Here is a 56,888-nt window from a genome sequence, read left to right on the forward strand (position 1 = left end):
CTGCGGTGCGTCACGGCCGCACTGACTGCCACTTCTCGACCGCACGCAGGCCATCGGCCGAAGTTCCGCCCGGAGGGGGTGTCCGGCCGGGCGCCTGACGAGTTGCGAACGCCGCGCCGGTCAGCCGACCGGCCCCCCGAGCCCGTTCGGCGTGGCACCGTGCACGACCGTCACGCCTATAGCGCCTGTCACCCCGCTTTCGAACACCGAGTGTGAGCAGACGGCTATTTTCGGTCAGAGGTGCGATTCGTCGTGCCCTGGGCCGGATCCACCCGGGATCGGCCATACGTTCCGGGCACCGATCGTCCCGCCCAGGCACCCCATGTGATGCATTCATCCGGGCGTTCCCCTCATCTGGCGAAGAATTTGCCGTTCTGGTGGAGGAAGTGACAAAGAATCGACCGAAAGTGACGTTTCCGTTTTGACGGGTGATCGGCCTGGCGGTGATGGTCTGTCGCATGGCCCCCTCACCCCCCGTCGCTTCCAGCGGTCTGCTGCGCATGCGCGATTTCCGTCTCCTGCTCGCCGGCGCGGCCGCCGGACAGGTCGGCGCTCAAGTCACCCTGGTCGCGCTGCCGTTGGTGGCCGTTCTCGTGCTGAAGGCACCGGCGTTCGAGGTGGGTCTGCTCACCGCGGCCGAGACGGCCGCGTTTCTGTTGATCGGGCTGCCCGCGGGCGCCTGGGTCGACCGGATGCGCAAACTGCCGCTGATGATCCGGGCCGACGTCGTGCGTGCCGTCGCCATGGCCAGTGTGCCGCTGGCGGGCGTGGCCGACGTCCTGACGATGGCTCAGCTGTACGTCGTGGCGCTGGTCACCGGAGCGGCGACGGTGTTCTTCGACGTGGCGCACCAGAGCTATCTGCCCCAACTGCTCCCCAAGGAGCAGCTGATGGCGGGCAACGGAGCCCTGGAGACGGTCCGTTCGTCGGCCCAGGTCGCGGGGCCGGGGCTCGGTGGTGGGCTCGTCCAGCTGGTGGGCGCGCACCTGGCGATCGTGGCCGACGCGATCGGCTACGCCGTGTCCGCACTCTTCCTGATGGCCATGAAGCGGCCGCCCGAGCCGCGGCCCGAACCCGTGCCGGGAGCCTCTCTTCGATCGGACATCGGGGAGGGCCTGCGGTTCGTCCTCGGCCACCCGCTGTTGCGGGTCATCGCCGCGACCACCGGCCTCGGCAATTTCTTCACCGCGATGCTGATGGCCACTCAGACCGTATTCCTGGTACGGGTGGTGGGCCTCCAGCCCGCCTCCGTCGGGCTGATGCTCTCCGCATCCGCCGCGGGCGGACTCCTCGGCGCGCTCACCGCCGGCACGCTCGCCGGCCGCCTGGGCCAGGCACGCATCATCTGGCTCTCCGCGCTGGTGACCGGCCCGTTCGCACTGCTGTGGCCGCTGTCCGGCCACGGTGCCGCCGCGGCCCTGTTCGCCGTCGGCTCGGGTGTCGTCTCCTTCGGCGCGGTCGTCTACAACGTGGCCCAGGTCAGCTTCCGGCAGACGCTCTGCCCGCCCCGGCTGCTCGGCCGCATGAACGCCACTCTGCGCTTCCTCGTGTGGGGCACCCTCCCGCTCGGCGCCGTGGTGGGCGGTGCCCTCGCGGGCTCGTTCGGCGCCCGTGCCGCGCTGTGGGTCTGCGCCCTCGGATTCCTCCTCGTACCGATTCCGCTGCTCTGCTCCCCCCTGCGCCGCATGCGCGATCTGCCGGCCCCGCCCGACGACGTGGACGGCCCGGACGCAAGCGGCCACGGCAGTGGTGCCGAACCCGTCACCGTCGCCTGACCCACGCTCCGTTCGGCATTCGCCGCGCCCACCGCTTCTCGCCGCCGTCCCACCCGAGCGACATCGGGTGGGTCGCGCGCGCCCACGCCCGAGAGGATCACGTGCACACCAGCATCACCGGCCAGTACCTGGCCCGCTTCCGACGCATCGCCGACGCCGACACGGGGGCCGGGCTGCTGCCCGTCACCGGGGCGCAGCGGCGCTTCGTCCTGGTGCGGGCCATGGACCCCGCCGGACGGCCGGACACCGTCCCGATGTTCTTCGCCTTTCCGCGCGGCACCGTGGACCCGGTGCGGCTGAAGGCGGCGGCGGACCATCTGGCGGCCCGTCATCCGGTGCTGCGTGCCCGCCCCGAGGTGATCCGTGGCACCCCGGCGCTGCGACTCGAAGCGGCGGACGTCCCCGTGGAGCGCGTACGGCCCGCGCCGGGTGAGAGCTCCGCCGACGCCCTGCGCCGGGCGGTGTCCGCGTGGAGCGCGGAGGGATCTCCGATGCGGCTGTATCTGACCGATGACGAGCAGGCGGACGAGGAGGTCCTCGGGATCGTGCTCGACCACATCGCCTGCGACGGTCAGTCGCTGGCGCGCGTCGTCGACGAACTGGGGGACGCCTACCGCGACGGACGGGGACCGGCCGACCTCGCACCGGCCGACGGCGAGGCGGAACTGGCCGCGTACCGCGAAGCGGTCCAGCTCCAGCTCGACGCCGAGCAGCGCGGCGGTTCACCGGCCGCATTGGAGTACTGGGGCGACCGGCTGCGCGCGGTCCACGAACGTGCGCCTCTGCCCCGTCCGCGGGATCCGGCCCCCGGCGTACTGCCGTCCGGCTCCGCCGAGTTGCGGCGGAGCGCCCCGGCGGGCGGCGTGCCGTTCCCCGCGCTGCTCGACGCCTGCCGAGCGACGGCCCGCGTCCTGTACGGACCCGGCCATGTGCCGCCGGTCGGGTACCCGTGGGGTGGGCGTCCGGCAGCCGCGGCGCAGGTTCTGGGCTGCTTCCTCAACACCGTCGTCTTCCCCGCCCGTACCCACGACGCGCCACAACTCCCGGAGGACGGCGGCTCGGAGGCGACAGCCACCGCGTGGTGGGACGACCTGGACCGGGCGGACACCCCGTTCGACGAGGTGGTGCACGCCGCCCGGTCGGCGGGTGCCCGGTGGACCGGACGGCTGGACGGCCTGCTGACCGTGGACGATGCCCGGCGGCGTCCTCCGCTGACTCTCGGCGGGGTGCCCGGCCGCGAGGTCCACGTCGACGGACGCCCGGTGCGCGCGCCGTTCGCCGTGTCGCTCACCCAGGGGCCGGAGCTGCACATCCGCATGGTGTGGGACCGATCGGTGCTCGACGGCGCGGCGGCCGAGGACGGGTTCGCCGCCTTCTGCCGGGCGTTGCCCGCACCGGCATCGGCGGACCCCGCCCACTGAACCACCCGCCCGGCCCTGGACGTACGGCCGGCGGCAGCCCCCAGGCACAAGACCACAGCAGAACATCACAGCCCGGCACGGCCGGTCCGCGCGATCCGCGGACCGGCCGGCGACCACGGGCGGGGAGCGCAACCGTTCCCGGCCCGCATCCGTATCACCCGACCCGACAACCTCAGGGATCGCCCATGCTTCCCCTCTCCTCCTCGCAGGAGATCGTCTGGCTGCACGAACAAGTGCAGCCCGGCAGCCGCGCCTACAACTTCACGGCCTCACTCGACCTGTGGGGGGCTCTGGACACCGACGCCCTGCGCCACGGACTCGCCGCGGCCCTCGAGCGTCACCCCGGACTCCGTCTGGAACTCGTCGCCGTGCCCGGCGCGATGCCCGGCCAGCAGGTGGCCGACATCTGCGCGCCTCGTCTGCACACCGTGGATCTGACCGGTGAGGCGGACCCCGAGGCCGCGTTCCTCGAGCTGCTGCGCACCGAGGCGGAGACCCCGCTCGACACCTACGAGGCTCCGCTGCTGCGCTGGACGCTGGTCCGCCTCGCCGACGACCAGCACCGGCTCATCCACGTCGAGCACCATCTGATCCACGACGGGCACTCGTTCGCGATCCTGCTGGCCGACGTGTTCACGGTCTACCGTGCCCGTGTCCTCGGTGAGTCCGTCGCCCTGCCTCCCGCGTCGTCGTACGCGGACCATGTGCGCGACAGGACCGACGACGCCCTGACCGAGGAGCGGCAGGAGAGCCTCGCCTTCTGGGCCGACGAACTGCGCGACGCCTCCCACGACATGCCGCTGCCGGGCCTCGCCCGTCCCGGCGCGCGGCGCAGGCACCACGGCGGACAGCTGAGGCAGTCCATCGGTGCCGACCTCGCCCAGCGGCTGCGCGGGCACGCCCGCGAGCGCGGTCTCACCCCGTTCTCGACCCTGCTCGGCCTCTTCGCCGAGCTTCTGCGCCGCCACAGCGGCCGCTCCCAGATGGTCGTCGGCACCGCCGTGGGCAACCGCCCGCGCGGCTACGAGGACGCCGTGGGCATGTTCGTCAACACGATCCCGCTGCGGCTCCGCCTGGATCCGCGGGCTCCTGCCGAGGACACCATGGACGAGGTGACCGACACCCTGATCCGTGCTCTGCCGCATCAGGACGTGCCCGTCCAGGAGCTGACCCGTGCGCTCGGGATGCACACCTCGGGCGCCGACAACCCGCTGTTCAGTGTCATGTTCAGCGCCCATGACGCCTCCCTGCCCGAGATCGACGTGCCGGGTCTGGACATCACCCTCTTCGAAGGGTTCAACACCGGCACCACCCGCTTCGACCTCGATGTGGTGCTGCTCCCCGACGACCGTCGCGGCGTCAGCCTCCGTCACGGCGCGCCCGGTATGACCCTGGTCTGGGACTACGACGCGGATCTGTTCGGCGAGGAGGTCGCCACGCTGCTCGCGGACCGCTTCCTGGACCTGCTGCGTGCCTACCTCGACGCCCCCGCCACCGTCCTCGCCGACCTCGCGCTGCCCGCAACACCCGCTGCTTCGCCAGAAGTTGTGGCGGCGCCCGGACCGGTGGATGACGCGGACCCGCTCGACCCGGCCGCGGCGCACGATCCCTCGCTTCCCGCCCTGCTGATCGGCGCGCGCCGGCTCACCTACGGCGACCTCGACGAGCAGGTCTCCTCCCTCGCCCGGCGTATGCGCGCCGCCGGGGTGACCGCCGGACAGCCCGTCGCCGCCGTCCTGCCGCGCGGCGCCGCGTCCGTCGTGGCGCTGCTGTCCTGTCTGCGGACCGGAGCCGTGTACTGCCCGCTCTCGCCGTCCGACCCGGCGTCGCGGCTCGAGCTGCTGCTCGACCGGCTGGGCCCCGCGCTGGTCCTCACCACCGCCGACGCGGGCGTGACCCTTCCGGCGCACCTTCCAACCGCGGACATCGACGCGGACTCGTTCCCCGCCGCGCGCCCGGCCGAGGTGGTCCCCGGTGCGGCGTACATCATCCACACCTCCGGCTCGACCGGCATACCCAAGCCCGTCGCCGTGGGCCGGGCCGCCCTGGAGAACCATCTGACGGGCGCGGCACAGCGGTTCGGCCTGGCGGTCGGGGACCGGGCGCTGCTGTTCGCCCAGCCGTCGTTCGACGTCGCGCTGGAGGAAGTGCTGCCGTCGCTGTACGCGGGCGCCTGTCTCGTCGTGCCGGACCGCGAGGTGCCCACCGGCACCGAGCTCGCCGAACTGCTCGCCACCGCGCGCGTCACCGTGGCCAACCTGCCGACCAGCTATTTCCTGGCCGTGCGGGAGGAGTTGCGGCCCGCGCTGCGCGAGCGCCGCTGGGCGCCGCGACTGCTGGTCCTCGGCGGCGAGCGCATTCCGGCGGACGCGCTGGACGGGTTCCTGGCCGACACCGATGCCACCGTGCTGAACGTCTACGGCGTCACCGAGGCCGCGATCAGCTCGACCGTGCACGAGATCACCCGCGACGGGCTGGTGAACGGCGCGGAGGTGCCCCTCGGCACCGAACTGCCCGGCGAGCGGATCCATGTCCTGGACTCGGCGCTGCGGCCCCTGCCGTCCGGTGCGGTCGGTGAACTGGCCATCGCCGGCGCCGGTCTGGCCGAAGGCTATGTCGGCAACCCGGACGCCACCGCCGCCCGCTTCGTCCACGTCGACGCGCTGGGCGGTGAGCGGGTCTACCTCACCGGCGACCTCGGCTACCGGGACCGCGACGGCCTGCTGCACTTCCTCGGCCGGCGTGACCACCAGATCAAGCTGCGCGGCTACCGCATCGAGCTGGAGGAGGTGGAGGCCGCCGCGTCCGCCGTACTGGGCGGCCGCTCCTGCGCCGTCGTCCTGGACCGGTCGGCCTCCGGCGGACCGCGACTGGTCGGTTTCGTGGAGAGCCGCGAGGCGCACGAGCCGTGGGACGAGCAGGCCCTGCACGTCGAACTCGGCCGGCGTCTGCCCGCCGCCCTCGTCCCGGGCCGCTGGGCGCGACTGGACACGATGCCCACTCTCGCGGGCGGCAAGCCGCACCGCAGGGAACTGACCCGTATGGCAGCCGAGTTGGAGCAGACCGCACCGGTCGCGGAGAGCGCAGAGCCGGCCATGGGGCCGGCGGCGTTCACCGATCCGCAGCTCACGCTGCTCGCGGAGGGCTGGCGCGAGGTGCTCGGCCACGACCGCTTCTCCGAGTCCACCCACTTCTTCCGGGCCGGAGGTCACTCGCTGCTGGCCGCCCGGCTCGCGGCCTGGCTGGAGCCGCGGATCGGCACACGGCCGCCGATGCGCCTGCTCTTCCAGAACCCCGTACTCGCCGACCAGGCCCGCGCCCTCGGGTCGCTCGCCGCGGCCGTACCCGTCCCCGCCGCCGCGACCGCACCGAAGGAGTCCTGATGACCGACCTGCTGACCGACACCGCCACGGCCTCCCCGTTGGCGAACGCTCCCGTGGCGGCACCGAGCGTGATGCACGGACGCCCGCTGCCCGCCTCCGCCACGACCGGCGTGTTCTCCCGGTACGAGGAGTGGGTGCGCCGCAGCCCCGAGGCACCGGCCGTGCTGGACGGGTCGCGTACCTGGACCTACCGGGAGCTGGACGCTGCGGCCGACGAGACCGTGCGTGCACTGGAGGGGCGGGTGCGCGTCGGCGACCTCGTCGGCGTCTGCCTCGACCGCTCCGCCGGACTGGTCGTCACGGCGGTCGCCCTGGCGCGGATGGGCGCTGTCTATCTGCCGCTCGGACCGCGTCCCGGCGAGCGCCGGATCCAGGCGGTCACCGAGGACGTCGAGGTCGCCTGTCTGATCGGCGACCCCGCCGTGCTTCCGGAGCGTCACCAGGCTGCCGAGCGGATCACTCTGCCGCTGCCGGGTGAGGGAACGAACGCCGCACCGACCACCGTCGCGGCATTCGCCCCGCCCGCCGCGGGGGCCCGTCCCGCCCTGCCGGAGTCCTTCTACGCCGTGCTGACCTCCGGCTCGACCGGCCGGCCGAAGGCAGTCGCCGTCGCCGAGCGCGCGCTGTCCGCCCTGCTGGACTGGTATCGCGCCGAGACCGGACTCGCCCCCGGGGACCGGCAGTCCCTGCTGATCGGCGCCGCCTTCGACCCGCACGTCATGGAGCTGTGGGCGGGACTGACGTCCGGGGCCGCCCTGGTGCCCGCGCCCGACGCGGTCCGCTGGGACCCCGCCGAGCTCACCTCGTGGTGGCGCGACGCCGCGGTGACGGTGTCCGTCGCGGCCACGCCGATGGCCGAGCCGGTGCTGAACCGGCCCTGGCCGCAGGATCTGCCGCTGCGTCATCTCGTCGTCGGCGGCGACCGGATGCGCCGGCGCCCGGGCGCGGACGTCACGGCGACCGTGCACAACGCGTACGGTCCTGCCGAAGCCACCGTGGTCACCACCACGCACGCCATGCGCCCGGACGACGACGGTGTGCGGGACGAGACCCCGCCGTCGATCGGCACCCCGATCCCGGGCGCCACGGTGCTCGTCACCGACGAGGAGGGCGGCATCGCGCCTCGCGGCGCGGCGGGAGAGCTGTGCATCGGCGGCGACTGCCTCGCTCTCGGCTATCTGGACCCCGAGCTGACGGCACGCCGGTTCGCCGCGCCGCCCGCGGGGATCGACCCGGAACGCACGCAGCGCGTGTACCGCACCGGGGACCGGGTGCGCATGCTCGACGACGGGACGCTGGAGTTCCTGGGCCGTCTCGACGACCAGGTGAAGATCAGCGGCGTGCGCATCGAGCCGGCCGAGGTGGAGGCCGCGCTCGAGCAGGATCCGGCGGTGCGCAGCGCGGTCGTCACCGCGCCCCGCTCCGCCGACGGGAGCGCCCGCCTGGTGGCCTTCGTCGTCGCCACGGACGCCGCCCCTGACACGGACGCGCTCCTGAAGGCGGTGCGCGCCTGGCTGCCCGAGCAGGCCGTGCCCTCGGCCGTGCGCATCGTGGACGCCTTCCCCCTCGACGCCAACGGCAAGGTGGACCGGCCCGCGCTGCTGCGTACGGCCGCCGAGTCCGCCCGTCCGGCCGGGCCCTCGGACGACGCCGGTTCGGACGACGGCACGACGGACAGCGAGCGTCTCGTCCTGCGTCTGGTCCGCGATCTGCTGGACTCCCCCGGCGCCGGTCTCGGCGATGACTTCGGCTCGGCCGGCGGCACATCCCTCGTCGCGTCCCGGCTGCTGGCCGCGATCGAGAAGGAGACCGGCGTCCGTCTGCGCGCCCCGGAACTGCTGCGCCAGCCGGACCTGCGAGCGGTGGCCGCGGTGCTGGACAAGCGCCGCGCCGCAACGACGGCGGCGGTCTGAGATGCCGACCGTCCTCACTCACGCCCACGCCCACGGCCCGAACACCCCGGAGGAACAACGCGTGTCCGCCGACTCCGCATCCACCGGTTCCGCCGCGGGTCTGCCCGCACTCATGGCGCGGCACGCCGAGCAGACCCCGCACGCCCTGGCCGTGATGGACGGCGACACCACGCTGACGTATGCGCAGTTGGTCACCTCGGCGCGCTCTCTGGCGGCCCACCTGCGCGCGCACGATGTCAGACCCGGTGACCGCGTGGGCCTGCTCGTGCCGCGCTCGGCCAGAACCGTCGTCGCCCAACTCGCCCTGTGGTGGGCGGGCGCGGCCTGTGTGCCGCTCGATCCGGCCCACCCCCGCCCCCGCACGGACGCCATGCTCGCCGATGCCGGGGTGACCCTGACCGTCGGCGACAGCAAGCTGCTCGAGGCGATCGACACGGCCGGTCCCACCCTCGCCCTGCCCGACGAACCGCTGCTGACGGGCGACGAGTCGGCGCCGGCCGGTCACGCCCCGCACGCGGCGGCGCTCGTCCTGTTCACCTCCGGATCCACCGGACAGCCCAAGGGTGTCACCGTCACCCACGGTGGTATCGCGGGGCTGGTCACCGCCCCGACCTATGTGACGGTCACGGCACGCGACCGGGTGCTGTTCCACTCCCCCGCCACCTTCGACGCCTCGACGTTCGAGGTGTGGTCGGCGCTGGCCAACGGCGCGGCGGTCGTGGTGTGCACCGCCGAGCGGCCCTCCTTCGAGGATCTGGCCCAGCAGGTGGAACGGCACGGCGTGAGCGTGGCGTTCTTCACCACCGCGCTGTTCCACCAGCTGGCGGCGCGGCGTTCGCGCCTGTTCTCACTGCTCCGTACGGTCGTGGTGGGCGGCGAGGCGATGGCGTCCCAGCACGCCCGCGCGGTTCTGCGTGCCTTCCCCTGGCTGGAGTTGGTCAACGGTTACGGCCCGACCGAGACCACGACGTTCGCGACGGCCCACCGGGTGACGGACGCGGACTGCAACGGTCCGGTGCCCATCGGCCGCCCGATCGCGGGTGCCGTCACCCACGTCCTGGACGCGGACGGACAGCCGGTCGCGCCCGGCGAGCACGGTGAACTGTGGATCGGTGGCAGCCGGTTGGCGAGCGGCTACGCCGGCCGCCCCGAGCTGACGGCGGAGCGATTCGTGGACCATGCGTCCCTGGGCCGCCTCTACCGCACCGGCGATGTGGTCTCGGCCCGTCCCGACGGACTGCTGGACTTCCACGGCCGCGCCGACGACCAGGTCAAGGTCCGCGGATTCCGGATCGAGCCCGGCGAGATCGAGCACATCCTGCGCGAGCAGCCGGAGGTGGACGACGCCGCGGTGACCGTGCGCCGGGCGGCCGAGGACGACGCCCGTCTCGCCGCCTTCGTGGTCGCCGCACCCGGCCCCGTGCCCGGAGCCGAGACGCTCAGGACCCGGCTCGCCGAGCGGCTGCCCGCCCATCTGGTCCCCGACGAACTGAGCTTCGTGGAGCGGCTTCCGCTGACCGTCTCCGGCAAGGTGGACCGCCGCGCGCTCACCGCACTGCACAGCGCTCCCGCCGACGGCGGCGCCATCGAGCCGCTGAGCCCGTTGCAGCAGGCGGTCGCCGAGGTGTGGAGCCGCAGCCTGGGCTGCGAGGTGAACCGGCCGGACGCCGACTTCCTCGCCCTCGGCGGGCACTCACTGCTCGCCCTCGTCGTCACCGACGATCTGCGCGAGGAGCTCGGGGTCAAGCTGTCCCTGCCCGACTTCTTCGCCGCGCCCACGGTGGCCGGACACGCGGCGCTGGTGGAACGCGCGCTGCTGGCCGACCACAGCGACCTCCACCCCGACGCGTCCGAGGACGACACCCATGGCCACTGACATGACCCCGAGTTCCGCCGCGCTCCAGGAGGAACTGCTGCGCAGGGCACGTGCCCGCGCCGGCAGCCGCCCGGCCGCTCCCGCGCCCGCCGCGGTCCACGAGACGTCGCCCGCGCCGCTCTCGCACGCCCAGCGGCGCATGTGGCTGATGGACCGTCTCGGCCAGGGCGGTTCGCTGTACAGCGTGCCGTTCGCCACCCGGCTGCGCGGGCCGCTCGACATCGACGCGCTGACCGCCGCGCTCACCGGGCTCGTCCGCCGTCACCACATCCTGCGCACCCGCTACGGGCAGCGCGGCGACGAGGCGTACCAGGAGGTGCTCGCCGCACCCGACGCGATGGATGTCGTCGTGGTGGAGAGCGACGACGACGGCATGTGTGTCCTCACCGAGGAAGCTCGTCGTCCGTTCGACCTGTCCGCCGGACCGCTGCCGCGCGCCCTGGTGGTGCGGCACGGTCCGCTGGACCACACCGTGCTGCTGACGTTCCATCACATCGCCATCGACGGCGGGTCGCTGGAGACGGTGGCCGACGAGTTGTCCCAGCTGTACGCCGCGGCCGTGGACGAACGCCCGCACACGCAGCCCGAGCCGCCGCAGTACGCGGACTTCGCCCGCCGGGAACACGCGGCGGCGAAGCGTCTCGGCGAGGGCCTCGACCACTGGGTGCGCCGCCTCGCCGGCGCGACTCCCGTACGGCTGCCCCGGCCCGCGCACACCCCGGGCGGGCGGGCCGCCGTCGCCCGGACCACGCCGTTGGACGCCCAGGTCCTGCCGGCCCTGCGCGAGATCGGCCGGCAGCACCGGGCGACCCTGTTCACCGTCTCCCTCGCCGCCTCCTTCGCGGCGCTGCACCGGCTGACCGGCGAGGACGACCTGGTCATCGGCTGCGCCGGCACCCACCGCGAGGGAGCTGCCATGCGCAACCTCGTCGGGCTGTGCGTCAACACCCTTCCGATCCGGGTGAACCTGTCCGGCGACCCGGACTTCGGCACACTCGTCGAGCGCGTACGCGACGCGCTGCTGGAGGCCCAGCAGCACCGGGACGTGCCGTTCGACCTGATCCTGGAGCGGCTCGGTGCCGGTGCGCGGGGCGCTGACGGTACGGCACTGGTACGGGTGTCCGCCGACGTGCTGCGGGAACCCACCGCGCTCCGGCTGCCGGGGACGGTCGCCGAGCCGGTCGACATCGGGCTCGACGAGGCCAAGTTCGACCTGTCGTTCGGGCTCGTGGACTCCGACTCCCCTGCCTGCATCGTCCAGTTCGGACAGTCGGCGCTGGACTCCGACGCGGGAGACCGGCTGGCGGACGACTTCGGAGCCTTGCTGTCGGCGGTCGCGGCCGATCCTGCTCTGACGCTGTCGCGGCTCGGCGATGGACCTCGGGCGATCGTGACGGACGACTGCCATCCGGCCGAGGCGCTGCTGCGGGCGGACTCCCGGATCGCCGACGCCGTCGTACCCGTAACGGCCAACGGTCCGCTGATCGCGTACGCGGTGCTGCGGAAGACGGGTGGCCCGTCCCCCGCGGAGCTGCGCTCGGACCTCCGGGCGGCCCTGCCGCGGGACAGCGTTCCTGCCGCGGTGACGCTGCTGAACACCATGCCGCGGACCGCCGACGGCTCGCTGGACACGTCACGCCTTCCCGGCGCGGTCGCGGCACCCGTCCCGCAGGGGCCCCGTGCGCACGCGGTGACGGAGGCCTTCGCCGAACTGCTGGGCCGCGTGCCGGCACCGGACGACGACTTCTTCGTCCTCGGCGGTCACTCACTGGTCGCGGTGCAACTGGCCGAACGACTGCGCACCGGGCTGAAACTGCCGGTGACCGGTCTCGATGTGATGCAGTGCCGGACTCCCCGGGCGCTGGCCGCGCTGCTGGACGAGCGGGAGCTCGAGCGGGCGGCCGTCGTCGCCACCGCCGCACCGGCGGCCGGCAGGCGGCGGGTCCGGGAGGGCACGGTGCTCGTGACGGGTGGCACCGGCGGCGTCGGCGCCTTCGTCCTGCGTGAACTGGCCGCGCGGGGACGGCCCGTGCTCGCCCTGGCCCGACCCGAGTCCGCCCACCTGGTCGCCGGCGACGGTGTCGAGGTCATCGAGGGCGACCTCGGCGACCTGGACGGCCTGCGCGCCGCGGTGGAGAGCGCGGACGCGGTGATCCACGCCGCGTGCACCTTCACCCGCCCCGAGGTGGACATGGCCGCGATGAAGGCGATGGTCGAGGCCTGGAGCCGCGGACCGTTCGTGTTCGTCAGCAGTGTGGACGCCTACGGGAAGCCCACGGACCGGCAGGTGGTCGAGGACGCGGCCTCGCGGCAACCGCTGAGCGCGTACGGCCAGGCCAAACTCGACTGCGAACAGCTGTTGTTGCGCGCCGCCGGCACCGAGGGCCGCGGCGGCGCGAGCGTGGTCCGCTCGCCGATCGTGTGGGGTCCGCACGACCGCCTGCGGGACCAACTGCGCTGGGGAGCCACCGGAATGCTCTACCAGGCGGCTCTGGCCGGGGACCCGATCCAGGTCCCCGGCCCCGGCGCCGAGGGCCACGACTGGTACGGCGCGCCCTGGGTCCACGCGTCCGCGCTGGCCCGCGCCGTGACCGCCTGCCTGGACACACCGGTCCACGGCACGGCGAACGCCGTGAGCGGCCACGTCGCGTGGGCGGACCTGGCGGCCGAGCTGGGCCGGCTGCTCGGGACCGACAGCGAGATCAGCCTCGTCGACCGGGTGCACCCGGACCTCGACCACCGCTGGCACTACCGGTCCGACCGGCTGGCCACGTCCCTTGCCGAACGCCCGGGCGAGGACTGGCAGTCGGTGCTGGCGGCGATGATCGATGGCCAGGTGCGGGCGGGACGCTGAGGTGAGAACGGGGGCGCCTGCCGGGGGGGCAGGCGCCCCTTTCACCGTGTCTGCACGCGCTCGCAGAGGTGTGCCGACGCCGGCGCCCACGCCACTCCGTCACAGGTACTCGGCCGCCGCGTCGAGAAACGCCCGCCGGCTCGGGCTGATGCATGCCCAGACCTTCTCGTCCTGGGGTGCTCCCGGGTCGCGCGGGCCGTCTCGGATCACGTTCTGAACCGCGAACGCGACCCGCCGTGCCGCCTCGTTGAGCTCGGACGGGCACAACAGGTGAATCGTCTTCTGGGCCACCCACAACCTGTCGACGGCCTGTTTGGCCCGCGCCTGCCACTGTTCGTCGGTCAGGTTGTCGTGGTACCGGTCCACCGCCACCCGTTCGGCCTCCTGCACCGCGACCAGGAAGGCGATGAGGTGGCTGAGGGCTTCGGCGCGGCGCCCCTCGGCGCGTTCACGATCGCCGCGTCGCGTTTCCACGCGCTCCGACGCGCGTCCTTGCCAGAACTGGGCCGCGAACGAGGTCAGCCCGCCGAGTACGACGCCCATGAGCGGCGCAAGCGTTGTCCACACCCGTCCACTCTGGCCAGGGCTCGGGGCATCGCACAGTGGTTGCTGGATATGTCGGACGGTGTCCCGTCCGGTGGTGTAGAGGCATGGTGCAGTGGCATGGCCGCTCCACCACGGACATAGCCGAGGGGCAGCCGGCGTGGCGTGGTCGTCCGCCCGTCCGGGACATCACGGACGCACGCGGACCCCGCGCAGCGGGTCGGCGAAGCCCTGGCCCGGACCCCACCGCCAGAAAATGCGCGCACTCCGATCCGGACCTAGAATTTTTCGGATACTGCGCCGGATGGCGAAGCGTGCCCACTTCATCGCCCCGGGCAGGTTCACATCGAATTGAGGCGTTATGAAGCACGTCGACACTCAAGCGCGCCCCAGCGAGGCCACACCGGAGATTCCCACCGTAGAGGTCACCCTGATCGTCAACGGCGATGCGTATCGCCTGCGGCTCGATTCACGCGTGACCCTCCTCGACGCATTGCGTGATCACTTGGTGCTGACCGGGGCGAAAAAGGGCTGTGACCAGGGCGCTTGTGGCGCCTGTACCGTGCTGGCCGACGGGAAACGCATCGTCGCGTGCCTCGCGTTGGCCGCCCAGTACGAAGGCCGCGAGATCACCACCGTGGAGGGCCTGTCCGACAACGGTGAGCCGCACCCGATGCAGGCCGCTTTCGCACGTCGCGACGCGTTTCAGTGCGGCTACTGCACGCCTGGGCAGATCATGTCCGCCGTGTGCCTGGAGGCCGAGGGCCGGGCCGGGACGGACGAGGACATCAGCGAATTCATGAGCGGGAACATCTGCCGCTGCGGTGCCTATCCGAATATCCGTGCCGCGATACGCGACGTCGTGACGGAGGGATGACGATGCGTCCCTTCGAATACGTCCGGCCCGCTGAGACCGCGCAAGCAGTCGCGGCCGTGACGGCCGACCCGAAAACGTCATTCCTGGCCGGAGGCACGACCCAGCTGGATCTGATGAAGGACGGTGTCCTGGATCCCGATCGGCTGGTCGACATCACGCGGCTGCCGCTGAAGGGGATCATGCACGCCGATTCGTCGGTGCACGTCGGCGCGCTGACGACGATGGAGGAACTCGCAGCGGATGCCGTACTGCGCGAGCGGCTTCCGTTCGTGCGTGAGGCGCTCCTGCTCGGAGCCTCCACGCAGCTGCGGAACATGGCCACCATCGGCGGAAACCTGCTCCAGCGTGCCCGGTGCCGCTACTTCAGGGACCCCACCGTGGGGGCCTGCAACAAGCGCGAGCCCGGGTCCGGCTGCGCCGCGATCTCGGGCTTCCAGCGCATGCACGCCATCCTGGGCACGAGCGATCAGTGCATCGCGCTGCACGCCTCGGACGTCGCGATCCCCTTCGTGGCGCTGGACGTCCTCGTCCATGTCCAGGGCCAGGACGGTCCCCGGTCGGTCCCGCTGACGCAGTTCTACCGGGAACCCGGCACGACACCGCACATCGAGAACGTGCTGAACCACGGTGAGCTGATCACCGAGGTCGAGATTCCGCTCCTGCCGGAGGGAACCCGGTCCCACTACCTGAAGGTCCGCGACCGGGTGTCCTACGAGTTCGCCCTGACCTCGGCCGGCGTTGCCCTGCGGTTCGAGGGCGACACCATCCGCGACGCGCGGATCGGTCTCGGCGGCGTCGGCACGGTCCCGTGGCGGGCCTGGGGCGCCGAGGACATGCTGCGAGGAGCACCGGCGAGCGACGAACGCTTCCGCCTGGCCGCGGAGGCGGCCCTGGAGGGCGCGCAGACGCTGCCGGGCACCGCGTTCAAGGTGGATCTGGCCAAGCGCACCCTGGTACGCACGCTCGAGACCGTTGCGGGAGCCCCGTCATGACCACCCTCGAATCGCCCGGTCGCACCGTCGTCGGTGAGGGGGTGGACCGTGTCGACGCGCCGCTGAAGGTCACCGGCGCCGCCCATTACCCCAACGACTTCAGCTATCCGGGCATGGTGCACGCAGCCCTGGTGGGGAGCACGATCGCCGCGGGACGCATCCGCAGTATCGACGCCTCCGACGCGCAGTCCGCGCCCGGCGTCCTGACGGTCATCACCCATCTGACCGCTCCGCAGCTGCCTCGCGGACCGATGACCCTGCTCGGGCCGTCGCCGCCGGCACCCATGCAGGACGACCGGATTCTCCACTACGGCCAGCACATCGCGATCGTGGTGGCCGACAGCGCCGAGCAGGCCCGGCACGCCGCGTCCCTGGTACGCGTGGAATACGAGCCGGCCGAGGCGTTGCTCGACATGGAGAATCCGAACGCGCAGGTCCTGAGCAACCCCTGGGGTATGGACGCGGACCGGGGAGACGTGTCCGCCGGGTTCGCCGAGGCGGACGCCGTGGTCGAAGGGCGCTACACGACGCCCGACAACACCAACAACCCGCTCGGCCTGATGAGCACCATCGCCTCGTGGCACGGCGACTCGGTCACCGTGCACGACTCCACGCAGTGGCCGCACAACGTACGCACGACACTCGCCGCGGTCTTCGGCGTACCCGAGAGCGGTATCCGGGTGCTCGCTCCGTTCGTCGGCGGCGGCTTCGGCGCCGGGCTGCGGGTGTGGTCCCACGTCATCCTGACCGCGCTGGCCGCCCGCGAGGTCAAGCACCCCGTGAAACTGGTACTGACGCGACCGCAGATGTTCACCTCGGTCGGGCACCGTCCCGACAGCGTCCAGCAGATCAGGATCGGGGTCACGAGAGCCGGGGACCTCGTCGCCATCGAGCACCACGCGATCTCCTCGGTGGCGATGGAGGACGACGACTTCGAGCCGGTCTCCGGCTGCTCGGCTGTGTCCTACGCGTGCCCCAACGTCATGACGCGCGACCGGCAGGCCCGTCTGAACATCCCCTGCCCCGGGTCCATGCGCGCTCCCGCCGAAGGCCAGGGCAACTTCGCCCTGGAGTCCGCCATCGACGAGGCGGCCCACGCCATCGGCATGGATCCGCTGGAACTCCGTCTGCGCAACTATGCCGAAGACCATCCGGTACTCGGTCTGCCCTGGTCGAGCAAGGCCCTCCGCGACTGCTACACCCAGGGTGCGGAGCGGTTCGGCTGGTCGCGCCGCACGCCCGACATCGGCTCCATGCGCGACGGCCGATGGCTCGTCGGGTACGGCATGGCCGGTGTGTCCTACCCCTTCTACCAGGCTCCCTGCCAGGCGCGGGTGTCCCTGCGGCGTGACGGCTCGGCTTACGTACGCAGTGCCGCCACCGACATCGGCACCGGCACGTACACGGTGATGACGCAGTTCGCGGCCGAAATCCTGGGGCTGGAGATCAGCAGGGTCCGCTTCGACCTCGGCGACTCCGACATGCCCTACTCGCCCCAGGCCGGCGGCTCCGGCCTGACCGGAGCACTGGCCAACGCGATCCACACCGCGTGCGACCACCTCGTCCACGAACTGCTCGACATCGTGCGCGACGACGACACGTCACCGTTGCGCGGTGCCTCACCGGACGACGTCATGCTCTCCGGCGGACGTCTCCACCGCATCAGCGCTCCGGACCAGGGCGAGCCCTGCACCGACATCCTCGCCCGCCACGGTCTGGAGGAGGTCAGCGCCGACGGTCGCAGCACCCCGCCCGACGGGAAGCAGATCGGCATGGCACCCTCCGGCGCCTTCGGAGCCAAGTTCGTCGAGATCCGCATCGACCCCGAGCTCGGCCTGCTCCGCGTCAAGCGGGTGGTCTCCGCCATCGACGGCGGGCGCATCCTCAACAAGAAGACGGCCACCAGTCAGATCGTCGGCGGCACCGTCGGCGGCATCAGCCAGGCCATGTTCGAGGCGACCGAGACCGACCGGGGCACCGGCCGTATCGCCAACCCCACGTTCGGCGACTACCTGATGCCCGTCAACGCCGATGTTCCCGACATGGAGGTCGTCTTCTGCGGCCCTCCCGACCCCGCAACGGAGGTCGGCACCAAGGGTGTCGGGGAGATCGGGCTGGTCGGCGTGGCGGCAGCCATCGGCAACGCGATCCATCACGCCACCGGCCGCCGTCTGCGGTCCCTCCCCTTCACCATCGACCAGCTCCTCTGACGGCTTCACCGATCGGGCGACCGGCCGCCGGGGCCGGCCGCCGAGGTGGAATCAACTGCCGAGTGTGCGGACGTACTTCGAGAACTTCTCCAGGCCGTCGATGTTCCTCGGCCCGCTGATGCCCTCGTTGTAGTCGAGGACGAAGAAGTTGTTCTTCCTGACCGCGGGCAGCTCCCTCGTGTGCGGGGACTTCCTCAGAAAGTCGATCTTCTTCTGGGCGGGCTGGTCACCGTAGTCGAGAATCATGATGACCTCGGGTTCGGCCTCGGCGACCGCCTCCCAGTTCACCTGGGTCCAGCGCTGGTCGAGCCCGTCGAAGATGTTCCTGCCGCCCGCTGTCCTGATGATGTCGTTGGGCGGGACCTGGTTGCCCGCGGTGAAGGGCTGGTCGGTGCCCGAGTCGTAGAGGAAGACCGGCACCGGGGCGCCCTGGGGCGCCTGTGCCGCGACCGCGTCGACGCGGCGTTTCAGGCCGGCGACGACCTGGTCCGCCCTGTCCTCGACCCGGAAGATCCGGCCCAGTCGGTCGAGGTCGGTGTAGAGCCCCTCGAACGGGGTGACCTTCTCGGGGTACTCGGGGTAGTTGAAGCAGCTCTCGGTGTGCATGAAGCTCTGGATCCCGAGCTTGTCCAGGATCTCGGGGGTGATGCCCCGCTCGTCCTTGAAGCCGGAGTTCCAGCCCGCCACGACGAAGTCGGACTTGGCCTCCACCACCAGTTCCTTGTTGAGGAGGTCGTCGCTGAGCATCTTCACCTCGGCGTACTCGGACGCCCAGGGGGACTCGCTCACCGGCGGGTTCGCCGGAGGCATCACATAGCCGTGCACATGCTCGGTCAGGCCGAGGCTGAACAGCTTGTCGGCGCTGCCGCCCTCGTAGGCGACGGCGCGCTGCGGGGTGGTGTACGCGACCGGCTCGCCGCAGCGCTTCACGGTGACCTTCCCGGACGCCTCGGCGTGCGTGCCGACGTCGGCTCCGCAGCCGCTGAGCAGCAGGACGGCAGCGAACGCGGATCCGAGGGCGGTGCCACGGGACACCGCGCCGCACGATCGTTTTCTACGCATCAGGTGGATATGCCTTTCACAAGAAGGAGTTGGAGGAGGAGTGGAGCGAATACAGCAGTTGGGGAGCGCCTGTGACCGGGTGGGGGACGACACCGGCTTCGACGCCGAACACCTCGTCCACGAGTTCCGGGGTGAGGACATCGACCGGTGAACCCGCCGTCACCAGGCGGCCGTCGGAGAGGACGCCGATGCGATCGCAGGCCGCCGCGGCCAGGTTGAGGTCGTGCAGGACGACGAGGACGGTGAGTCCTGAGCCGCGCAGGAGCGAGAGCAGCTCGACCTGGTGGCGTATGTCGAGATGGTTGGTCGGCTCGTCCAGTACGAGGATCTTCGGCTCCTGGACGAGGGCACGGGCCAGCAGGACGCGCTGACGCTCGCCACCCGAAAGCGTGAGCACTGCCCGCTGGGCGAGGTGCCGGATGTCGAGCCGGTCCATCACCCGCTCGCACAGCTCCCGTTCCCGTCGGCCGAGTGCCTGATTGCCCTGGAGGTGGGGCGTGCGCCCCAGGGCGACGAGCTCCCCGACCGTGAAGTCGAGGTCGACGGCGCCGTCCTGGGTCATGGCGGCGACGGTCTGCGCACTGCGGCGCATCGCGAGACGGGAGAGATCGTCGTCGCCCACCCGCACCGTGCCGGAGCTGGGGCGAAGCGCCCGGTACACACAGCGCAGCGCGGTGGACTTGCCGCTGCCGTTCGGGCCGACGAGGCCCACGACCCGGCCACTGTCCACCCGCAGCGAGAGGTCGCGCACCAGGCTCCGCCCGTCGGTCACCACGGAGAGTCCGTCGAGTGTCAGATCCATCTCAACGGCCCCCGAACAGATAGCTCTTGCGACGCATGAGCACGATGAACACCGGCACTCCGACCAGTGCGGTGATGACGCCCAACGGCAGCTCACGGGGGGCGACGAGCGTCCGCGACGCCAGGTCGACCCACACCATGAAGATCGCCCCCGCCAGAGGGGCGACGACGAGCACCCGGGCGTGGACGGCCCCGACGACCATGCGCACCACATGCGGCATGACCAGTCCGACGAAGGCGATGGCACCGCTGACGGCGACCATCACCCCCGTCACGAGCGAGACGATCACGAGCAGGCCCTTGCGATGCCGGTCGGGGCTGATCCCGAGGCTCGCGGCCGTCTCGTCCCCGAGGGCGAGGACGTCCAGCGCCCGGCCGTGACGGTGCAGCACGGTCAGGCCCAGCAGGACGGCGACGCAGACGACGGGCAGCGAGCCCCAGCTCGCGGAACCGAAGCTGCCCATCGTCCAGTGGAGGATCATGCTGGTCGCCTCGCTGTCCGGGGCGACGTAGATGATCACGCTCATCACCGCCTGGAAGCCGAGCGACATGGCCACTCCGGTCAGGACCAGGCGCAGCGGCGAGAGCGTGCCCCGGCTGGATGCGGCCGCGTGGACCAGGACCGACGCCACCAGAGCGCCGATGAAGGCGCCGGCGGACACCGCGTAGACACCGAGCGCCGCAAGGCCACCGGTGACCGTCACGCCGACGGCGCCGACGGACGCCCCCGAGGAGACGCCGAGGACGAAGGGGTCTGCCAGGGCGTTGCGCACCAGTGCCTGGATGGCGACGCCGACGCCACTCAGCCCCGCGCCCACCAGGGCGGCGGTCAGCACCCGCGGTGTACGGATCTGCCAGATGATCTGATACGTCGTCACCTCGTCCGCCGTGATGCGTCCGCCGCTGAGAGCCGCCCACAGATACCGGGCCGTCTCCCCCGGCGTGATCACCGCGGATCCCAGACCGACGGCCACGACGACGGAGACGAGGAGGACGGCGAGCAGGATGAAGCAGGCCGCCAACAGACCGTGGGACGAGTCGAGTCGGCCCTTGAACCCCGTCGCGGACGCGGAGGGTGGGATGTCGGCTGATCCCGTTTCACCGGTGCCGGCCGATGGTGAGGTGATCGCGGGCGGAGGCATGGAGCCGGCCTTCACTTTCGGTAGGAGGAGACGTGTTCGGGGAGGGTCCGTGGTCGGTGACGACGGCCGGGCGGTACGAGGCCGGGGCTCGTCGGCTACGCGGTGTCGGCCGCCTCCGGCGCCCGTTCCTCGGCGCCTCGGCGGGACACCACGACGGCCGCGCCGAGCGCCGCGACGACGAGCGCGCCGAAGGCGGCGGCGATACCGGGGTAGCCCGCCAGGCCGAGACCGGCGCCGCCCAGGGCCGCGCCGACGAAGACCCCGAGGCTCTGACCGGCGGCGTTGACGCTCAGGGCGGAGCCGCGCAGCGGGCCGCAGCGCCGTACCAGGAGGCTGACGGCGCACGCGGCCACGACGGCATGGCTCGCCGCGTGGAGCGAGGTGAGCGTGAGGGAGAGCGGCAGCCAGTGGGTGAAGTAGAAGCCGACCACCGACACCAGCGCACCGACGAGACCGATGGCCAGCAGGCGTTCGGTACTGATCCGGGGTTCGGCGGAGTTCGTGATCCGACCGGTGAGGAGGTTGCTCACGAAGTACGACGCGCCGCTCAGTGTCCAGACGAACGCGAACAGGCCGGGCTCCAGCCGGAATCGGTCGTCGTAGAAGGCCGCCAGATAGGCGAGGTAGCCCATGAAGACCGCGGTGCGGAGCAGGGAGATGAGGAGCAGAGGGACCGCTCCGCGAACCGCTGCGAGGGCCTTGAACGAGGCGAGATAGCTCAGGCGTTGCTCATCCCCGCTCTCCTCCGCCCTCTTCGGATCGGACCGTGCGAGGAAGACGAGGGTGAGGAGCACCGAGGCCGCGGTCACGGCGAGGAGGTCTCCCTCCCAGCCCCAGAGAAGGGCGGGCAGCGCCACGACCGGCGCAGCGAGCATGGCGGTCATCGACTGCACCGCCGTGACCAGGGTCGCCGCCCGCCCGGCGGCCTTGCCCGTGCCGAAACGGTCGGCGGCCGCCGCGGTGAGCGCCGGGTTCAGTACGGACGTACTCGCGCCGACCAGCAGACAGAACACGGCCAGCAACGCGAATTCCCCGCTCGCGCCGAGTGCCGACGAAGCGCCGAGAGCGACGAGTCCGCCCGCGGCCGCCCACTCCTTGCGTACCCGGTCGATGAAGGGGGCGAGCGCGGTGCCGACCAACAGGGCTGCCAGGCCGCCGAGTCCGCGCAGCCCACCCATCGCCGCGACGCTGCTCCCCGCCTCGTCCGCGATCGGCACCAGATAGGTGCTGAAAACGGTGAACGGCAGCAGACCGACGGCCGAGGCGAGCAGCACGGGCCACAGGGCACGGGCCATCCTCAGGTCGCCCGGCAGCGGTTCCTCCTCCGCGTCGCGGGCCGTCGCGAACCCCTTGGCGTCGGTGGTCACGAGCCGTCTCCCCCCGTGAGCACCGGATTGCCCGCGCGGTAGCGGTACATGAGCGTCGGATCGGCGCTGAACTGCGAGAAGGGGAAGGGCTCGGCGTTCAGGGCGGTCACTCCGCCGGACAGGAACGCACGGGCGACGGCACTGCCCGTCTGCGCGTAGACGACCAGGGGGACGCCCTGCTCCCGGCAGTGCTCCAGGATCAGGTCGAACGTGCCGTTGCTCAGGGTCATACCGGTCGCCACTACGGCGTCCGCTTCGCCCAGCACCTCGGTCATGTCGTCGCCGACCCGGTCGCCCCACTGGGTGGTGCGCAGATTGAGGTCGCAGGGCAGGCAGACACCTCCACGGTCGCGTATCGCCGCGACGAGCGGATTGACCACACCGATGAGGGCCACCTTCGCGCCCGGCTCGATGTCGAGAAGACCGGCGATGGAGGCGTCGCGGGCCCGGGCACGGGCCTCCGGCGTCCCGGCGGGCAGGGCGACCGGTTCGGCGTCTGCCGCATCGCGGTGCGGCCGCACGTGAGAGAGGTAGGCGTCGAGTGCGGCGACGCGGACCGGGGCCGACTCGTGGCGCAGCAGCGTGTCGAGGGTGTGGCCGGAGGCGTTCTCGCAGAGGTCGGGGGCGAGTTCACCGGCTTCGAAGGAGCAGGCGCCGAAAGTGTGCCCGACCCGGAGCACGAGGTAGTGGTTGTGGTAGGTGACCTCACCCCCGGCGAGCCGGGTGGTGTGGTAGAGCCAGAAGGCGCTGGTGACGGTCAGATTCCTGGGGTGGGGACCGTGGGCGCCCGACCGTACGGCGTCGGTCAGTTCCGCGACCGTCCGCGGGATGGGGTGTGGCATCTCGAATTCTCTCGTCGGGGTTGTACGTGCTGCGGTGCGAAGAGTCGGGCCGCCAGGGGGATGCGGCGTACTCAACTCCCGTGCGGAACAGGGAGGTCGGACCAGGAGGTCGTCGACCAGGGGTGTCTCAGCTCGTCGAGCGAGGTGATCTCGTGCGGCTCGAGGGTGTCGATGTCCGGGGCTTCCGTATGCCGGGCGTAGGCGCTCTCGACGTAGCGGTGGCCCGTGTCGGCCGCGACGAAGACATAGGTGCGGGAAGCGTCCCGGGTGCGTTCCCAGCGAGTGGTCAGGTACGCGGCACCGGCCGAGAGGCCGGCGAAGATGCCGCTGCTCCGCAGGAGTTCGACAGCGCCGGAGAGTGCGCAGTCGAAGTTGACCCAGTGGATCCTGTCGTACAGCTCGTGCCGGACGTTCCGGAACGGGATGGCGCTGCCGATCCCGGCAATGATCATGTCCGGGTCCGACACCTGGTCCGAGCCGAAGGTGACGCTGCCGAACGGCTGTACGCCGACGAGTGACACGTCCCGGCCGGCCTCGCGCAGATACGTGGCGATGGCGCCGGTCGAGGCGCCCGAGCCCACACCGCCCACCAGGGCCAGCGGGCCGTCGGGGACCTCCCGGGCGATCGTGTCGGCGACATCGCGGTAGCCGAGGTAGTGGATGGAGTCGTGGTACTGCCGCATCCAGTGGTACGAGGGGTTCGCCTCCAGGATCTCGGCGATGCGCCGCACCCGCAGTTCCTGGTCGAGACGCAGGTTCGTCGACGGCCGGACCTGTTCCAGCGTGACGCCGAGGATCTCCAACTGCGTGCGGAGGGTGCGGTCCACCGTCGTGGATCCCACGATGTGGCACTTCATTCCGTAGCGGTGACAGGCCAGCGCAAGCGCCTGTGCGTAGATACCGCTGGAGCTGTCGACCAGCGTGTCACCGGGTTCGACGGCACCCGACTCCAGGAGATGGCGGACCGCCCCCAGGGCCGAGTAGATCTTCATCGTCTCGAACCGCAGACAGATCACGTCCGGCCGCAGGGAGATGAGATCGGGTTTCTTGATCGCTTCAGCTATGTGTGTGTGCATGCCCGTCTTCCTGTCAGCCGCCTCTGAGCCGAGGCCGCTTGAGCAGGTAGGTCTGAACGGTGTCGGTGTCCCCGTCGCCTGGTGACGACCGGATCGAGCCGAGAGCATCACACTAATTGAAAATGATTGTCAAGACCGATTGCGGCTCACGCCCCGGGCTTGCCCCGCAGCGCCGGACTCAGATAGAAACGATTATCACTTTCGTATGAGCGCCACCGAGGAGGAGTCCCGTGAAGCCGACCCAGGAGGCCGGGGTCCGACGATGTCCGCCACGTGCGCGACCGATGAGAGGGACGATCGGCAGTGGCGTGGGGACCGCCTTCGGGACCTTCGGCGAGCTGCTCCAGGGCGTGCTGCCGGAGAAGGACGGGGACTTCCTCGTCACCCTGCCCGTCGCGCGCTGGACGAGAGCCACCTTCCGCCCGGATCCGCGGATGAGCGAGGTGGTGGTCCGGCCCGCGCACAAGCAGAAGGCACTCCGGCTGGCACGCACCATCGTCGAGCGGGCTCCACTGCCGGCAAGCGGGGTGCCGACCGGCGGGGTACTGACCGTCACCAGCGTCATCCCGGAGGGCAAGGGGCTCGCCAGCTCATCGGCCGACCTGGTGGCGACCGCACGGGCCGTGGGGCAGGCGCTGGGCATCGCCATGCCCCCCGCGCGGATCGAGCGACTCCTGGCGCGCATCGAGCCCACCGACGGTGTGCTCTACCCGGGCATCGTCGCCTTCCACCACCGCAGCGTGCGCCTGCGCGCCGTCCTCGGCTCCCTGCCGGCCATGACCGTGGTGGGGATCGACGAGGGCGGAGCGGTCGACACGGTCGCCTTCAATCGCATTCCCAAGCCGTTCACGTCGGCGCAGCGGCACGACTACGCGCGCTTGCTGGACCGGCTCGCCGGCGCCATCCGCTCCCGCGACCTGACCGAGGTCGGCCGGGTCGCCACGCGCAGCGCCCTGATGAACCAAACCCTGCGGCACAAACGGTCGTTGGAGCGCATGCGGGAGATCTGCCGCGAGGTCGGCGGACTGGGCGTCGCCGTGGGCCACAGCGGCACGACGCTGGGCGTACTGCTGGACGCCGCGGACCCCGCGTGCCCGCATCGCGCCACCGCCGCGGCGCGGGCGTGCACGGAACTGGCAGGAGGCGTCTCGGTGTACCGGACTCTCAGCTTCCCGAACACCCTCCGCACGACAACGAGCCACACGCTTCCCGCGTGAACCCACATCCGTGAGGCCGTCGAGCGCACGGACCGCCACAGCCCTCGCCGTGCAGGACCTCCCGCGAGAAGCACCTGACCTGCGCCTTTCCGGTCAGGCACCATCCGCGCACCCCCGCACAGGGCGGGACCGCATCCCATCGCGCGCGGATCACCGCGGTCCGTTCTACGCTGTTTTCTGGACAACCCGGGCAGTCGACGACCGGTCCCGAACCGGCGGAAGCAGGCTCCCATGGCTGGGCGATTTCCCGGACGCGTTCCGGCCCCGGAAGGCTGACCGAGCCCTCCGCGCACCACGCGGAGGCCAAACCCCAGCCCATCCGACAGGAGAGGCGGCACGGCCATGGCGGACTTCGTCGGCGCGGTGGATCAGGGAACCACCAGCACCCGTTTCATGATCTTCGACCACGCCGGAAACGAAGTGGCGAAGCATCAACTGGAGCACGAGCAGATCCTTCCCCGATCGGGGTGGGTCGAGCACGACCCCGTCGAGATCTGGGAGCGCACCAACTCGGTGATCCAGAACGCCCTCCGGCACGGAAATCTGTCGCCGGCCGACCTGGCGGCGATCGGTATCACCAACCAGCGGGAGACGACCGTCGTCTGGGACCCGCGCAACGGCCGCCCCTACTACAACGCGATCGTCTGGCAGGACACCCGTACCGACTCCATCGCCGCCGCCCTGGAGCGCTCGGGCAAGGGTGACGTCATCCGCCGCAAGGCGGGTCTGCCGCCCGCGACGTACTTCTCCGGCGGCAAGATCCAGTGGATCCTGGAGAACGTCGACGGCGTCCGTGAAGCCGCGGATCAGGGCCACGCCATCTTCGGCAACACCGACGCCTGGGTGCTGTGGAACCTCACCGGCGGCCCCGACGGCGGCATCCACGCCACGGACGTGACCAACGCCAGCCGCACCATGCTGATGAACCTCGAGACGCTGGACTGGGACGACGAACTGCTGGGATTCTTCGACATCCCGCGGTCGATGCTGCCGAGCATCAAGCCGTCCTCCAGCGCGGATGCCTACGGCGAGACACGTACCTCGCGGCCCCTGCGTGAGGCCATCCCCATCGCGGGCGTGCTCGGCGACCAGCAGGCGGCGACCGTCGGCCAGGTCTGCTACTCGCCGGGTGAGGCCAAGAACACCTACGGCACCGGCAACTTCCTGGTGCTGAACACCGGTACGGAGCTGGTGCGTTCGGAGCACGGCCTGCTCACCACGGTGGCGTACCAGTTCGGCGACAGCCCTGCGGTCTACGCCCTGGAGGGCTCCATCGCGGTCACCGGTTCCGCGGTCCAGTGGCTGCGCGACCAGATGAAGATCGTCAAGACGGCCGCCGAGAGCGAGACACTGGCCCGCACGGTCGAGGACAACGGCGGGATGTACTTCGTCCCCGCCTTCTCCGGCCTGTTCGCCCCGTACTGGCGTTCCGACGCCCGCGGCGCGATCGTCGGCCTCGCCCGGTACAACGACAACGGGCATCTGGCGCGGGCGACGCTCGAAGCCATCTGCTACCAGAGCCGCGACGTGGTGGAAGCCATGGAGCAGGACTCCGGCGTCCACCTCGACGTGCTCAAGGTCGACGGCGGTGTGACCGCCAACGACCTGTGCATGCAGATCCAGGCCGATGTCCTCGGCGTACCGGTCAGCCGTCCGGTCGTCGCCGAGACCACCGCGCTCGGCGCCGCCTACGCGGCCGGCCTGGCCACCGGCTTCTGGCGCGACACCGACGAACTGCGCACCCACTGGCAGGAGTCGAAGCGCTGGGAGCCGCAGTGGTCCGAGGACCAGCGGGCGGAGGGCTACGCGGGCTGGAAGAAGGCCGTCGAGCGCACGCTCGACTGGGCCAAGGTCGAATAGACCGACACCCCTGGGCGGGTGCGCGTGCGCCACTGACGGCCTTCGGACGGGCCGTCAGTGGCGCTCGGGCACCCGCTCCAGCACGAAGACGGGGATCTCCCGGTCCGTCTTCTTCTGGTAATCCGCGTAGTCCGGGTACGCCTCGACCGCGCGGGCCCACCACACGGCCTTCTCCTCGCCGGTCACCTCACGAGCCGTCATGTCCTGGCGCACGGCGCCGTCCTGAAGCTCCACCCGGGGATCGGCCACCACGTTGTGGTACCAGACAGGGTGCTTCGGCGCCCCGCCCAGCGAGGCGACCACGGCGTACTCGCCCTCGTGCTCCACCCGCATCAGCGGGGACTTGCGGATCTTGCCGCTCTTGGCGCCGCGAGTGGTCAGGATGATGACCGGCATCCCTCGCAGCGTCGTGCCCTTGGAGCCCCCGGAGCTCTCGAAGAGCTCCACCTGGTCACGCACCCACTTCTCCGGGCTCGGCTCGTACTCACCCTCAAGAGGCATGGCATCCATCCCGTCGTCGGTCAAGGTCTGGTCTCTGGGCAGTTGTTCAACGCGCCGCGCGTCCGGGATCATCCCGGATGCGCGTGCGGCACGGGGTGTCCAAGGGGTCGGTCAGGGGACGATGGAGTCGACGTACCCGCCGTCGACCCTGACAGCCGCGCCGGTGGTCGCCGACGCCTGCGGGGAGCTGAGGTAGACGACCAGGTTGGCGATCTCCTCGGGCTCGATCAGCCGCCCCAGCAGGGACTGTGGACGGTGCAGCCGCATGAACTCGCGCTGCGCCTCGTCCCAGGGTCTGTCCCGGCCCACCAGCTCGTACACGAAGTCCTCCACACCCGGAGTGTGGGTGGGTCCCGCGATGACGGAGTTCACCGTGACACCGGCGCCCGACGCGTCCTTGGCGAAGCCGCGCGAGACGGCCAGCAGGGCCGTCTTGGACATGCCGTAGTGGATCATCTCGACCGGAACGACGAGCGCGGAGTCGCTGGCGATGTTCAGGACCCGGCCCCAGCCGCGCTCCTTCATCCCGGGCAGATAGGCGCGGATGAGGCGCACGGCGCTGAGGACGTTGGTCTCGAAGTACTCGCGCCACTGGTCGTCGGTGATGTCCAGGGCGTCGGTGGGGCCGAAGATGCCGAGGTTGTTGACGAGGATGTCGGCGTCGGGGACGGCCTCGCCCAGCAGCCCGGCGCCCTCCTCGGTGGTCAGGTCGCAGGTCACGGTCGCCACGTCGGCCGCCGGCACCGCCTCGATCAGGCTGCCCGCGGCCTGCCGCAGACGCTCTTCGCCCCGCCCGGTGAGAACGGTTCTCGCACCCGCCCGTGCGAGGCCCGTGGCGATGGCGAGTCCGATGCCCTGGGACGATCCGGTGACGACCGCCGTCCGGCTGCTCAGATCAATGTGCACGCGTCGCACGCTCTCATATCTCCGCGGAGCGGATCGGCTTCGCCACGCGCGGGAACCCGCGCCGGCCTCGTCCCCGGTGCACGGTACGAGGCCGACGCGGATTGCCGCGTGCGGAGACGTCAGATACGGCCACCGGTCGCACGGGTCACGGGGCCGAAACCGCGTCGTGCGGAACGCCGGCCGACCGCGAAGGCCGCCGCGCCCACCGCGACGGCGCTCGCGCCACCGCCCGCGACGAGCAGGGTGCGGGCCTTCATGAACAGCCAGGCCGTACCGGCTGCCGCGCCCACCGCCTTCGTCGCCGTACCGGCCGCACTGCCCACCGTCTTGGAGGCCGACCCCAGAGTCGTGGTGACCGACTTCCCGGCGCCCGCGAGGGCCGACGCCGTGGCGTTCCCCGCCTCGTTCGCACCTTCCGACGCGGCGTCCGCGGCCCGGGACGAAGCCTGCTTGGCCCGCCCGCCCGCAGCTCGCGCGGCATTGACGTGTTCGTTCTTCGACGCTGTGGCTACTCGCTTGTTCGATTCAGTCATGGGGCTCGGGTAACCCCGTATCGGCGCTGAAAACCGATGTCCGTCATCCGGCTGTCGTGCCCTGTACACCTTCCGGTCTGCCGCCGGTCCGGAGCGCACAGGAAGGGGGCGGACCGGTGCTCCGGTCCGCCCCCTTCCTGGCACTGACTCAGGTCAACGTCTGCGGCTGCGCGTCGACCAGCTGCTTCCTATCCCCGCCACCTGAAGACCCAGCAACATCAGGCCGATGAGCATGATGTTGGTGGCGGTGAACGTGTCGTTCGTCGAGATCTCCGCCGCGTTGATGAGGAACGCGATGAAGAACAGCACAGCTGCTGCGATGCCAAGCATGGAGGTTCTCCCCTCGAATCGGTGAGGACCGTGTGCCCCGCGCAGCGAGAAAGAGACCTGTTTCCCTTCAGGTGCGCCGCGGCGGCGAGACGACGAAGGAAAGGACCAGTGCGGCCGCCACCAGAGCCGTCGGCAAACCGACGGCCGCGGGCCGGGCCTGAGTGAGCATCAGCCCGCCCAGCGCCGCGCCCGCCATCAGGAAGACGACGAGGACCGCGTTGTCCCACTGGAGCCGGCCGGTGGTCATGAGGCTCGTCAGCGCACCCGTCAGAGCGCCGGTGAGATAGGTCGTCGACAGCCCGGGTGCCCCGGCGGCGCGCACGGCCCCGCCCTGCGCTCCCATCGCCACGGACATGACGGTGAGCAGGGCGAGCCTGCCGCCGCTGTGCGGGGCGCCGCTCCACAGCGCCCAGGCGACGGTCGCGCCGCACAGGACGACGGTCTCCACGAGCAGCGCGCAGCGGGCACCGGTCCACCGCGCACCGGAGCTGCGCACGGTGATACGGCTCCCGATGAGCACACCGCAGACGTAGCCCGCGATCGCCAGCAGCGAGTGGCCTGCCAGCGGAAGCTCCCAGCTTCCGACGGAGAGGCCGAGGAGGGCCAGGTTCGCCGTCATGACGCTGGTGAAGACGCCCCCGAGGGCGAGAAAGCTGATGGCGTCGACGGCGCCGGTCGCCAGGGTCAGGAGCAGCACCGGGGCCGAGGCGAACAGATGGTGCGGCTCCGTGAGCCACGGGTCCGTGTCATGTGCCATACGACGGCTCCCGGCTCGTCAGACGCGTGCGCGGTCCGCCGGAGGGCGGAGCAGATAGACGCCGGCGGATCCGGCGAGCAGCACCATGCAGCAGATGAAGACCAGGCCCGCGTCCTCCAGGCCGAGCGGTTCGGCGAGGACGCCGATGCCGATGACGGGAATCGAGATGCCCGTGTAGGCGACCACGAACAGCGAGGAGATGACCCCGGCCCGGTGCTCCTCGGGAGCCGCGCTCGCGACCGAGGCGACGGCGCCTCTGAATGCGAGCCCCTGGCCCGCTCCCCCGACCAGCGCGCTGAGGACCACGAGCGCCAGCAGGTCCGAGGCCAGGGCGCCGGCCAGCAGGGCGAGCCCGGCGATGAGAGTGAAACAGCCGACCGGCAGCGCCCGGGCCACACCGAGCCGCGGCACCAGCAACTGTCCGGCGGTGGAGGCGAAGAAGGCCAGGAAGACGATGAGCCCGACGACCGCGAGGTTCTCCACACCGAGGCTCTGAGCGAGGAACGCGGGGCTCACCGAGGTGAACACGCCGAGCAGCGAGAAGCCGACGAACGCGGCGAGGCCGGCCGGTACGAACACGGCGCGCACCCGGGGCGGCAGGCTGGGCCGCTCCGGTCGGGCGACACGCAGCGGCTTCGGCCCGCGCACGGTCTCGGGGAGGAACCAGAGAACCACGAACGACACGGCGACCAGGGCGAGATGGACGAGGAAGGGGAGCTTCAGGGGCCACGGCGCGTACTCGGCGAGCAGTCCCGCCAGCAGCGGACCGCAGCCCAGTCCGCCGATGTTGGCCGCGGTCGAGGCGAAGGCGGCTCTGCCCTCCTTGCCCGGCGGTGCGCATTCCATGACGAAGGCGGTCGCGGCACCGGTGAACAGACCGGCGGACAGCCCGGACAGGAACCGGCCGAGGAAGAGCAGGGGCAGTCCGCTCTCGCCCAGGAAGCACACCGCGCTGAGCGCGGCCAGGACGAGACCGCACAACAGGACGGGTCTGCGGCCGACGGTGTCGGAGATGTTGCCCGCGAGCAGGAGGACTCCGATGACGCCGAAGGCGTAGACGGCGAAGACGACCGTCACGATCAGCTCCGAGAAGCCGATCTCCTGCTGATAGAGGCCGTAGAGCGGGGTGGGGAGTGTGGTACCCGCCATGCACACCGCGAAGATCCCGGCGGCCCGGAGGTAGCCGCCGCGGCGCAGGTCCGGCTGCGTGTTCAGGCGATCACTCACAGGGTGAACGGTAGGGGGCGGTGAGCCGCGGGGCACGTCCGGGGCGGCCGTGCGCCTGACGGTGGCGGGGCGGGCGCGACGCCTCCGCCGGGTACGGCGGGTGCGGTTGCTGTATCCGGCGGAGCGGGCGCGGTGATGGGGTCCGGCAGAGCGGGCGCGGTGATGGGGTCCGGCAGAGCGGGCGCGGCTGTTGTGTCGAGGCCGTCGGCCGCGGCGGCTCTGTCAGGGATGGGTGCGGGCGCGGGCGATGAGGAGCGCCACGTCGTCGTGGTCCCCCGGCTGCCGCAGCGTCTGCAGCAGCACTTCGCAGGTGGCGTCCAGGGATCGTTCGGGCGCGCCGAGGAGCGACAGGAGGAGGTCGAGCCGGACGTCGATGGCCTCGTCCCGGGTCTCCACCAGACCATCCGTGTAGAGGACGAGCTCGTCACCCGGGCGCAGGTCGAAGGTGGTGGTGCGGTAGGGGAAGCCGCCGACGCCGAGCGGTACGCCGGTGGGCAGGTCGAGCAGTTCGGGCGCCCGGCCGGGACGGGCCAGAACCGGTGGCAGATGTCCGGCGGTGGAGATGAGGCACTGGGCCTGGTGGGGGTCGTAGACCGCGTACACGCAGGTGGTGATGGTCTGGCCCATCCGGTCGGTGATGCGGTCGAGGTGGCGCAGCACCTCGTCGGGTGCGAGGTCGAGTTCGGCCAGGGTGCGGGTGGCGGTACGGAGCTGGCCCATGGTGACGGCGGCATGGATACCGCTGCCCATCACATCGCCGACGACGAGCGCGGTCTTCTCGCCGCTCAGCGGGATGACGTCGAACCAGTCGCCGCCCACCTCGCTTGCGGCCTGCGCGGGCTCGTAGCGGTTGGCGATCTCCAGACCGGGCTGGTCCGACGGCTGCTGCGGCAGCAGGCTGCGCTGGAGGGTGAGCGCGGTGTTGCGCACCTGCCGGTGCCAGCGTGCGTTGTCGATGCAGACGGCGGCCCGCGCGGCCAGCTCCCCCGCGAGGAGTTCGTCGTCGGCGTTGAACGGTTCGGGGTTGCGGGTGCGCTTCAGGTCGAGGGCGCCGAGGACCTCACCGCGGGCGATCAGGGGCACGGCCATGTAGGAGTGCACACCCGCGGCGGCCAGCAGTTCGGCGGCTTCGGGACTGCGCGCGATCCGCCGCAGATCGTCCTCGTCCACATGGGACACGCGGACCGGGCGGCCCGTGTTCACGCAGTGGGTGACCAGCCGGTCGACCTCGTAGCGGGCGACCTCGCCGGGCTGGTCGGCGGCGCGTATGGCGTCGGTGGAGAAGGCCGCGGCCACGGCCAGCGCGCGGAAGGTCGCGGGGCCGTCGTGCACCACGCCCCCCGAGCGGCCGTTCAGGGCGCTGTCGAGCACGTCCACCGCCGCCACGTCGGCGAGATCGGGCACCGAGACCTCGGCGAGTTCCCGCGCGGTCCGGTCGAGGTCGAGGGTGGTGCCGATCCTCATGGAGGCATCGGCCACAAGAGTGAGGCGCCGGCGGGCAGCGGCCACCTCGCTGGTGGCCCGATGACGCTCGGTGACGTCCACGACGGACACGGCGAGTCCGAGCACACGCCCGTTCGAGGACTCCAGGCGGTAGAAGGAGACGGACCAGGCGTGCTGGTGTTCGGGATCGGCCGGGGTGTGTCCGACGGACTCGCGGTCGAGGATGGGGACACCCGTGGCGAGTACCTCGTGCATATCGGCCTCTATGGACACGGTGTCCAGGAACGGCAGGGCCTCCCGGACGTGCCGTCCCACATGCTCGTGGGCGGCGAGACCGTTGATGCGCTCCAGGGCCGGATTCACGGTGATGTACCGGAGCTCCGAGTCGACGACGGCGAGGCCGATCGGGGACTGGGCGATGAGCCGGGTCGACAGCGCGAGATCCCGCTCCACCTGCCGCAACGTGGACTGCTCGGTGGCCAGCCCCAGGGCGTAGAGGTGCTTGCGGTCGTCCTCCAGCCGCATGTTGCGGAATTCCACCAGCAGGGACGTGCCGTCCTTGTGGCGTACGGGAAAGACTCCCGCCCAGTTCCCCTCACCGCCCATGACCTCGGCAAACAGCCGTTGCACCAGCTCATGGTGCTGCTCGTGCACCATGACCCGGGCGGCGGGCCGCCCCAGGGCCTCCTCGGCGCTGTACCCGAAGAGCTTCTCCGCCTGCGGGCTCCACAGCGCGATCTTGCCCTCGGCGTCCAGCATGATGGCGGCGACGTTCAGGACATCCATCAGGCCGCCGGACTCGGACGTGATGCTCCCGGGACGCACAGCCCCCTCCACCGGGTCAGGGGAAGGCTCCGCAGCGCGCATCCCACGACCTCCGTCCGCCTGTCGTCACCTCTTGAGGCGCTCTGTACCCACTCCGGGCCTCGGCATCAGTGTGCCCCTCCAGGGACCCTCCCATCGTCCCTCCGGCCAGGCGGAGGCCGCATCCGGCGGGCGCTCCCCCGCCGGGCGGGAGAGGATCACCAACGATGCAGGCGCGGACCATCCTGCACCAGTGGTATGGCTGGATTCCACAGGTATGACAACCCTGGTTGCCGTCCGAAGGATCAGCCGGGCGTCCTGCAACGGGATTGCAACCTCTCCCGTGCTTCGCTCGGCTCATGACCGAGACCCCGCGCGTGGAGCTGACCCCGGCCGCCGCCGATCTGCTGCGGCGACTGCGGGGCATGCACGGACCGCTGATGTTTCACCAGTCGGGCGGCTGCTGCGACGGCAGCGCCCCCATGTGCTACCCGCAGGGAGAGTTCCGTACGGGGTCCTCCGACATCCTTCTCGCGGACCTCCGGGTGGAGGGCGTCGAGGAGGACATCTCGTTCTGGATCTCCAGGAGCCAGTACGAACGGTGGAGCCACACACGGCTCGTCGTCGATGTCGTCGAGGGCCGCGGCAGCGGATTCTCGCTGGAGGCCCCGGAGGGGGTGCGGTTCCTGATCCGGTCACATCTCGTCGGCGCCTGACCGCGCGGGTGCGCCGGCGGCTTCGGGGCCGGTTCAGGGCCGCAGACTGCTGACGACCTCGGCCGTGGCGGCGACGCCCTCGCTGATCGTCGGCGCCATGCTCGTGCCCGCGAGGAAGAAGCCGAGCAGGCAGCACACGATCGCGTGCGAGAGCTTGAGTCCGCCGTTGCGCAGAAAGATCACCGCGAGGACCACCAGAAGCAGTACGACCGAAATCGACACAGCCATCGTCAACCTCCTCCGCCGCGCCGGATCCGCGGCATTCGGCCGTCAGTCTGGCGCAGCGGAGGGCCCGTACGGCCGACTGGCGTGTCCGCCGTACGGGTGCAGTCTGCGGGAGCGTCCGGCTACCGGCCGCGCCTGCGCAGAAAGGTTTCGAGGCCCGCCAGATCGTCCGAGTTGAGGTGGTCGACGCCCGCGGCGAGCAGCTCGGACCAGACGGCGTCGCGGGCCGGGCCGGGCACATCGGGTGTGGCCCAGAAGCGGACGCGCTGACCACGGTCGTGGGCCGCCGAGACGAGCGAGTGCAGCGTGCCGCGTTCGGCCGCGGGGAAGGGGCCGATGCCCTGCCAGGTGAAACTCGATGTCCAGTTGCTGGAGATCAGCGGGATGAAGGAGGCGGGCGCGGCGGTGCCGAGGTCGTCGAGCCGGCCGTCGTAGAACGCGTACCGCTGCCGCTGGGCCTCCATGGGCACGCGCGCCGCGCGGTCCCCGGAGACGACCGGGGTGACGGCGCCCGGGCGGACCCGGCCGTGCGTGTAGGCGGTCAGCATCCGGCTGAAGCGCCGCAGTTGGCGGTCGAGTTCGAGGTAGCAGGCGACGCCGTCGGTCTTGATGTCGACCAGCAGCTGCACCGGCTTGTCGTAACCGCGGTACACCGAGCCGTGGTTGGCTCGCACGCGCGCCATCAGCGGGTCGAGGTAGAGCGAACGCAGAGTGCGGGTGGGGTCGAGCTCCTCCGGGGTGTGCGCGACGAGCAGTTCGCCGTTCACCAGGAAGATGTCGGCCTCCAGGCTGGTGAATCCATGCGACAGGGCATCGTGGAGCGGCCGTTCGTGCAGGTAGTCGTTGTGGGCGTGCGCCTGCCGCAGCGGCCGCGGGCGGTGCCGCCCACCGTGGTTCTCCGCCGCCTGCGCGGCGGCGGGTACGGCGACGGCGCCGGCCAGCGCGGCGGCGAGGGTCGTGACGGCTCTGCGACGGGTGGTCAGCACAGTGGTGCCTCCGGGCTCGTGGGGTCGGGAGGGACACCCGAGTATCAGCCCGGCCCGTCGCTGATCGGCAGTGCTGCACCAAGAGTTCGGCCATCCGTCACCTGGTGACCGTGCCGGGCGCACCGCCTGGCGCGGCTCAGTGGGTCCATGCCTCGGACCAGTGCACCGTCCGGTCGCACCAGCGCTCCAGCAGGGTCCGGTCGTGGCCGACGGCGAGGAGGCCGGCGCCCTGTTCACGGCGGTAGTGCTCGACGACCGCCACCAGCGCGGCCGTTGTCGAGGCGTCGAGCATGGCGGTCATCTCGTCGCAGATCAGCCAGCGCGGTTCGAGCACCAACGCCCGGGCGAGACACGCGCGTTGCAGCTGACCGTCACTGACCTCGTGCGGTCGCCGGCCCAGCAGTTCCCCGGTGAGTCCCACCCGGTCGGCCAGTTCCCGGGTCCGCCGGACGGCTTCGTCGCGTCTGCCGGTCGCCCGCAGCGGTTCGGCGATCAGGTCGCGCAGCGGCAGCCGGGGGTCGGCGGAGAGCCTCGGCTGCTGGAAGACCACGCCGATGGCGGTGCGCTGGGCCCGTGGGGCGGTGTGCCGCCAGCCGCGGGCGGCCTCGCCGTCGATGACCACGCGGCCGCTGCAGGGCCGGTGGAGCAGTGCGGCCACGCGGGCGAGGGTGGACTTGCCGCAACCGCTGGGGCCGAGGAGACCGACCGCCTCACCGGGCGCGAGGGTGAGCGAGGCGTCGCGTACGACGGGGCGGCCGCGGTCGTACCCGGCGGTGATCTCCTGCAGTTCAAACACGGGCGGGCTCCCGGTCGTCGGGGGCGTTCACGGGGTGGTGGCACGCGACTCCCCCGTCAGGAACGGGCTGTGTCCCGCAGCGTTCGCTCACGCGCTCGCAGCGCGGGGCGAAGGCGCACCCGGTCGGCAGGTCACCCAGCTCCGGCGGCAGCCCGGGGACGGGGACGAAGTCCCGTTCGGGGAGCGCGGCGAGCAGCCCTCGGGCGTAGGGGTGGCGGGGTCCGGGGCTGCCGAAGAAGGCGCCGGCGTCCGCGAGTTCGACGATCCTCCCGGCGTACATCACGGCGACCCGGTCGGCGATACGCTCCGCCGCCGCCAGATCGTGGGTGATCATCAGCAGGGCGCGCCCCTCGTCGGTGTGGCGGCGGAGTTCGTCGGCCGTGCGGTTCACCAGGTCGCGGTCGAGTCCGGTGGTCGGCTCGTCGGCGAGGAGCAGGGGCGCGTCGCCGACGAGAGCGAGCGCCGTCGCGGCCCGCTGGGCGAGGCCGCCGGACAGCTCGTGCGGGTAGCGGTCGAGGTGTCCGGCCGGAAAGGCGGCTCGCTCGGCCGCGGCGACGGCGGCCTTGCGCAGTTCGCCGCGCGGTGTGCCGGTGAGCGCGCGCACCGTCTCCGACACCTGTGCTCCGACGGTACGGACCGGGGTGAGATGGGCGGCCGGGCTCTGCGGGACGAGGCCGATCCTGCGCCCGCGCACCGTACGGGCGAGGGTCCGCTCGTCGGCACCGAGCAGTTCGACACCGTCGACGGTCGCGGTGCCGGCGGTCTGGGCGTTGCCCGGCAGCAGGCCGAGCAGGGCGGAGGCGAGCACGGACTTGCCGCAGCCGCTCTCGCCGACGAGGGCCAGGCACTCCCCCGCGGCGAGGTCGAAGGTCGCTCCGGTGACGGCCGCGATGTGCCGGCCGCCGCGCATCCGGAAGCGTACGGACAGGTCCCGTACGGACAGGACGGTCACAGCATCAGCTCCGATCGCCGGCGCGGGTTGATCCGCTCCCGCCAGGCGCCCGCGAGGCCCGCCACGGCGAGCGTCGGGACGATCAGGAACAGCCCGGGGAAGAGGGTGGGCCACCAGTCGCCGGCGAGGAGGGAACCGCGGGCGGACTGGACGAGGTTGCCGAGGCTCGCCTCGTGGGCCGGCAGTCCGAGCCCGAGGAAGGAGAGCGCGGATTCGTGCCACATGGCGTGCGGGACCATCAGGACGGCCGCGAGACCGGCCTGCGGCAGCACTCCCGGCAGCAAGTGCCGGGCGGTGACGCGCCATCGTGAGGCACCGCCGGAGATCGCCGCGTCGATGTACGGCCGGGAGCGCAGGGACAGCACTTCCGAACGGACGATACGGGCGGTGGACAGCCAGTGGGTGAGCGCGACGGACACGATCACCGGCCAGACCCCGGGGCGGAACATCGCCACGATGAAGATGCCGAGGAGCAGATGGGGCACGGACGCGAACGTGTCCACGAGCCGCATCACCAGCCGGTCGGTCCAGCCGCCGAAGGCCGCGGCGGCGGAGCCCACCAGGGTGCCGATCACGGTGGCGACCAGCGCCGCGACGACGCCCACGAGCAGCGAGATCCGCAGTCCGTAGACGCACCGCAGCAACAGGTCGCGGCCCACGTCGTCGGTGCCGAAGGGGTGGGCGAGCGACGGCGGTTGCAGCTTCATCGACAGATCGACCGCCTGCTCGTCGAGCTGCGCGATCGGCGGCACGACCAGCACCGCGAGGACGACCGCGGCCACCACGACGGCGGACACGGAGACCCGGACGGTGCGGGTGGAGCGCCGGGTGCGCCCGCGACTGCGCCACACTGCCTCAGCCATCGAAGCCCACTCTCGGGTCGGCGAGTCCGTACAGCACGTCGGACAGGAGGTTGCCGGCGAGCACGGCAGCGGTGGCGAGGACCGTGAGCGCGGCCAGCAGCGGGAAGTCGACCGAGGTCGCTGCCTGGACAGTGGCGGCGGCGATGCCGGGCCAGCTGAAGACCGTCTCCACGAGCAGCGCGCCCGTGATGAGTTCGGGCACGCGCGAGCCGATGAGGGTGAGCATCGGCAGCATGCCGGACCGCAGGGCGTGACCGAGCAGGACGGTCGGCTCGCCGAGTCCGCGGGCGCGGGCCCCGCGCACCGGGTCCTCGTCGAGCGCGTCGGCGACCCCTTGGCGTACGTACAGGAAGAACCACGGCAGTTGGGAGATGCCGAGGACGGCCGCGGGCAGGACCAGGTGCGAGGCGACCTGGCCGAAGGTGACGACGTCGCTGGCGGTGTCGGTGAGTCCGCCGGCCGGGAGGACGCCCAGTTCGAGAGCGAAGAACCAGATGGCGAGCAGTCCGAGCCAGAAGGCGGGTGCCGCTTCGAGGGTGTAGGCGGCCGAGCTGACGCAGCGGTCCAGCCAGCCGCCGCGGCGGCGGGCGGCCAGCACGCCCAGTGCCGTGCCGAGCAGGATGGCGACGGCGAACGCGGTGACGGCGAGGAGCGCCGACCAGCCGATCCGCTCGCCGACGACCTCGGCGACGGGCCTGCGCAGGACGCTGGAGTTCCCCAGGTCGCCCTGGAGCGCGGACATCAGCCAGTTCCACCAGCGGGTGACGAGGGGCTGGTCGACACCGAGATTGGCGCGGATCTGGTCCAGGTTCTCCTGGGTGGCGGTCAGTCCGGCGGTGCCGGTGTACGCCTTGACGGGGTCGAAGGGAGATGCGGCGGCGACGGCGAAGACACCGAAGGTCACGACCAGGAGCACGGGGGCGGCGAACAGTGCCCGCCGCCCCGCCATCCGCGCCATCGCCTCCCAGGGAAGGCGGCGGGTCACTGCTTCGGGGTCCAGTCCTCGACGTTCCACCAGGGGCCGGAGGCGAGCCCGTGGTCGTGCGGCTCGACCTGGGTGGTCAGTCCGTCCCAGCGGTCGGCGACGACGTAGAGGTGGTCGATGTGGGTGAGGAAGGTGTAGCCGGGGTTCTTCACCAGTTCGCGCTGAACGGTGTCGTAGGCCGCCTTGCGCACGGTCCTGTCGCCGCTCTTGCGGCCTTCGACCAGGGCCGCGTCGACGGCCGGGTTGTCGTAGCGGGCCATGTTGTTGAAGCCGTCGCCGCCGAACGAGGACGTCAGCAGCAGGTACTGGTCGAAGTCGGGGTCCGCCGGGGCTCCGCCGCCGGCGAGGACCGCGTCGTCCTTCATCCGCGGCTCGATGACCTCCCAGGTGCCGGCCTGCGTGGTGACGGCGATGCCGGCCTTCTTGGCGTCGGAGGCGTAGGCGAGGGCGTGTTCCTGGCGGAGTTTGTCACCGGCGAGGTACCAGAGCGGGAACGCGGCCCGCACGCCGTTCTTCTCGCGGATCCCGCTCTTGCCGGGCTTCCAGCCGGCGTCGTCGAGGATCTTCTTCGCCCGGGCCAGGTCGTATGGGCGCTCGGTGCCCTGGGTGAACCACTCGCTGCCGGTGGGGACGGGGCCGTAGGCGGGCTTGCCGGCACCCTCGAGGATCTTGTCGACCATGGTCTGCCGGTCGACGGCGACATCGAGCGCCCGACGGATCGCGGTGTCTCCGGCGACCTTGTTGTGGGTCGGCAGCGTGACGGTCCGGTAGTCGTACGTCGTGGCCGCGTAGGTCTTCTTCGCCCCGTCGCCCTTGAAGCCCTTGGCGAGGTTGGGCGGCAGGATCGCGCCGTCGAGGTCGCCCGCGCGCAGTCGCGTGGCGCGGACGTCGTCGTCCTTGATGATCGCCATGGTGAACTTCTTCACCTTCGGCTCGCCGCCCCAGTAGTGGGGGTTCGCCTTGAGGCTGATCTTCTCGCCCTTGGACCATCCGGTGAGGACGTACGGCCCGGTGCCGATCGGCTTGGTGGTGAACGGGCCGGTGTTGACGTCCTGTCCGGCCACGACGTGCTCGGGAACGATGGGCAGGACGGTGCGCTCGGCGAAGGGCGCGTAGGGGTACTTCAGCGTGAAGACCACGGTGTCCTCGCCGGTCGCCCTGACGTCCTTGATGGCGTCGAGCTCGGACTTGGAGGCGTTGTTGGTCTTCTTGTCCAGGATGGTGCGGTAGGTGAAGACGACGTCCTTGGCACCGAACGGCTTGCCGTCGCTGAACGTCACGCCCCGGCGCAGTTTGTAGGTGTACGTCAGCCGGTCCTCGCTGATTCTCGGCAGCGCGGCGGCGAGTGCGGGCTTGAGGTTCATCCCGCGGTCGAGGGCCAGCAGTCCGTCGAAGATCTTCGCGTTGCCGTCCTTGCCGTAACCCAGCAGCGGGCTGAGGCTCTCGGGCTCGTACGCGATGCCGACGACGGCGGACTCCCCGTCGCCGTTCTTGCCGGCCGCACCGCTGTCCGGGTTGGAGCAGGCCGCCGCGCCGACGGTCAGCGCGGCGGCCAGCGTCGCCGCGGCCAGCCCTCGTATCGATCGGGCGGACATGACCCACTCCCCTAATGAAGATCCACTGTTATTGCGAACGATGCGCAATTAAACAGCACGCCAAGGGGAGCGGACCACACAGGTCCGCAAGGCGGTGCGGGGACGGCCTAGGGAGCCTCGATGTCGACCAGTTCGGCCAGAGCGTCCTTGTGGCTGCCCGCGGTACCGAGGGCGATCGAGTCCGACTTGGCCCGCTTGAGGTAGAGATGGGCGGGGTGTTCCCAGGTCATTCCGATGCCCGCGTGCAGTTGGACGCACTCCTCGGCCGCGTGCACCGCGACCCGGGAGGTGTACGCCTGGGCGACGGCGACCGCGAGAGCCGCTTCCGGGCTGTCGGTGGCCAGGGCGTCGGCGGCGTTCCTGACCGCGGCGCGCGCCGAGACGACCTCCAGCCACAGCTGCGCCATACGGTGCTTGAGCGCCTGGAAGGAGCCGATCGGCCGGTTGAACTGATGGCGCTCGCGGGTGTGCCGGACGGTCTCCTCCAAGCACCACTCGGCGACGCCGAGCTGCTCGGAGGCCAACAACCCGGCCCCGGCGAGCAGTCCACGGCGGACCGCCGCCTCCGCGGCGTCGGAGTCCGCGAGCCGGGTGGCCGCCGCGGTACCGGAGACGGTCACGGCCGCGAGTGGCCGCGTCAGATCGAGCGGCGTCTGCGCCTCGACGCCCACTTCCCCGGCCTCGACCGCGTACAGGCCGTCGGAGCGCAGCACCAGGAACACATCGGCGGCCGCCGCGTCGGCGACACCCGAGACCCGGGACCCACCCGCGGCGAGCGGGCCGTACGGGGAGGCCGACAGCGGGACGGCGAGCACGGCCACGGTGCGGCCGGACGCCAGCGCGGCCAGCAGGTCGGCGACCTCCGGCGTTTCCGTGTCGAGCGCGAGAAGCACCTCGGTCGCGATGACCGAACTGGTCAGATACGGCGCGGGAGTCACCTGGCGGCCGAGTTCTTCGAGCACCACGGCCGCCTCACGGTGACTCGCGCCCTGGCCGCCCAGCTTCTCCGGAACGAGCAGCCCCGCGGCGCCCATGTCGGCGGCGAGCGCCTTCCAGAGGCCCGCGTCGTACGGCGTGCCGGCCTCGGCCCGCGTCAGCAGCGCCGCGGTGTCGGCGCGGTCGGTGAGCAGGGACCGGACGGCTGCCCTCAGGTCGTCCTCGGCCTCGGAGTAGAGCAGATCGGGCTGGGTGCTCCGCGTCGGCGCCTTCGTCATCGGGCGAGGTCCTTCCAGGCGATGTCCTTGTCGTTGCGCGGCTCGGACGGCAGCCCGAGTACGCGTTCGGCGACGATGTTCAGGAGCACCTCGCTGGTGCCGCCCTCGATCGAGTTGCCCTTGGAGCGCAGATAGCGGTAGCCGGCGTCACGGCCGGTGAAGTCGACCAGTTCGGGCCGGCGCATGGTCCAGTCGTCGTACAACAGGCCCTCTTCGCCGCGCAGTTCGACCTCCAGGCCGCTGATCTCCTGGTTGAGCCGGGCGAAGGCGAGTTTCATGCCGCTGCCCTCGGGGCCCGGCTGGCCTGCGACGAGCTGCTGGCGCAGCCGTTCGCCGGCGAGGCGGGCGACCTCCGCCTCGACCCACAGGGTCAGCAGACGCTGGTGCAGGTCGTGGGTGCGCAGTTCGGGACGCTCGCGCCAGGTCCGCGTGACGGGGCCGATCATGCCTCCCTCGCGGGGGATGCGGCTGCCGCCGATGGAGACGCGCTCGTTCATCAGGGTCGTCTGTGCGACCTTCCACCCCTCGCCCACCGCACCGAGGCGGTGGGCGTCGGGAATGCGCACATCGGAGAGGAAGACCTCGTTGAACTCCGCCTCGCCGGTGATCTGGCGCAGCGGACGTACCTCGACGCCGGGGTCGGTCATGTCGCAGATGAAGTAGGTGATGCCGCGGTGCTTGGGCAGATCGGGGTCGGTGCGGGCGATGAGGATGGCCCAGCGCGCCACATGGGCGCTGGAGGTCCACACCTTCTGTCCGCTCACCACCCAGTCGTCGCCGTCGCGCACGGCGCGGGTGCCGAGCGCCGCGAGGTCGGAGCCCGCGCCCGGCTCGCTGAAGAGCTGGCACCAGACCTCGTCGCCGACCCACAGCGGCCGCAGGAAGCGCTCCTTCACCTCCTCGGAGCCGTACGCGAGGATCGTCGGGGCGGCCATGCCGAGGCCGATGCCGATACGGCGCGGGTCGTTGTCCGGCGCGTCGGCGGCGTTCAGCACGGCGTCCACGACGGCCTGAAGAGAACGCGGCGCGTCGAGTCCGCCGAGGCCCTTCGGGTAGTGGACCCAGGCGAGGCCGGCGTCGAAGCGGGCCTTGAGGAAGGTGGTGCGGTCGGTGGTGGCCGGCGGATGTGCGGCCAGCAACTCCTCGGCACGAGTGCGCAGTTCAGCGGCGTCCGTCATCGGGCGGCTCCTTCCGGAATGACCACCAGACGACCGGTGGTGGTGCCGTCGGCCACGCGCTGGACCGCGTCGGCGGCGTCCTTCATCGCGACCCGTCCACTGATCAGCGGCTTGACGGCGCCATCGGCGGCGAGCCTGGTCAGTTCCTCGTGACAGGCGAGGATCGCGGCCGGGTCCTTCTGGTTGTACAGGCCCCAGTGCAGGCCCACGATCGAGTAGTTCTTGACCAGCGCGTGGTTGAGCGCGGGGCTCGGGATGGTGCCGCTCGCGAAACCGACGACAAGGATGCGGCCCTCGAAGGCGACGCACTTCGCGGACTTGGCGTACGCGTCACCACCGACCGGGTCGTAGATCACGTCGGCGCCCCGGCCACCGGTCGCCTCCTTGACGGCGGCGACGATGTCCTCGGTGCGGCGGTCGACGACGACGTCGCACCCGAGTTCCCGGGCCACGCGCGCCTTGTCCTCGCCGCCGACGACGCCGATCACCCGGGCGCCGGCGGCCTTGCCGAGCTGGACGGCGGCGCTGCCGACACCGCCCGCGGCCGCGTGCACGAGCAGGGTCTCGCCCGCCCGCAGCGCGGCCCGGCGGTGCAGCCCGAACCAGCCGGTCTGGTAACCGATGTGCAGGGCGGCGGCTTCGGCGTCGTCGAGCGCCTCGGGGGCGGGCAGCACGGCAGCGGCGTCGGCCACCACGTAGTCCGCGAGTCCGCCGTCCGGCAGGGCGGGGTTGGCTATGACCCGGCGGCCGTCCTCGGTCTCGCCGCAGATCTCCACGCCCGGCGTGAAGGGCAGCGGCGGACGCACCTGGTACTGGCCGCGGCACAGCAGCGCGTCGGGGAAGTTGATGTTCGCGGCGCGGACCTTCAGCAGGAGCTGCCCGTCGCCCGGCGTGGGCCGGTCCACCTCTTCGAGCCGCATCACCTCGCTCGGCTCGCCGTTCCGGTGCACTCGCCATGCCTGCATTTCCGGGCCTCCACAAACCGTAGGCAGTACTGCGCTCCGGTCGCATACTAAGCGGTCGCTTGTCGCTCGGGAAGCCCCCTTCCGGCCGCGCGGGCCCAAGCCCACCGCGGACTCCGGCCCCGTCCGGCCGGGAGCGTCGGCCCTCCTTCCGCCGGGGGGCTTCAGCTCTGCTTCGGCCTCGCCCGGACGTGCATACGCTCGCCCTGCGGCCCGAACAGGCTCAGGAACTCCACACTCTCCCCGCCGGCAGGCCCGAACCAGTGCGGGACTCGGGTGTCGAACTCCGCTGCCTCGCCGGCTCCGAGCACCACGTCGTGCTCGCCGAGCACCAGCCGGAGCTTCCCGGACAGGACGTACAGCCACTCGTAGCCCTCGTGCGTCCGGGGGTCGGGCTGCTGAGTGCCCGGCTCCTGCACGACCTTGTACGCCTGGAGCCCGCCCGGCTGGCGGGTGAGCGGCAGCATGGTCCTGCCGTGCCGCACGATCGGCTTCGCCCGCACCCTCGGATCCCCGACGGGCGGGGCGCCGACGAGCTCGTCGAGGGGCACCTGGTGCGCACGGGCGATGGGCAGCAGCAGCTCCAGGCTGGGCTTGCGCTGACCGGATTCCAGCCGGGAGAGGGTGCTGACAGAGATCCCGGTCACCTCGGAGAGGGCGCCGAGGGTGGCCCCACGGTCGCGGCGGATACTGCGGAGACGGGGACCCACCTCGTCGAGGACGGAATCGAGCGCTGGTTCGTCGTTCATGGCACCATTGCAGAAACAGCAAGGCTCTTTGTCAATCCCGAAGCCTCCGGGCCTCCGGCGCGGCCATCGCCGCGATCAAAGATCAGTGCAAGCCCATGGACGATTCGGCCGCCACCGGATACTCATGCCCTCATGACAGATCGTCTCGGCATTCCCGCACCTCCGCCCCTCGGCGCCGCCGCCCTGCCCGAAGGGACGTTCGAGGGCAGGAGTGTGATCGTCACCGGAGGCGGCTCGGGCCTCGGGAAGGCGATCGCGACGGAGTTCGCCCGGCTCGGCGCGGATCTCATGATCGTGGGCCGCAAGGCCGACCGGCTCAAGGCCGCACAGGACGAGCTCACCGGGCTCGGCGGCCGCGTCGCCGCCGCCCTGTGCGACATACGCGAACCGGACCGCATAGCCGAGGTCATCGATGCCGCCGAGGCCGCTTTCGGCCTGCCGGGCGTGCTCGTCAACAACGCGGCGGGCAACTTCCCCGTGCCCGCCGAGGAGCTGTCCGCCAACGGCTGGCGTGCGGTCGTGGACATCACCCTCAGCGGGACCTGGTTCATGACGCAGGAGTTCGGCCGCCGGCATCTCGCCGCCGGCACACCGGCGTCCATCATCAATCTCGGCGCGTCGTACGCCTGGACGGGCGGGCCCGGGTTCGTGCACTCCGCGGCGGCCAAGGCGGGCGTGCAGAACATGGTCGAGACCCTGGCCGTCGAATGGGGGCCGTACGGAATCCAGATCAACGCCCTGGTGCCGGGGCTGGTGCCGCACGACGACATGAGCGCCGATCTGCGGGGCGGCCTCGACCGGGCGGAGGACAAGGACGTCCGGCAGCCCGCGCTGCGGGTGGGGCAGCCGAGGGAGATCGGGTGGGCGGCGACGTTCCTCGCCTCCCCCTACGCCCAGTTGATCACCGGGCACACCCTGGTCGTGGACGGCGCCAACTGGCAGCGAAGGGCGCTGGTGAACGAGCCGGTGGTGACCGTGCGCGAGCAGTTGGGACGGGGCCCGTTCGCCGGCTGACCCACAGCCCGCCGCTCGCGTCGCGGCGGGCTCGGGCGCCCGCACCCCGTGGCGCGCGCGTTCACCGGCCCTCGAAGTCCGGGAGCCGGCGCGCCGCCTTGGCCGTGTAGCCTTCGCGACAGTCCTCCGAGGTGAGAGTGAGCGCCGCGCCGCGCGCCGAACGGTCGAGCGCCTCCGCGAGAGAGGCGTCCGCGAACGCGTCGATGTCGCGCTTGACGGCCCGCACCGCGAGCGGCGCGTTCCGGGCGATCTCCGCGGCCAGTTCCTGCGCGGCAGAAGCCAGTTCGGTGACCGGGGTGACCAGTTGGACCAGCCCCAGACGGGCGGCCGTCGCCGCGTCGACACGCCGGCCGGTCAGCGCCAGGTACTTGGCCCACCCCGCGCCCGCCTCGCGCGCGATCCGCAGATCACCGCCCGCGTCCACCGCCACCCCCAACTGCGCCTCGGGCAGGGCGAAGAGGGCGTCGTCCGCGGCGACACGGATGTCCGCCATCAACGCGAGCTCGAAACCGAAGCCGAGGCAGTACCCCTGCACCGCGGCGACCACCGGCTGGGGCAGTCCGGCGAAGGCCGCGAAGCGCTCGTGCGCCCAGCGGATGCCCTCGTAGTAGCGCTGAGCGCGCTCCGCCGCGGACGCGCCGGTGATCCCGCCGCCGGGGGCGGTGACGTCGATGCCCGCGCAGAAGGCGCGGCCCTCGGCCCGCAGCAGCACGGCTCTGACGGTGTCGTCGAAGCGGATCCGGTCGGCCATCAGACCCAGTTGACGGGTGGACTCCCAGCTCCAGCCGTTCAGCGTGGCGGGGCGGCACAGGGTGAGGACGCCCACGCCGTCGGCGATGTCGAGGCGGATGCGCTCCTCACCCTCGGCGATCTCCCGGTCCAGTGTGTCGATCATCGCCACCCCTTCTGACGCACCATCAGAAATCAGGGCAGCGTACCTCCGCCGTCAGCGTCCGAACAGCTCGAAGGCGACCGCCGGTCGGCCACAGAACCGCGCACCGACGGCTTCCGCGCTGCCGACGAGGAAGGTACGGCAGTACTCCTCGGGATCCTCGTCGGTCAGGACTTCGATGTAGCTGCGGTGCTCCAGGAGTGAGCGGACCGAGCGTTCGAGGCCCGCGGTCGCGTCGACCGCGTGCGTCGGCGTGGTGGAGCCCGCGACCGCCACCCAGCGGACGCCGTTCCAGGGCTGGAGGCCCTGCTCGGAGATGAGCTCGGGGAAGATCCAGCGGTTGCCGGCGTCCCCGGCCGCGTCCAGCGTCGCCCGGCCCACCGCACGGTGGTCGGGGGTGTTCCAGGCGACACCGCCCCAGGTGTCGCGGTGGTTGAGAGTGATGACCAGTTCGGGGCGGTGACGCCGGATCGCCGCCGCGATGTCCCGGCGCAGGGAGACGCCGTACTCGATCACGCCGTCCTGGTGGTCCAGGAACTCCACCGTGGACACCCCCACGACGGCCGCGCTCGCCCGCTGCTCCCGCTCACGCAGCGGGGCGCACTCGGCGGGCGCGATGGTGTCGATGCCCGCCTCGCCCCGGGTGGCGAGGAGATAGGAGACCTCGCGCCCGCCGTCGGTCCAGCCGGCGATCGCCGCGGCACAGCCGTACTCCAGGTCGTCGGGGTGCGCGACGACGGCCAGTGCTCTCCGCCAGTCGTCGGGCATCGGTTCCAGCTGGTCCGTCACGGGAGCGCTCATGGCCGCAGGATACGTCGCTGACCTGGCGTCAGCACGGCCCGGAGAGCTGTGCGGACGGCACCCCCGCCTCGGAGAACTGTGCGGGGCCGAGCGCCGCGGCGGACCGCGCGGGGCGCGGGCACACCCCGCGCGCCCGGCCGGTCAGAGCTCTCCGCGGGCCAGGCCGAGCAGCCGGTCCAGGACCCGTGAGCCGCCCGCCCGCACCCCGTCGTGCTCGTACTCGTCCGTGACCCAGGTGCGCAGCCCGCGGACGGTACGCGCGGTCCGCAGCGAGTGCTCGGTGTCCACGTACATGTCGTCGTGGTAGACGGCCGCGGCGACCGGCACCTGGTTGGCGGCCAGGCGCGTGGCGTCGTACAGCGGTTCCCAGTCGGTGCGGGCCGCCAGCGCGTCGGCGCATTCGCGCAGGGGCCGCAGGGCCGGATCCACCTCGAAGTGCCAGGGGTGGACCGACTCCCCGGTGAACAGCAGCGGACCGTCGCCCGCGAGGGCCGTCGCCGCGTCGAACTGCGGGAACTCGGCGCGCACCCGCTCGGCCGCCCAGTCCGTCGCCCGCTCGCCCTGGGCGTAGATCGCCTCGTGCAGGACCGCGTAGAGCGGATGCGCCGCGAAGGACAGAGCGGCGAGGACCGCCTCCTGGAAGGCGTCCGAGAGTTCGTGCCGGCGGCCCACCCGGACGAAGGCGCTCTCCAGCAGATAGTGCAGATGGTGGCTGCCGTCCCCGGACCCGAGAAGGATGCCCAGCGACTGGAAGGCCTCGGTGGTGAGCGTGTAGCCCCCGGGCAGGGTGGTCGGGTGCTCGGCGAGGTGGGCGGCGATCCGGCGTGCCCGCCGGACGTCCTGCGGGTAGCGCGCGTAGTGGGCCTCGACCTTGCGCTGGATGCGCGGGTACGCGGCGCGGTAGACGTCGTCCGCGGAGGCGTCCAGCGAGGGCAGTCCGCCGGTGACGAGTACGGCGCTCAGCCCGTGGGGCGCGGTGGAGAGATAGTGCGTGGCGCAGAAACCGCCGAAGCTCTGGCCCAGCACGGTCCAGGGGGCGCCGCCGGTGAGGCGGTGTCTGACGACCTCGCAGTCGCGCACGATGCTGTCCGCCCGGAAGCGGGCGAGGTGCTCGGCCTGGGCCTCGGGGCCGCCGCGCTCCACCAGCGTCTGCCGGTTCTGCGGCCCGGAGCGGCCCGTGCCGCGCTGGTCGAGGAGAAGGACGCGGTAGTCCTGCACCGCGCGGCCGAGCCAGGCCTGCCTGCCGACGAAACGGCGGGCGCCGAAGCCGGGACCGCCCTCCAGATACACCAGCCACGGCAGCTCGTCCCCGGCCCGCGATCCGGCGACGACCTCGCGGCCGAACAGTTCGAGCTGCTCGCCGCCCGGATCGCGGTGGTCGAGAGGGACGGCGAAATGCCGGTCGGTGAGGACGACTCCCGGCTGGCGGTATGTGCTCACTGGTGCTCCTGTTCTGTACGCCCCACGCCCGCCCATGGGATCACATGGGCGGGCGCGAGTCGCAGGGAACGGAGGTCAGCCGGTCGGGAAGTTGTCCGCGGACCGGATCCGGTCACGGACCCACACACCGGCGGGCTTCAGGGGCCCGGTGCCGGTCCAGGGACCGTTGCTGTTGCAGGTGCCGTCCTTGAAGACGGCGCCGGAACGGCTGTCGTCGGAGTAGTTCCAGTTGACCCAGCTGATCTTCTTGCTCGCCATCAGGTCGATGTACTGCTGGGAGCGGGTGAAGTTGTTCCCGCCGTCGCCCGAGGCCGTCTGGGTGCCGAACTCCGTGACGAACATGGGCAGTTTGTCGGCCGCGCGCGAAAGCGTGTCGAGGTATTCGCTGTCGTGCGACGCCGCGTAGAAGTGGAAGGTGTACATGATGTTGGACGCGTTGACCGGGCTGTTCACGATCTCGGTCTCGTCGGCGCCCTCGGAGACGCCGAGGGAGGACCAGGCGCGGGTGCCGACGAGAACCGGGGTGTTCGGGTCGTTCTGCCGGATGACCGGGATGAGCTGCTCGGCGTAGCTCTTGATCCGCGACCAGCTCACTCCGCTGGGCTCATTGGCGATCTCGTACAGCAGGTTGTTCTTGTTGCCGTGGCGCTGGGCGATCTCGGTGAAGAACGTCTTGGCGCGGGCGAGGTTGTGGTGGGGGTCGCCCGGGGTGAGCATGTGCCAGTCGACGATCGCGTACATACCGCGCGCGGTGGCCTGTTCGATGATCGAGTGGACCATGTCGGTGAACCTGCGCGGGTCGGTCTCGTAGCCGCCCTCCTGGATGTACATGGAGATGCGCAGGACGTCGGCGTTCCAGTCGGTCGCCAGGGCGTTCAGCGAGCCGGTGGTCACGCACTGGTTGTACCACTGGAGGCCGTGGGTGGACATGCCCCGCAGCTGGATGGGCTTGCCGTACTGGTTGCAGAGCTTGGTGCCGCAGACCTTGAGCCGGCCGTTGATCTCCACGGGGGTCCGGCCGACGGGCGGCGGGCCTCCGGCGTCGGTGGCCAGGCTGTCCACGTTGGGGCCGCCGTTGGCGGTGGTGGCGGTGGCCCGGATGGTGTTGGCGCCGGCCCTGAGGGCGGCGGTGACGGTGGCGGTGTTCCAGGAGGTCCAGGCTCCGGTGCCGGGGAAGGCCCGGTCGGCGGCCACGACGGCTCCGTTGACCGTGATGGTCATCGGCCGGTTGACCGTGGTGCCGTTGGCGTAACGGAGGGTCAGCGTGGTGCTGCCCGCCTGTGCCGCGTTGACGGTCCACTCGACATGACTGGCGGTGCTGTTGTTGTAGTTGACGAAGCCGCTGCCGGTGAAGCCGGCGTGGTTGGACTCCACGACTCCTTGCGAGATGGCGGCGTTCTCGGCCTCGTGGGTGACGGCGGCCGCCGCTTCCGGGGCCTCGGCGGCCGTGGGGGCCGCCGGTGCGGTGGGGGCCGTGGTGAGGCCGAGGAGCAGAGCGGCGGCGAGGGTGCCGACGCCGCCGAGTGAGCGTAACCAGTTCCTTGACGGTCTCATGGGTCTCCGTTGCCTGTTCGTGAGGGGGCCCGGACTAAAAGGAAACTTTCCTAACCGGATGGAATAGCAGTCCGGCTCTCCCGCTGCAAGGGCCATGACAAGAATGATCGGCGGCGGTGATCGCGGGTGACTCGTACGGTCGCGGCCTGTGTGCGCGGCCGCGGACCCGCTTCTAGCGTGAGGACATGATCCGGTTCGAGCAGGTCAGCAAGGTCTACCCGGACGGCACGACCGCCGTCGACGGCCTGTCCTTCGAGGTCGCCGAAGGTGAACTCGTCACGCTCGTCGGCCCTTCGGGCTGTGGCAAGACGACCACGATGATGATGGTCAACCGGCTGATCGAGCCGACGTCGGGCCGCATCTTCGTCGACGGTCAGGACATCTCGGGTGTCGACCCCGTCGCGCTGCGCCGCCGGATCGGCTACGTCATCCAGCAGGTCGGCCTCTTCCCGCACCGGACCGTCCTCGACAACACCGCGACCGTCCCCGCGCTGGTCGGCTGGAAGAAGGCGAAGGCCCGCGCACGGGCGGCCGAACTGCTCGATCTGGTGGGCCTGGACCCCGCGACATACGGCTCCCGCTATCCGGCGCAGCTCTCGGGCGGTCAGCGCCAGCGGGTGGGTGTCGCCCGCGCCCTGGCCGCCGACCCGCCGGTGCTGCTGATGGACGAGCCGTTCGGCGCGGTGGACCCCGTGGTGCGCGAACGGCTGCAGAACGAGTTCCTGAGTCTCCAGGCCACGGTCCGCAAGACGGTGCTTCTGGTCACCCACGACATCGAGGAGGCGGTACGGATGGGTGACCGTATCGCCGTGTACGGAGAGGGGCGCATCGAGCAGTTCGACACCCCGGCCGCCGTGCTCGGGACGCCGGCGACCCCGTATGTCGCGCACTTCGTCGGCGCGGACCGCGGACTGAAGAGGCTCTCGGTCACGGTGATCGAGGAGCACGACCTGGAGCAGCCGCCGGTCGCGCGTCTCGACGAGACGGCGAGGTCGGCCGCGGACCGGCTCCGCGAGGAGAACTCCCGCTGGGCCGTGGTGCTCGATCCGGGAGGCGATCTGCACGGCTGGGTCTCCGCGGAAGCCCTCGCGATCGCCGGCGAGCGGGGCGCGGTCGGCGAGCTGGCCCGCCGCATGGAAGCGTGGGTACCGCTCGGAGCGCCGCTGAAGCAGGCGTTCAGCGAGATGCTCCAGCACGACGCGGGGTGGGTCGCCGTGGTGGACGGCTCCCGCTTCGTGGGGGTACTCACCCCGGCGAAGCTGCACGAGGCGCTGCGCCGGTCCGTGGACGCGGACGCGCAGGGCAAGAGGCGGGACGAGGTCGACTTCGACTCGGTCTCGGACGCGTAGGGCGGGTCGGCCGGGTCGGGCGGGTCGGCCGGGTCGGGCGGGTCGGGCGGGTCGACTCGGCCGCAGAGAATCACGGCTCGACCTCGATGAGCGCCGGGGGGATGACTGATTCGCGCTGCCGCCCAACCCCTGTGTCCTGTACGGCTGTTGACGGACCATGAGGTATCCGTCGACCTGCCCACGACCTCGTACCCGGCGGGAGGCGTGCACGACGTCGGTTACGGTGCTGGGTGTGGTGATCACGGGAGGGGACACGGCGGCACCGGGTACCGCGTTGCTGATCGCGGCCGCGCCGGTCGGTAAGGGGCGTCTGATCGACGCCAGTTCGGTGCTGCCCGCGCTGGCCGCCGTACCGCCGAGTGCGCTGACGGGCACCGCCGCCGCGACGGTGGTCGAACTCGCGGACCCGCTCGACCCGCAGACCGTCCTGACCCGGATCCGTGCCGCGGCCGCCGCGGAGGGCCCGGTGTTCCTGTACATCGCCGGTCAGCTCCAGCTCGACCGCAAGCAGCGCCTGCCCCATCTGGCGCTCGCGCGGTCCACGCCCTCGACGATGCGGTACACGGCCTTGCCCTGGCACTGGCTCGGAGCGGAGCTGATGATCAGACGGCCCGGCACCACGACGATGGTCGTGGATCTGGTCGCGGACGCGGAGACGTGGCCACGGGTGGCCCGGGAAGGACTCGGTCTGGGCGCCGGCGTGCATCTGTACGGCCGCGTCGCACCGCCCCCGCAGCGCGGGGACGCGGTGGGCCCCGCCTACCTCGCGGCCTGCGCCTCCATCTGGCGCAGCGGCTCCCGGCCGACCCTCGCGGCGCTGCACGAACAGGCCGCGCTCCAGGCGGGGGTGGACGGTGCGCTGCTGCTGGCGCCGGCGGCGGGCACGCCACCGCACGGGGCGACGACGGGTGGCGGGTACGTGCCCCTCCCGCACGGAACGACGGAAGGGAACGGGTTCGGAACGCTCCCGCCCGCGGCTCTCCCGGTAGCTCCTCCGGTCCCGGCGGACGGCGCGTACGCGCCCGTCACCGCCGTCCCGTACGCGACCGCGCCGGCCGGCGGGGGCGGCGCGCCGACCGATACCCGGCCGGCGCAGCTCCCCGTCGCGCCCCTCGTCGCGGCGGAAGCACCTGCCCCCCTGCCCCCATCTCCCGGCACCGACCCTGCGCGCCTCCTCCCCGCACAGGCCACCGGCAGCACACCCCCGGCGCCCCTGACGCCTTCAGGCCCCGGTGCGGCCTCCCTGAGCGATCCCGCCGACGGCGGCGACCCTCATCCCGCCATCCTCGCCGCCGCCCACGCCGGGCGGCATCACGAAGCCGCGGCGGCCGCCGCCTCGTGGGAGCAGCAGGCCCTGCGCAGCCATGGGCCCGCCTCACCGGAAGCCCTGCACTGGGTCGAGGTACGCGCCGATCTCGCTCGCCTCGCGGGTGATCCCGCCCTCAGCTGCGAGCTGTGGATGGCCGCTGCGGAGACCCGGCTCACCCGGCAGCAGGCCGCCGACGATCCCGATGTCGAGGGCGCCGTCGACCGTGCGCACCACCAGTGGGAGCAGATCAGGGACGTCGCACGGGCACGGGCGCTGGCACCGGCGCTCGTCGCCCTGCGGCGGCGCGTCCCGGGCCGTCAGCGCGGAGCCCTTCAGGTCCTGCAACGGCGCCTGGAGCATCTGCACGCCGAGCGTCCGGTCGGCCGCGGCACCGCCTGACCGTCCCGGAGTGTGGCCGTGGTCACGCACTCCTGCCCCGGACGGGGCGCGGACGGCCCGGAGGGCCCGGGCCGCCACGGCTGTGACGTACATCCTGTCGGTGCTCCGGCGGACGCCCTTACGCTGGCCGGCCCCGCACGCCCCGGGCACGCGAGTCCTCGCGACCCGACCACGCAGTGGTGACAGCACCACGGCGGGCACAGGGAAAGGACCGTCCACCATGCCCAGTGATCTCTCTCCGGTCATCGCCGCCTCCGCGCGCTGGCTGCTGTCGGCGTTCCCGCCGGCGGCCGGCCCGCTGAACGACGCCCTGGCCGAGGCCCAGGCACGGCATGCGGTCGCCATCGCCGCCTCCCTGCGCTACCCCACCGCGCTGGACGCCGAACTGCTGGACCTGCTCGGCCCCGGCGGTTCCGGCCGGCTGGACGCCGTCACGGGCGCCGATGCCCACCCGCTGTGGGCGACGGAGTTCGACTGGCGCACGCGCGTGGACGAAACCGTGGTCAGCTGGGCGGCCTGTCTGCTCGCCGACGCCGATCTTGCCGCCGTCGCGGCGGCGTGCACGGCCGCGACGCATCACGGCGCGGGCGGGATCGGTGGTGCGGGCGGCGGCATCGGCGGCGCGCGCCGGCTGACCGTTCCGAGCCCCCGCGATCACCGCGCCGCGCCGCTGCTGCGGCATCCGGACCTTCTCCACCCCATCGCGGACCTCCACCGCGCGGCACTGGTCGAGCTCCTCTCGCCGGCTCCCACCGCTGCGGCGCCCGGCGGCGCGTGACGTCGGGATCGGGGGCGTGCGGTCCGGTCACGAACCGGGCTCGGGCAGCAGCCCCTTGGACTCCAGGTAGTCCCTCGCCACGTCCTCGGGCAACCGCCGCCAGCTGTCGACCTGTTCGTTCATGGCCGCCAGATCCGCCGTCGTGAGCACCGAGTTGAGCTTGCCGAGTGCATTGGTGACGCCGGCGCTCCCGGCGCGTGAGCGGTTCACCACCGGCACGATGTAGTCGGCGTTCTGCAAGTGCTTGTCGTCCTCCAGCAGCACCAGACCGAAGTCGTCGAGCGTCCCGTCCGTCGTCGTGGTCAGCACCATCTGGTCCTGTCCGCTCTGGACCGCCTGTTTGGCCTGGGTGGTGCCGACGCCCTTGGGGTCCACCGCCGTGATGTCGATGCCGTACGTCTTCTTCAGCCCCGGCTCGCAGTACGGCCGCTGGACGCACTCGTCACCCGCCGCGAGCCGTACGGGTTGGCGCGATCTGCCCAGGTCGCTCAGCGTCTTGAGGTGGTGTTTCTCGGCGAACGCCGCGCTCACCGCGAAGGCGTTCTGGTCGACGGCCTTCCCGGCGTCGAGCACGGTGAGACCGCGGGGCGTCGCCAGCCCCCGCAGGGCCGTCATCGTCACCGCGAGGTCGGGTGAGCCGACGGTGCCCGCCTTCGGCCCGTTGGCTTTGGCGTTCAGCCAGTCGGCGAAGGTGGCCGCGTACTCCGGGACCACGTCGATCTGCCCGCTCTCCAGCGCGGGTTCGTAGATCTCTCGGTTGGTCACGGACAGGATCTCGGTGCTGTAGCCGGCGTTCTGGAGCAGCAGCGCGTACATCTGGGCGAGCAGATCGCTTTCGGTGAAGCCCGCGGATCCGATCGTCAGATTCCTGCTGTCGCCGGGCGATTCGGTGACCGCGCCCTGGTTCTCCAGCGACGGGCCGGTCGCGCAGGCCGTGAGGAGCGCCAGCGAGGCGACGGCGAGAGCGTGGCGGGGCCTCATCCGCCGCTCCCCCGCCCCCACCCGGGTGCCAGCCGCTGCCCCAGTTCGAACAGTCCCTCCACGAGCAGGGCGAACACCGCGACCAGCACCGCCCCGGCGACCACCTGAGGGGTGGAGGCGAGGTTGAATCCCGCGGTGATGATCCGGCCGAGCCCGCCACCGCCCGCGAGGGCGGCGATGGTCGCGGTGGCGACCAGCTGCACGGCCGCGATCCGTACGCCGGTCAGGATCAGCGGCAGGGCGAGCGGGATCTCCACGCCGAAAAGCATCTGGCGTCCGGTCATCCCCATCCCTCGGGCCGCGCGGACGACGTCCGGGTCCACTCCGCGCATGCCGACGTAGGCGTTGGTCAGCAACGGCGGAACGGCGAACAGCACCAGCGCGATGATCGTCGGCCAGGAGCCGTAACTGCCGATCGGGCTGAGCAGCAGCAGGACCAGTACGGCGAAGGTGGGCACCGCGCGCCCGACGTTGGAGATGTTGACGGCCAACGCACCGCCCTTGCCGAGGTGTCCGAGGACGAGGGCGACCGGCAGGGCGATCAGACAGCTCAGTCCGAGGCACACGACGGTGAGGAACAGATGCTCGCCGAGCCGGTTCCAGACGCCGTTGGCGCCCGACCAGTTGGCGGCGCTGGTGAGCCAGTCCCAGGAGGCGGAGAGGGTGTTCATGCCCGCCCCCGTCGCGTCCACGGCGTGGCGAACCGCTGGACGAGCAGGAGCAGCAGGTCCGCGGCGACGGCGATGACCACGCAGAGCAGGGACGCGGTGAGCACCTGGGCCTTGAAGTAGGTGTTCATTCCCGCGTAGATGAGGTTCCCGAGACCGCCGTAGCCGACGATCGCGCCGATGGTGACCAGGGAGACCGCGGAGACCGTCGCGATCCGCAGTCCCGCCATGGCGGCGGGCAGCGCGAGCGGCAGTTCGACGGCGAGCAGCAGGCGGATGGGGCCGTAGCCCATTCCGCGTGCCGCCTGCCGGGTCTCCTGGGGCACGGCTCGCAGTCCGGCGAGGATGTTGCGGACCAGCAGGGTGAGCGAGTAGAGGACCAGACCCGCGATGACGAGCGAGGCGGAGAGCCCGTAGGCGGGGAGCAGCAGCGAGAACATCGCCAGCGAGGGGATCGTGTAGAGGACGGTCGTCACCCCGAGCACGGGCCCGGCGGCCCAGCGCCAGCGGCGGGCCGCGACGGCGAGGGGGACGGCGAGGAGCGCAGCGAGCGCCACCGCGATCAGGGTGAGCTGGAGGTGCTGGAGGACGGCGTCCCAGAGGATCTCACGGCGGGTGGACACATAAGCACCGCAGATCCAGTCATTGTGCGCGAGGCAGTCGTCGGGGGTCGCGGTCACCTGTTCATTGCAGCCCGGCCGGGGCGCTGACCGCGCGTTCTGCTCGCCTGTCCGGGTGCCGTCGGGTCCGGCCCGGCCACCGTGGACCGC

At 71.6% G+C, this 56,888-nt stretch carries 48 protein-coding genes; 16 read left to right on the forward strand and 32 right to left on the reverse strand.

From position 1 onward, the window contains the following. The first annotated feature begins 458 nt into the window (after positions 1-458). The 6 genes from ACFWU3_RS22865 (at position 459) to ACFWU3_RS22890 (ending at position 13,222) form a co-directional block, all read left to right on the forward strand. Entirely contained in the window at positions 459-1,775 is a 1,317-nt protein-coding gene (locus ACFWU3_RS22865; RefSeq protein ID WP_384440525.1) for an MFS transporter, read from the forward strand. 101 nt (positions 1,776-1,876) lie between these two features. Then, on the forward strand, positions 1,877-3,196 hold the full coding sequence (locus tag ACFWU3_RS22870; protein ID WP_384440528.1) for a non-ribosomal peptide synthetase: 1,320 nt from the start codon (positions 1,877-1,879) through the stop codon (positions 3,194-3,196). A 185-nt stretch (positions 3,197-3,381) separates the two neighbouring features. Further along, positions 3,382-6,579: an amino acid adenylation domain-containing protein gene (locus ACFWU3_RS22875; RefSeq protein WP_384440531.1), complete on the forward strand. Its 3,198-nt coding sequence runs from the start codon at positions 3,382-3,384 to the stop codon at positions 6,577-6,579. Further along, the gene (locus ACFWU3_RS22880) at positions 6,579-8,492 is read left to right on the forward strand and encodes a non-ribosomal peptide synthetase (protein WP_384440534.1); all 1,914 of its coding nucleotides are present in this window, start codon (positions 6,579-6,581) and stop codon (positions 8,490-8,492) included. Before ACFWU3_RS22875 ends, ACFWU3_RS22880 begins: the two co-directional genes overlap by 1 nt. A 61-nt stretch (positions 8,493-8,553) precedes the next feature. After that, on the forward strand, positions 8,554-10,368 hold the full coding sequence (locus ACFWU3_RS22885) for an amino acid adenylation domain-containing protein (RefSeq protein ID WP_384440537.1): 1,815 nt from the start codon (positions 8,554-8,556) through the stop codon (positions 10,366-10,368). Continuing rightward, positions 10,358-13,222 (forward strand): condensation domain-containing protein, encoded by a 2,865-nt coding sequence (locus ACFWU3_RS22890; RefSeq protein ID WP_384440540.1) that lies wholly within the window; start codon positions 10,358-10,360, stop codon positions 13,220-13,222. Before ACFWU3_RS22885 ends, ACFWU3_RS22890 begins: the two co-directional genes overlap by 11 nt. A 99-nt stretch (positions 13,223-13,321) precedes the next feature. On the opposite strand, the gene ACFWU3_RS22895 is transcribed toward ACFWU3_RS22890, so the two are convergent. After that, positions 13,322-13,765, reverse strand: coding sequence for a hypothetical protein (locus ACFWU3_RS22895; RefSeq protein WP_384440543.1), 444 nt, complete (start codon positions 13,763-13,765; stop codon positions 13,322-13,324). A 361-nt stretch (positions 13,766-14,126) separates the two neighbouring features. On the opposite strand from ACFWU3_RS22895, the gene ACFWU3_RS22900 reads away from it, so the two are divergent. The 3 genes from ACFWU3_RS22900 to ACFWU3_RS22910 are packed head-to-tail and all read left to right on the forward strand — an operon-like array spanning position 14,127 to position 17,844. Continuing rightward, positions 14,127-14,642, forward strand: coding sequence for a (2Fe-2S)-binding protein (locus ACFWU3_RS22900; RefSeq protein ID WP_384440546.1), 516 nt, complete (start codon positions 14,127-14,129; stop codon positions 14,640-14,642). Between the two features lie 2 nt (positions 14,643-14,644). Further along, positions 14,645-15,634, forward strand: a complete 990-nt coding sequence (locus ACFWU3_RS22905; RefSeq protein WP_384440549.1) for an FAD binding domain-containing protein — start codon at positions 14,645-14,647, stop codon at positions 15,632-15,634. Continuing rightward, complete coding sequence (locus tag ACFWU3_RS22910) at positions 15,631-17,844, forward strand: xanthine dehydrogenase family protein molybdopterin-binding subunit (protein WP_384440552.1); 2,214 nt, start codon at positions 15,631-15,633, stop codon at positions 17,842-17,844. Before ACFWU3_RS22905 ends, ACFWU3_RS22910 begins: the two co-directional genes overlap by 4 nt. 51 nt (positions 17,845-17,895) lie before the next feature. Here the strand turns inward: ACFWU3_RS22910 and ACFWU3_RS22915 are convergent, their stop codons facing one another. The 6 genes from ACFWU3_RS22915 to ACFWU3_RS22940 all read right to left on the reverse strand — a co-directional run bounded on the left by ACFWU3_RS22915 (position 17,896) and on the right by ACFWU3_RS22940 (position 24,134). Then, the gene (locus tag ACFWU3_RS22915) at positions 17,896-18,906 is read right to left on the reverse strand and encodes an ABC transporter substrate-binding protein (protein WP_384440555.1); all 1,011 of its coding nucleotides are present in this window, start codon (positions 18,904-18,906) and stop codon (positions 17,896-17,898) included. Between the two features lie 16 nt (positions 18,907-18,922). Next, positions 18,923-19,708 carry an ABC transporter ATP-binding protein gene (locus ACFWU3_RS22920; RefSeq protein WP_384440558.1) on the reverse strand — a complete coding sequence of 262 codons (786 nt, stop codon included), beginning with the start codon at positions 19,706-19,708 and terminating at the stop codon, positions 18,923-18,925. Between the two features lies 1 nt (position 19,709). After that, positions 19,710-20,729 (reverse strand): FecCD family ABC transporter permease, encoded by a 1,020-nt coding sequence (locus tag ACFWU3_RS22925; RefSeq protein ID WP_384440762.1) that lies wholly within the window; start codon positions 20,727-20,729, stop codon positions 19,710-19,712. Between the two features lie 215 nt (positions 20,730-20,944). After that, the gene (locus ACFWU3_RS22930; RefSeq protein WP_384440561.1) at positions 20,945-22,216 is read right to left on the reverse strand and encodes an MFS transporter; all 1,272 of its coding nucleotides are present in this window, start codon (positions 22,214-22,216) and stop codon (positions 20,945-20,947) included. Further along, complete coding sequence (locus ACFWU3_RS22935) at positions 22,213-23,058, reverse strand: Rossmann-like domain-containing protein (protein ID WP_384440564.1); 846 nt, start codon at positions 23,056-23,058, stop codon at positions 22,213-22,215. Before ACFWU3_RS22935 ends, ACFWU3_RS22930 begins: the two co-directional genes overlap by 4 nt. A 71-nt stretch (positions 23,059-23,129) precedes the next feature. Further along, entirely contained in the window at positions 23,130-24,134 is a 1,005-nt protein-coding gene (locus ACFWU3_RS22940) for a pyridoxal-phosphate dependent enzyme (protein ID WP_384440567.1), read from the reverse strand. Between the two features lie 284 nt (positions 24,135-24,418). Between ACFWU3_RS22940 and ACFWU3_RS22945 the strand changes: the two genes are divergently transcribed. After that, positions 24,419-25,351 carry a kinase gene (locus ACFWU3_RS22945; RefSeq protein WP_384440569.1) on the forward strand — a complete coding sequence of 311 codons (933 nt, stop codon included), beginning with the start codon at positions 24,419-24,421 and terminating at the stop codon, positions 25,349-25,351. Between the two features lie 342 nt (positions 25,352-25,693). Beyond that, positions 25,694-27,211 (forward strand): glycerol kinase GlpK, encoded by a 1,518-nt coding sequence (gene glpK / locus ACFWU3_RS22950; RefSeq protein WP_384440572.1) that lies wholly within the window; start codon positions 25,694-25,696, stop codon positions 27,209-27,211. Between the two features lie 54 nt (positions 27,212-27,265). Here glpK and ACFWU3_RS22955 read toward each other — a convergent pair whose 3' ends face one another. From ACFWU3_RS22955 to ACFWU3_RS22985, 7 genes are all read right to left on the reverse strand, one after another. Then, on the reverse strand, positions 27,266-27,712 hold the full coding sequence (locus ACFWU3_RS22955; protein WP_384440575.1) for a nitroreductase family deazaflavin-dependent oxidoreductase: 447 nt from the start codon (positions 27,710-27,712) through the stop codon (positions 27,266-27,268). 111 nt (positions 27,713-27,823) lie between these two features. Next, entirely contained in the window at positions 27,824-28,618 is a 795-nt protein-coding gene (locus ACFWU3_RS22960; RefSeq protein ID WP_384440579.1) for an SDR family NAD(P)-dependent oxidoreductase, read from the reverse strand. Between the two features lie 119 nt (positions 28,619-28,737). Beyond that, positions 28,738-29,151, reverse strand: a complete 414-nt coding sequence (locus tag ACFWU3_RS22965) for a hypothetical protein (RefSeq protein WP_384440582.1) — start codon at positions 29,149-29,151, stop codon at positions 28,738-28,740. 153 nt (positions 29,152-29,304) lie between these two features. Continuing rightward, positions 29,305-29,481 carry a hypothetical protein gene (locus ACFWU3_RS22970; protein ID WP_313942684.1) on the reverse strand — a complete coding sequence of 59 codons (177 nt, stop codon included), beginning with the start codon at positions 29,479-29,481 and terminating at the stop codon, positions 29,305-29,307. A 67-nt stretch (positions 29,482-29,548) separates the two neighbouring features. Beyond that, entirely contained in the window at positions 29,549-30,238 is a 690-nt protein-coding gene (locus tag ACFWU3_RS22975) for a YoaK family protein (RefSeq protein ID WP_384440585.1), read from the reverse strand. An 18-nt stretch (positions 30,239-30,256) separates the two neighbouring features. Beyond that, entirely contained in the window at positions 30,257-31,435 is a 1,179-nt protein-coding gene (locus ACFWU3_RS22980) for an MFS transporter (protein ID WP_384440765.1), read from the reverse strand. A 252-nt stretch (positions 31,436-31,687) separates the two neighbouring features. Further along, entirely contained in the window at positions 31,688-33,775 is a 2,088-nt protein-coding gene (locus ACFWU3_RS22985; RefSeq protein WP_384440588.1) for a SpoIIE family protein phosphatase, read from the reverse strand. Between the two features lie 296 nt (positions 33,776-34,071). Here ACFWU3_RS22985 and ACFWU3_RS22990 point away from each other — a divergent pair, with 296 nt between their 5' ends. Beyond that, on the forward strand, positions 34,072-34,428 hold the full coding sequence (locus ACFWU3_RS22990; RefSeq protein WP_384440591.1) for a DUF779 domain-containing protein: 357 nt from the start codon (positions 34,072-34,074) through the stop codon (positions 34,426-34,428). Positions 34,429-34,461: 33 nt separating this feature from the next. Here ACFWU3_RS22990 and ACFWU3_RS22995 read toward each other — a convergent pair whose 3' ends face one another. From ACFWU3_RS22995 to ACFWU3_RS23045, 11 genes are all read right to left on the reverse strand, one after another. Continuing rightward, on the reverse strand, positions 34,462-34,656 hold the full coding sequence (locus ACFWU3_RS22995) for a hypothetical protein (protein WP_313942687.1): 195 nt from the start codon (positions 34,654-34,656) through the stop codon (positions 34,462-34,464). Between the two features lie 119 nt (positions 34,657-34,775). Then, a complete protein-coding gene (locus tag ACFWU3_RS23000; protein ID WP_384440594.1) occupies positions 34,776-35,639 on the reverse strand; it encodes a phosphatidylinositol-specific phospholipase C/glycerophosphodiester phosphodiesterase family protein in 864 nt (287 codons plus the stop codon). Between the two features lie 136 nt (positions 35,640-35,775). After that, entirely contained in the window at positions 35,776-36,435 is a 660-nt protein-coding gene (locus tag ACFWU3_RS23005; protein WP_384440597.1) for an ABC transporter ATP-binding protein, read from the reverse strand. Next, positions 36,428-37,345: an ABC transporter ATP-binding protein gene (locus tag ACFWU3_RS23010; protein ID WP_384440768.1), complete on the reverse strand. Its 918-nt coding sequence runs from the start codon at positions 37,343-37,345 to the stop codon at positions 36,428-36,430. The genes ACFWU3_RS23005 and ACFWU3_RS23010 overlap by 8 nt, the downstream gene beginning before the upstream one ends. 38 nt (positions 37,346-37,383) lie before the next feature. Next, the gene (locus ACFWU3_RS23015) at positions 37,384-38,250 is read right to left on the reverse strand and encodes an ABC transporter permease (RefSeq protein WP_384440601.1); all 867 of its coding nucleotides are present in this window, start codon (positions 38,248-38,250) and stop codon (positions 37,384-37,386) included. Continuing rightward, entirely contained in the window at positions 38,243-39,208 is a 966-nt protein-coding gene (locus ACFWU3_RS23020; RefSeq protein ID WP_352208580.1) for an ABC transporter permease, read from the reverse strand. The genes ACFWU3_RS23015 and ACFWU3_RS23020 overlap by 8 nt, the downstream gene beginning before the upstream one ends. A gap of 23 nt (positions 39,209-39,231) precedes the next feature. After that, complete coding sequence (locus ACFWU3_RS23025; protein ID WP_384440604.1) at positions 39,232-40,830, reverse strand: ABC transporter substrate-binding protein; 1,599 nt, start codon at positions 40,828-40,830, stop codon at positions 39,232-39,234. A 107-nt stretch (positions 40,831-40,937) separates the two neighbouring features. Continuing rightward, positions 40,938-42,044, reverse strand: coding sequence for an acyl-CoA dehydrogenase family protein (locus tag ACFWU3_RS23030; protein ID WP_384440607.1), 1,107 nt, complete (start codon positions 42,042-42,044; stop codon positions 40,938-40,940). Then, the gene (locus tag ACFWU3_RS23035) at positions 42,041-43,222 is read right to left on the reverse strand and encodes an acyl-CoA dehydrogenase family protein (RefSeq protein WP_384440610.1); all 1,182 of its coding nucleotides are present in this window, start codon (positions 43,220-43,222) and stop codon (positions 42,041-42,043) included. The genes ACFWU3_RS23030 and ACFWU3_RS23035 overlap by 4 nt, the downstream gene beginning before the upstream one ends. Beyond that, complete coding sequence (locus ACFWU3_RS23040) at positions 43,219-44,187, reverse strand: NADPH:quinone oxidoreductase family protein (protein ID WP_384440613.1); 969 nt, start codon at positions 44,185-44,187, stop codon at positions 43,219-43,221. Before ACFWU3_RS23040 ends, ACFWU3_RS23035 begins: the two co-directional genes overlap by 4 nt. Before the next feature lie 161 nt (positions 44,188-44,348). Then, positions 44,349-44,933, reverse strand: coding sequence for a helix-turn-helix domain-containing protein (locus tag ACFWU3_RS23045; RefSeq protein ID WP_384440616.1), 585 nt, complete (start codon positions 44,931-44,933; stop codon positions 44,349-44,351). 132 nt (positions 44,934-45,065) lie between these two features. Between ACFWU3_RS23045 and ACFWU3_RS23050 the strand changes: the two genes are divergently transcribed. After that, positions 45,066-45,947, forward strand: a complete 882-nt coding sequence (locus tag ACFWU3_RS23050) for an SDR family oxidoreductase (RefSeq protein ID WP_384440619.1) — start codon at positions 45,066-45,068, stop codon at positions 45,945-45,947. A gap of 61 nt (positions 45,948-46,008) precedes the next feature. On the opposite strand, the gene ACFWU3_RS23055 is transcribed toward ACFWU3_RS23050, so the two are convergent. The 4 genes from ACFWU3_RS23055 to ACFWU3_RS23070 form a co-directional block, all read right to left on the reverse strand. Beyond that, complete coding sequence (locus ACFWU3_RS23055) at positions 46,009-46,842, reverse strand: enoyl-CoA hydratase/isomerase family protein (protein WP_384440622.1); 834 nt, start codon at positions 46,840-46,842, stop codon at positions 46,009-46,011. Positions 46,843-46,893: 51 nt separating this feature from the next. Further along, positions 46,894-47,640: a PIG-L deacetylase family protein gene (locus ACFWU3_RS23060; RefSeq protein WP_384440625.1), complete on the reverse strand. Its 747-nt coding sequence runs from the start codon at positions 47,638-47,640 to the stop codon at positions 46,894-46,896. 141 nt (positions 47,641-47,781) lie between these two features. Further along, complete coding sequence (locus ACFWU3_RS23065; protein ID WP_384440627.1) at positions 47,782-49,080, reverse strand: alpha/beta fold hydrolase; 1,299 nt, start codon at positions 49,078-49,080, stop codon at positions 47,782-47,784. Between the two features lie 75 nt (positions 49,081-49,155). Further along, positions 49,156-50,634: a cellulase family glycosylhydrolase gene (locus ACFWU3_RS23070; RefSeq protein WP_384440630.1), complete on the reverse strand. Its 1,479-nt coding sequence runs from the start codon at positions 50,632-50,634 to the stop codon at positions 49,156-49,158. Between the two features lie 185 nt (positions 50,635-50,819). On the opposite strand from ACFWU3_RS23070, the gene ACFWU3_RS23075 reads away from it, so the two are divergent. The 3 genes from ACFWU3_RS23075 (at position 50,820) to ACFWU3_RS23085 (ending at position 54,469) form a co-directional block, all read left to right on the forward strand. Further along, positions 50,820-51,983, forward strand: a complete 1,164-nt coding sequence (locus ACFWU3_RS23075) for an ABC transporter ATP-binding protein (RefSeq protein ID WP_384440633.1) — start codon at positions 50,820-50,822, stop codon at positions 51,981-51,983. 232 nt (positions 51,984-52,215) lie between these two features. After that, a complete protein-coding gene (locus tag ACFWU3_RS23080; RefSeq protein WP_384440636.1) occupies positions 52,216-53,691 on the forward strand; it encodes a hypothetical protein in 1,476 nt (491 codons plus the stop codon). Between the two features lie 220 nt (positions 53,692-53,911). Continuing rightward, positions 53,912-54,469 carry a hypothetical protein gene (locus tag ACFWU3_RS23085; RefSeq protein WP_384440639.1) on the forward strand — a complete coding sequence of 186 codons (558 nt, stop codon included), beginning with the start codon at positions 53,912-53,914 and terminating at the stop codon, positions 54,467-54,469. Positions 54,470-54,496: 27 nt separating this feature from the next. On the opposite strand, the gene ACFWU3_RS23090 is transcribed toward ACFWU3_RS23085, so the two are convergent. The 3 genes from ACFWU3_RS23090 to ACFWU3_RS23100 are packed head-to-tail and all read right to left on the reverse strand — an operon-like array spanning position 54,497 to position 56,798. Continuing rightward, positions 54,497-55,450, reverse strand: a complete 954-nt coding sequence (locus tag ACFWU3_RS23090; RefSeq protein WP_384440642.1) for an ABC transporter substrate-binding protein — start codon at positions 55,448-55,450, stop codon at positions 54,497-54,499. Then, positions 55,447-56,121: an ABC transporter permease gene (locus ACFWU3_RS23095; RefSeq protein WP_384440645.1), complete on the reverse strand. Its 675-nt coding sequence runs from the start codon at positions 56,119-56,121 to the stop codon at positions 55,447-55,449. The genes ACFWU3_RS23090 and ACFWU3_RS23095 overlap by 4 nt, the downstream gene beginning before the upstream one ends. Beyond that, positions 56,118-56,798 carry an ABC transporter permease gene (locus tag ACFWU3_RS23100; RefSeq protein ID WP_384440648.1) on the reverse strand — a complete coding sequence of 227 codons (681 nt, stop codon included), beginning with the start codon at positions 56,796-56,798 and terminating at the stop codon, positions 56,118-56,120. The genes ACFWU3_RS23095 and ACFWU3_RS23100 overlap by 4 nt, the downstream gene beginning before the upstream one ends. Positions 56,799-56,888: the final 90 nt, after the last annotated feature.

The sequence above is a fragment of the Streptomyces sp. NPDC058685 genome (assembly GCF_042714725.1).
Lineage (GTDB): Bacteria > Actinomycetota > Actinomycetes > Streptomycetales > Streptomycetaceae > Streptomyces.

What these genes read in the sequence shown, in the direction of transcription:
- ACFWU3_RS22905 (WP_384440549.1), top strand. Translation starts at nt 14,645, where the DNA reads ATGCGTCCCTTCGAATACGTCCGGCCCGCTGAGACCGCGCAAGCAGTC.
- ACFWU3_RS22895 (WP_384440543.1), bottom strand. Translation starts at nt 13,765, where the DNA reads ATGGGCGTCGTACTCGGCGGGCTGACCTCGTTCGCGGCCCAGTTCTGG.
- ACFWU3_RS23020 (WP_352208580.1), bottom strand. Translation starts at nt 39,208, where the DNA reads ATGGCGCGGATGGCGGGGCGGCGGGCACTGTTCGCCGCCCCCGTGCTC.
- ACFWU3_RS23060 (WP_384440625.1), bottom strand. Translation starts at nt 47,640, where the DNA reads ATGAGCGCTCCCGTGACGGACCAGCTGGAACCGATGCCCGACGACTGG.
- ACFWU3_RS22865 (WP_384440525.1), top strand. Translation starts at nt 459, where the DNA reads ATGGCCCCCTCACCCCCCGTCGCTTCCAGCGGTCTGCTGCGCATGCGC.
- ACFWU3_RS23090 (WP_384440642.1), bottom strand. Translation starts at nt 55,450, where the DNA reads ATGAGGCCCCGCCACGCTCTCGCCGTCGCCTCGCTGGCGCTCCTCACG.
- ACFWU3_RS22990 (WP_384440591.1), top strand. Translation starts at nt 34,072, where the DNA reads ATGACCGAGACCCCGCGCGTGGAGCTGACCCCGGCCGCCGCCGATCTG.
- ACFWU3_RS22880 (WP_384440534.1), top strand. Translation starts at nt 6,579, where the DNA reads ATGACCGACCTGCTGACCGACACCGCCACGGCCTCCCCGTTGGCGAAC.
- ACFWU3_RS23010 (WP_384440768.1), bottom strand. Translation starts at nt 37,345, where the DNA reads ATGCGCGGCGGCCGGCACATCGCGGCCGTCACCGGAGCGACCTTCGAC.
- ACFWU3_RS22970 (WP_313942684.1), bottom strand. Translation starts at nt 29,481, where the DNA reads ATGCTTGGCATCGCAGCAGCTGTGCTGTTCTTCATCGCGTTCCTCATC.
- ACFWU3_RS23030 (WP_384440607.1), bottom strand. Translation starts at nt 42,044, where the DNA reads ATGACGAAGGCGCCGACGCGGAGCACCCAGCCCGATCTGCTCTACTCC.
- ACFWU3_RS23070 (WP_384440630.1), bottom strand. Translation starts at nt 50,634, where the DNA reads ATGAGACCGTCAAGGAACTGGTTACGCTCACTCGGCGGCGTCGGCACC.
- ACFWU3_RS23025 (WP_384440604.1), bottom strand. Translation starts at nt 40,830, where the DNA reads ATGTCCGCCCGATCGATACGAGGGCTGGCCGCGGCGACGCTGGCCGCC.
- ACFWU3_RS22910 (WP_384440552.1), top strand. Translation starts at nt 15,631, where the DNA reads ATGACCACCCTCGAATCGCCCGGTCGCACCGTCGTCGGTGAGGGGGTG.
- ACFWU3_RS22875 (WP_384440531.1), top strand. Translation starts at nt 3,382, where the DNA reads ATGCTTCCCCTCTCCTCCTCGCAGGAGATCGTCTGGCTGCACGAACAA.
- ACFWU3_RS23095 (WP_384440645.1), bottom strand. Translation starts at nt 56,121, where the DNA reads ATGAACACCCTCTCCGCCTCCTGGGACTGGCTCACCAGCGCCGCCAAC.
- ACFWU3_RS23085 (WP_384440639.1), top strand. Translation starts at nt 53,912, where the DNA reads ATGCCCAGTGATCTCTCTCCGGTCATCGCCGCCTCCGCGCGCTGGCTG.
- ACFWU3_RS22945 (WP_384440569.1), top strand. Translation starts at nt 24,419, where the DNA reads ATGAGAGGGACGATCGGCAGTGGCGTGGGGACCGCCTTCGGGACCTTC.
- ACFWU3_RS22920 (WP_384440558.1), bottom strand. Translation starts at nt 19,708, where the DNA reads ATGGATCTGACACTCGACGGACTCTCCGTGGTGACCGACGGGCGGAGC.
- ACFWU3_RS23055 (WP_384440622.1), bottom strand. Translation starts at nt 46,842, where the DNA reads ATGATCGACACACTGGACCGGGAGATCGCCGAGGGTGAGGAGCGCATC.
- ACFWU3_RS23040 (WP_384440613.1), bottom strand. Translation starts at nt 44,187, where the DNA reads ATGCAGGCATGGCGAGTGCACCGGAACGGCGAGCCGAGCGAGGTGATG.
- ACFWU3_RS22915 (WP_384440555.1), bottom strand. Translation starts at nt 18,906, where the DNA reads ATGCGTAGAAAACGATCGTGCGGCGCGGTGTCCCGTGGCACCGCCCTC.
- ACFWU3_RS23015 (WP_384440601.1), bottom strand. Translation starts at nt 38,250, where the DNA reads ATGGCTGAGGCAGTGTGGCGCAGTCGCGGGCGCACCCGGCGCTCCACC.
- ACFWU3_RS23075 (WP_384440633.1), top strand. Translation starts at nt 50,820, where the DNA reads ATGATCCGGTTCGAGCAGGTCAGCAAGGTCTACCCGGACGGCACGACC.
- ACFWU3_RS23035 (WP_384440610.1), bottom strand. Translation starts at nt 43,222, where the DNA reads ATGACGGACGCCGCTGAACTGCGCACTCGTGCCGAGGAGTTGCTGGCC.
- ACFWU3_RS22935 (WP_384440564.1), bottom strand. Translation starts at nt 23,058, where the DNA reads ATGCCACACCCCATCCCGCGGACGGTCGCGGAACTGACCGACGCCGTA.
- ACFWU3_RS22890 (WP_384440540.1), top strand. Translation starts at nt 10,358, where the DNA reads ATGGCCACTGACATGACCCCGAGTTCCGCCGCGCTCCAGGAGGAACTG.
- ACFWU3_RS22985 (WP_384440588.1), bottom strand. Translation starts at nt 33,775, where the DNA reads ATGCGCGCTGCGGAGCCTTCCCCTGACCCGGTGGAGGGGGCTGTGCGT.
- ACFWU3_RS22995 (WP_313942687.1), bottom strand. Translation starts at nt 34,656, where the DNA reads ATGGCTGTGTCGATTTCGGTCGTACTGCTTCTGGTGGTCCTCGCGGTG.
- ACFWU3_RS22940 (WP_384440567.1), bottom strand. Translation starts at nt 24,134, where the DNA reads ATGCACACACACATAGCTGAAGCGATCAAGAAACCCGATCTCATCTCC.
- ACFWU3_RS22955 (WP_384440575.1), bottom strand. Translation starts at nt 27,712, where the DNA reads ATGCCTCTTGAGGGTGAGTACGAGCCGAGCCCGGAGAAGTGGGTGCGT.
- ACFWU3_RS22965 (WP_384440582.1), bottom strand. Translation starts at nt 29,151, where the DNA reads ATGACTGAATCGAACAAGCGAGTAGCCACAGCGTCGAAGAACGAACAC.
- ACFWU3_RS23045 (WP_384440616.1), bottom strand. Translation starts at nt 44,933, where the DNA reads ATGAACGACGAACCAGCGCTCGATTCCGTCCTCGACGAGGTGGGTCCC.
- glpK (WP_384440572.1), top strand. Translation starts at nt 25,694, where the DNA reads ATGGCGGACTTCGTCGGCGCGGTGGATCAGGGAACCACCAGCACCCGT.
- ACFWU3_RS23050 (WP_384440619.1), top strand. Translation starts at nt 45,066, where the DNA reads ATGACAGATCGTCTCGGCATTCCCGCACCTCCGCCCCTCGGCGCCGCC.
- ACFWU3_RS22975 (WP_384440585.1), bottom strand. Translation starts at nt 30,238, where the DNA reads ATGGCACATGACACGGACCCGTGGCTCACGGAGCCGCACCATCTGTTC.
- ACFWU3_RS22900 (WP_384440546.1), top strand. Translation starts at nt 14,127, where the DNA reads ATGAAGCACGTCGACACTCAAGCGCGCCCCAGCGAGGCCACACCGGAG.